The 57,078-nt window shown below is 41.1% G+C and carries 51 protein-coding genes, 1 rRNA gene, 2 pseudogenes and 1 riboswitch; of the genes and pseudogenes, 11 read left to right on the top strand and 43 right to left on the bottom strand.

The window, feature by feature from the left end; genetic code table 11:
• Window positions 1-58 precede the first annotated feature (58 nt).
• The 11 genes from DCC39_RS11655 to DCC39_RS11605 form a co-directional block, all read right to left on the bottom strand.
• A complete protein-coding gene (locus DCC39_RS11655; protein WP_116555075.1) occupies window positions 59-3,820 on the bottom strand; it encodes a coiled-coil domain-containing protein in 3,762 nt (1,253 codons plus the stop codon).
• Window positions 3,821-4,555 (bottom strand): DUF6063 family protein, encoded by a 735-nt coding sequence (locus tag DCC39_RS11650; protein WP_116555074.1) that lies wholly within the window; start codon window positions 4,553-4,555, stop codon window positions 3,821-3,823.
• Entirely contained in the window at window positions 4,545-6,056 is a 1,512-nt protein-coding gene (locus tag DCC39_RS11645) for a replicative DNA helicase (RefSeq protein WP_116555073.1), read from the bottom strand. The genes DCC39_RS11650 and DCC39_RS11645 overlap by 11 nt, the downstream gene beginning before the upstream one ends.
• Window positions 6,047-7,069, bottom strand: a complete 1,023-nt coding sequence (locus DCC39_RS11640; protein ID WP_116555072.1) for a Wadjet anti-phage system protein JetD domain-containing protein — start codon at window positions 7,067-7,069, stop codon at window positions 6,047-6,049. Before DCC39_RS11640 ends, DCC39_RS11645 begins: the two co-directional genes overlap by 10 nt.
• A 74-nt stretch (window positions 7,070-7,143) precedes the next feature.
• Window positions 7,144-7,434, bottom strand: a complete 291-nt coding sequence (locus DCC39_RS11635) for a nucleotidyltransferase family protein (protein WP_205948501.1) — start codon at window positions 7,432-7,434, stop codon at window positions 7,144-7,146.
• A 731-nt stretch (window positions 7,435-8,165) separates the two neighbouring features.
• Window positions 8,166-9,545: a 23S rRNA (uracil(1939)-C(5))-methyltransferase RlmD gene (rlmD, locus tag DCC39_RS11630; protein WP_116555071.1), complete on the bottom strand. Its 1,380-nt coding sequence runs from the start codon at window positions 9,543-9,545 to the stop codon at window positions 8,166-8,168.
• 335 nt (window positions 9,546-9,880) lie between these two features.
• Window positions 9,881-10,789, bottom strand: coding sequence for a diacylglycerol kinase (locus tag DCC39_RS11625; RefSeq protein ID WP_116555070.1), 909 nt, complete (start codon window positions 10,787-10,789; stop codon window positions 9,881-9,883).
• Window positions 10,790-10,877: 88 nt separating this feature from the next.
• Entirely contained in the window at window positions 10,878-11,819 is a 942-nt protein-coding gene (locus DCC39_RS11620; protein WP_116555069.1) for a LiaF transmembrane domain-containing protein, read from the bottom strand.
• The gene (locus tag DCC39_RS11615) at window positions 11,816-12,892 is read right to left on the bottom strand and encodes a hypothetical protein (protein WP_116555068.1); all 1,077 of its coding nucleotides are present in this window, start codon (window positions 12,890-12,892) and stop codon (window positions 11,816-11,818) included. Before DCC39_RS11615 ends, DCC39_RS11620 begins: the two co-directional genes overlap by 4 nt.
• Window positions 12,889-13,350 (bottom strand): hypothetical protein, encoded by a 462-nt coding sequence (locus DCC39_RS11610; RefSeq protein ID WP_116555067.1) that lies wholly within the window; start codon window positions 13,348-13,350, stop codon window positions 12,889-12,891. Before DCC39_RS11610 ends, DCC39_RS11615 begins: the two co-directional genes overlap by 4 nt.
• A complete protein-coding gene (locus DCC39_RS11605; protein WP_116555079.1) occupies window positions 13,347-13,910 on the bottom strand; it encodes an RNA polymerase sigma factor in 564 nt (187 codons plus the stop codon). The genes DCC39_RS11610 and DCC39_RS11605 overlap by 4 nt, the downstream gene beginning before the upstream one ends.
• A 231-nt stretch (window positions 13,911-14,141) precedes the next feature.
• Here DCC39_RS11605 and DCC39_RS11600 point away from each other — a divergent pair, with 231 nt between their 5' ends.
• Entirely contained in the window at window positions 14,142-14,345 is a 204-nt protein-coding gene (locus tag DCC39_RS11600; RefSeq protein ID WP_116555066.1) for a hypothetical protein, read from the top strand.
• 72 nt (window positions 14,346-14,417) lie between these two features.
• Here DCC39_RS11600 and DCC39_RS19460 read toward each other — a convergent pair.
• The 7 genes and pseudogenes from DCC39_RS19460 to DCC39_RS11565 form a co-directional block, all read right to left on the bottom strand.
• Window positions 14,418-14,546, bottom strand: a pseudogene (locus DCC39_RS19460) (transposase); the annotation flags it as partial.
• 118 nt (window positions 14,547-14,664) lie between these two features.
• The gene (locus tag DCC39_RS11590; protein WP_240613623.1) at window positions 14,665-15,123 is read right to left on the bottom strand and encodes an SgcJ/EcaC family oxidoreductase; all 459 of its coding nucleotides are present in this window, start codon (window positions 15,121-15,123) and stop codon (window positions 14,665-14,667) included.
• Between the two features lie 5 nt (window positions 15,124-15,128).
• The gene (locus DCC39_RS11585) at window positions 15,129-15,713 is read right to left on the bottom strand and encodes a PadR family transcriptional regulator (protein WP_116555064.1); all 585 of its coding nucleotides are present in this window, start codon (window positions 15,711-15,713) and stop codon (window positions 15,129-15,131) included.
• 283 nt (window positions 15,714-15,996) lie between these two features.
• Window positions 15,997-17,724, bottom strand: a complete 1,728-nt coding sequence (locus DCC39_RS11580) for an AAA family ATPase (protein WP_407071852.1) — start codon at window positions 17,722-17,724, stop codon at window positions 15,997-15,999.
• Between the two features lie 127 nt (window positions 17,725-17,851).
• Window positions 17,852-18,340 (bottom strand): PepSY domain-containing protein, encoded by a 489-nt coding sequence (locus DCC39_RS11575; RefSeq protein WP_116555062.1) that lies wholly within the window; start codon window positions 18,338-18,340, stop codon window positions 17,852-17,854.
• Window positions 18,337-19,707, bottom strand: a complete 1,371-nt coding sequence (locus DCC39_RS11570) for a sensor histidine kinase (protein ID WP_116555061.1) — start codon at window positions 19,705-19,707, stop codon at window positions 18,337-18,339. The genes DCC39_RS11575 and DCC39_RS11570 overlap by 4 nt, the downstream gene beginning before the upstream one ends.
• Before the next feature lie 8 nt (window positions 19,708-19,715).
• On the bottom strand, window positions 19,716-20,405 hold the full coding sequence (locus DCC39_RS11565; RefSeq protein WP_116555060.1) for a response regulator transcription factor: 690 nt from the start codon (window positions 20,403-20,405) through the stop codon (window positions 19,716-19,718).
• A gap of 156 nt (window positions 20,406-20,561) precedes the next feature.
• Between DCC39_RS11565 and DCC39_RS11560 the strand changes: the two genes are divergently transcribed.
• Window positions 20,562-21,077 (top strand): PepSY domain-containing protein, encoded by a 516-nt coding sequence (locus tag DCC39_RS11560; RefSeq protein WP_116555059.1) that lies wholly within the window; start codon window positions 20,562-20,564, stop codon window positions 21,075-21,077.
• Window positions 21,078-21,117: 40 nt separating this feature from the next.
• Here DCC39_RS11560 and DCC39_RS11555 read toward each other — a convergent pair whose 3' ends face one another.
• Both DCC39_RS11555 and DCC39_RS11550 read right to left on the bottom strand, forming a co-directional pair.
• A complete protein-coding gene (locus DCC39_RS11555; protein ID WP_165820848.1) occupies window positions 21,118-21,930 on the bottom strand; it encodes a sulfite exporter TauE/SafE family protein in 813 nt (270 codons plus the stop codon).
• A 132-nt stretch (window positions 21,931-22,062) separates the two neighbouring features.
• Window positions 22,063-22,620 carry a thioredoxin family protein gene (locus DCC39_RS11550; protein WP_116555057.1) on the bottom strand — a complete coding sequence of 186 codons (558 nt, stop codon included), beginning with the start codon at window positions 22,618-22,620 and terminating at the stop codon, window positions 22,063-22,065.
• 250 nt (window positions 22,621-22,870) lie between these two features.
• Between DCC39_RS11550 and DCC39_RS11545 the strand changes: the two genes are divergently transcribed.
• From DCC39_RS11545 to DCC39_RS11520, 6 genes are read left to right on the top strand one after another with little or no spacing between them, the layout of a single operon-like run.
• Window positions 22,871-23,659 carry a tyrosine-protein phosphatase gene (locus DCC39_RS11545; RefSeq protein WP_116555056.1) on the top strand — a complete coding sequence of 263 codons (789 nt, stop codon included), beginning with the start codon at window positions 22,871-22,873 and terminating at the stop codon, window positions 23,657-23,659.
• Between the two features lie 21 nt (window positions 23,660-23,680).
• Window positions 23,681-24,499 (top strand): metallophosphoesterase family protein, encoded by an 819-nt coding sequence (locus tag DCC39_RS11540; RefSeq protein ID WP_116555055.1) that lies wholly within the window; start codon window positions 23,681-23,683, stop codon window positions 24,497-24,499.
• 29 nt (window positions 24,500-24,528) lie between these two features.
• Window positions 24,529-25,884, top strand: a complete 1,356-nt coding sequence (locus DCC39_RS11535) for an ABC transporter substrate-binding protein (protein WP_240613622.1) — start codon at window positions 24,529-24,531, stop codon at window positions 25,882-25,884.
• Window positions 25,885-25,918: 34 nt separating this feature from the next.
• Window positions 25,919-26,887, top strand: coding sequence for a carbohydrate ABC transporter permease (locus tag DCC39_RS11530; RefSeq protein WP_116555053.1), 969 nt, complete (start codon window positions 25,919-25,921; stop codon window positions 26,885-26,887).
• Between the two features lie 15 nt (window positions 26,888-26,902).
• Window positions 26,903-27,724: a carbohydrate ABC transporter permease gene (locus DCC39_RS11525; RefSeq protein WP_240613621.1), complete on the top strand. Its 822-nt coding sequence runs from the start codon at window positions 26,903-26,905 to the stop codon at window positions 27,722-27,724.
• Between the two features lie 33 nt (window positions 27,725-27,757).
• Window positions 27,758-28,813, top strand: a complete 1,056-nt coding sequence (locus DCC39_RS11520; RefSeq protein ID WP_116555052.1) for an ABC transporter ATP-binding protein — start codon at window positions 27,758-27,760, stop codon at window positions 28,811-28,813.
• Between the two features lie 90 nt (window positions 28,814-28,903).
• Here DCC39_RS11520 and gatB read toward each other — a convergent pair whose 3' ends face one another.
• The 10 genes from gatB to DCC39_RS11470 form a co-directional block, all read right to left on the bottom strand.
• On the bottom strand, window positions 28,904-30,337 hold the full coding sequence (gene gatB, locus DCC39_RS11515; RefSeq protein ID WP_116555051.1) for an Asp-tRNA(Asn)/Glu-tRNA(Gln) amidotransferase subunit GatB: 1,434 nt from the start codon (window positions 30,335-30,337) through the stop codon (window positions 28,904-28,906).
• 13 nt (window positions 30,338-30,350) lie between these two features.
• A complete protein-coding gene (gene gatA, locus DCC39_RS11510; protein WP_116555050.1) occupies window positions 30,351-31,805 on the bottom strand; it encodes an Asp-tRNA(Asn)/Glu-tRNA(Gln) amidotransferase subunit GatA in 1,455 nt (484 codons plus the stop codon).
• 11 nt (window positions 31,806-31,816) lie between these two features.
• Complete coding sequence (gene gatC / locus DCC39_RS11505; RefSeq protein WP_116555049.1) at window positions 31,817-32,107, bottom strand: Asp-tRNA(Asn)/Glu-tRNA(Gln) amidotransferase subunit GatC; 291 nt, start codon at window positions 32,105-32,107, stop codon at window positions 31,817-31,819.
• A 249-nt stretch (window positions 32,108-32,356) separates the two neighbouring features.
• Window positions 32,357-33,523 carry a CamS family sex pheromone protein gene (locus tag DCC39_RS11500; protein WP_116555048.1) on the bottom strand — a complete coding sequence of 389 codons (1,167 nt, stop codon included), beginning with the start codon at window positions 33,521-33,523 and terminating at the stop codon, window positions 32,357-32,359.
• Window positions 33,524-33,695: 172 nt separating this feature from the next.
• Window positions 33,696-35,699, bottom strand: a complete 2,004-nt coding sequence (gene ligA / locus DCC39_RS11495) for an NAD-dependent DNA ligase LigA (protein WP_116555047.1) — start codon at window positions 35,697-35,699, stop codon at window positions 33,696-33,698.
• A gap of 98 nt (window positions 35,700-35,797) precedes the next feature.
• Entirely contained in the window at window positions 35,798-37,993 is a 2,196-nt protein-coding gene (gene pcrA / locus DCC39_RS11490) for a DNA helicase PcrA (RefSeq protein ID WP_116555046.1), read from the bottom strand.
• A gap of 51 nt (window positions 37,994-38,044) precedes the next feature.
• Window positions 38,045-38,728: a heptaprenylglyceryl phosphate synthase gene (locus DCC39_RS11485; protein ID WP_116555045.1), complete on the bottom strand. Its 684-nt coding sequence runs from the start codon at window positions 38,726-38,728 to the stop codon at window positions 38,045-38,047.
• A 119-nt stretch (window positions 38,729-38,847) separates the two neighbouring features.
• Complete coding sequence (locus tag DCC39_RS11480; RefSeq protein WP_116555044.1) at window positions 38,848-39,162, bottom strand: YerC/YecD family TrpR-related protein; 315 nt, start codon at window positions 39,160-39,162, stop codon at window positions 38,848-38,850.
• Between the two features lie 20 nt (window positions 39,163-39,182).
• The gene (locus DCC39_RS11475; protein ID WP_240613620.1) at window positions 39,183-40,211 is read right to left on the bottom strand and encodes a DUF3048 domain-containing protein; all 1,029 of its coding nucleotides are present in this window, start codon (window positions 40,209-40,211) and stop codon (window positions 39,183-39,185) included.
• A gap of 52 nt (window positions 40,212-40,263) precedes the next feature.
• On the bottom strand, window positions 40,264-42,003 hold the full coding sequence (locus DCC39_RS11470) for an adenine deaminase C-terminal domain-containing protein (RefSeq protein WP_240613619.1): 1,740 nt from the start codon (window positions 42,001-42,003) through the stop codon (window positions 40,264-40,266).
• A gap of 349 nt (window positions 42,004-42,352) precedes the next feature.
• Here DCC39_RS11470 and DCC39_RS11465 point away from each other — a divergent pair, with 349 nt between their 5' ends.
• On the top strand, window positions 42,353-42,592 hold the full coding sequence (locus tag DCC39_RS11465; RefSeq protein ID WP_116555042.1) for a cysteine-rich CWC family protein: 240 nt from the start codon (window positions 42,353-42,355) through the stop codon (window positions 42,590-42,592).
• Here the strand turns inward: DCC39_RS11465 and DCC39_RS11460 are convergent.
• Window positions 42,584-43,786: pseudogene (locus DCC39_RS11460) on the bottom strand (DHH family phosphoesterase). The gene DCC39_RS11465 and the pseudogene DCC39_RS11460 sit on opposite strands and share 9 nt — an antisense overlap.
• Window positions 43,787-43,945: 159 nt before the next feature.
• Between DCC39_RS11460 and DCC39_RS11455 the strand changes: the two are divergent.
• Both DCC39_RS11455 and DCC39_RS19625 read left to right on the top strand, forming a co-directional pair.
• Entirely contained in the window at window positions 43,946-44,125 is a 180-nt protein-coding gene (locus tag DCC39_RS11455) for a small acid-soluble spore protein H (protein WP_116555041.1), read from the top strand.
• A 28-nt stretch (window positions 44,126-44,153) separates the two neighbouring features.
• On the top strand, window positions 44,154-44,285 hold the full coding sequence (locus tag DCC39_RS19625) for a hypothetical protein (protein ID WP_276309916.1): 132 nt from the start codon (window positions 44,154-44,156) through the stop codon (window positions 44,283-44,285).
• A gap of 70 nt (window positions 44,286-44,355) precedes the next feature.
• Here the strand turns inward: DCC39_RS19625 and purD are convergent, their stop codons facing one another.
• From purD to rrf, 12 genes are all read right to left on the bottom strand, one after another.
• Window positions 44,356-45,627: a phosphoribosylamine--glycine ligase gene (gene purD / locus DCC39_RS11450; protein WP_116555040.1), complete on the bottom strand. Its 1,272-nt coding sequence runs from the start codon at window positions 45,625-45,627 to the stop codon at window positions 44,356-44,358.
• 21 nt (window positions 45,628-45,648) lie between these two features.
• Window positions 45,649-47,187, bottom strand: a complete 1,539-nt coding sequence (gene purH, locus DCC39_RS11445) for a bifunctional phosphoribosylaminoimidazolecarboxamide formyltransferase/IMP cyclohydrolase (RefSeq protein ID WP_116555039.1) — start codon at window positions 47,185-47,187, stop codon at window positions 45,649-45,651.
• The gene (purN, locus tag DCC39_RS11440; RefSeq protein ID WP_116555038.1) at window positions 47,184-47,774 is read right to left on the bottom strand and encodes a phosphoribosylglycinamide formyltransferase; all 591 of its coding nucleotides are present in this window, start codon (window positions 47,772-47,774) and stop codon (window positions 47,184-47,186) included. Before purN ends, purH begins: the two co-directional genes overlap by 4 nt.
• Entirely contained in the window at window positions 47,767-48,810 is a 1,044-nt protein-coding gene (purM, locus tag DCC39_RS11435; protein ID WP_116555037.1) for a phosphoribosylformylglycinamidine cyclo-ligase, read from the bottom strand. The genes purN and purM overlap by 8 nt, the downstream gene beginning before the upstream one ends.
• A gap of 74 nt (window positions 48,811-48,884) precedes the next feature.
• Window positions 48,885-50,276, bottom strand: a complete 1,392-nt coding sequence (gene purF, locus DCC39_RS11430; protein ID WP_116555036.1) for an amidophosphoribosyltransferase — start codon at window positions 50,274-50,276, stop codon at window positions 48,885-48,887.
• A 114-nt stretch (window positions 50,277-50,390) separates the two neighbouring features.
• The gene (gene purL / locus DCC39_RS11425; protein ID WP_116555035.1) at window positions 50,391-52,601 is read right to left on the bottom strand and encodes a phosphoribosylformylglycinamidine synthase subunit PurL; all 2,211 of its coding nucleotides are present in this window, start codon (window positions 52,599-52,601) and stop codon (window positions 50,391-50,393) included.
• A 20-nt stretch (window positions 52,602-52,621) separates the two neighbouring features.
• Complete coding sequence (gene purB / locus DCC39_RS11420; protein WP_116555034.1) at window positions 52,622-53,920, bottom strand: adenylosuccinate lyase; 1,299 nt, start codon at window positions 53,918-53,920, stop codon at window positions 52,622-52,624.
• Window positions 53,921-53,934: 14 nt separating this feature from the next.
• Entirely contained in the window at window positions 53,935-55,050 is a 1,116-nt protein-coding gene (gene purK, locus DCC39_RS11415) for a 5-(carboxyamino)imidazole ribonucleotide synthase (protein WP_116555033.1), read from the bottom strand.
• 8 nt (window positions 55,051-55,058) lie between these two features.
• Window positions 55,059-55,544 carry a 5-(carboxyamino)imidazole ribonucleotide mutase gene (gene purE / locus DCC39_RS11410; RefSeq protein WP_116555032.1) on the bottom strand — a complete coding sequence of 162 codons (486 nt, stop codon included), beginning with the start codon at window positions 55,542-55,544 and terminating at the stop codon, window positions 55,059-55,061.
• 139 nt (window positions 55,545-55,683) lie between these two features.
• Window positions 55,684-55,785: riboswitch (purine riboswitch) on the bottom strand.
• Window positions 55,786-55,867: 82 nt separating this feature from the next.
• Complete coding sequence (locus tag DCC39_RS11405; protein WP_116555031.1) at window positions 55,868-56,053, bottom strand: NETI motif-containing protein; 186 nt, start codon at window positions 56,051-56,053, stop codon at window positions 55,868-55,870.
• A complete protein-coding gene (locus DCC39_RS11400) occupies window positions 56,031-56,588 on the bottom strand; it encodes a DUF2179 domain-containing protein (protein WP_116555030.1) in 558 nt (185 codons plus the stop codon). The genes DCC39_RS11405 and DCC39_RS11400 overlap by 23 nt, the downstream gene beginning before the upstream one ends.
• A gap of 206 nt (window positions 56,589-56,794) precedes the next feature.
• A 5S ribosomal RNA gene (gene rrf / locus DCC39_RS11395) occupies window positions 56,795-56,906 on the bottom strand.
• Between the last annotated feature and the right edge of the window lie 172 nt (window positions 56,907-57,078).

Below are 57,078 nucleotides of genomic sequence, written 5' to 3'. Positions count from 1 at the left end.
GAGTTTATTATAACAGTGGGGGACTTTTCAATTACCATGGTGGCCCAGTTTTAGATTACTATAAACAGATATAAATGTCTTTTGATTTATCTTCTACCTTTACCCGCGTCTGCCTTGGAATTAACCTTAGTTCATCAGCAATGGTTCGTAAGTAAAGATGGAGATGGGAGATAAATTGTTGTAGTTGCTTGTCATGTTCCCTCATGTCTTCTTCGGCAATTCTCACAGTTCGTTGAATTCGATCGCTCATTTTTTCTTGCCATTCGATTACATCGCCAAAGTTAAGTTTATGTTCGATTCCTGTAATACATGTATTTCGTAGTTTAATATCGATAATTTTTTCGTGACAAAACCTAATGAATTGTGCTTTTTCACGATCGCGCTTTTTCTGCAAAGAAAGTACTTTTTCTCTTATAGATGACAGGTCATCGACCGAATGAGAAACAATCTCCATCCGTTTATACGCATAATCTTGTTTGATTTGTTCTTCTAGTAGACGTTTCGGAACACTTTCATGCAAGAATGCAAAGAGCATATCTTGCTTCTCTAATTCATTTATGGCTTTTTCTATTTCCCTTTCCAATAACTCGTATCTTTTTTGTTCCCCCGTTAAAAAATTGAATCTTTCCTGCAACCTTTTTCGCTCTACATTAAGCTGTTCCTTTACCTCTGTATGGGAAACATTAAAGATTTCAATTTCCTGATATAATTTTTGAAAATCACCCTTACGAATCTCATATTCATGACTTGCTTTATACCACTGCTCTTTAAGTCCATCCACTGTCGTTCTTAACGTTTCGATTCTTCCTTCTAAATCTTTAATCGATTTGCTAAGCTGGGTAATTTCTTCTGTCCCGTGAGCTGGAAATTCAATTGCTTCTACTAATCCATATTGTTGCTCTAACAGGGTTTTTTCACCGGTTAACTCTTCAAGTTTCTTATTCACTGTTTCTATTTTTTCTTCTAGTAACTCCCTGCCTTCTTGCTTATCATCTAACTTTCTTCTCAATGATTTCCGTTCATTTACTAATAGCTCATAACTTTTGGAAGAAAATTTCGGTTCTTCCTTTGCTACTTCTTTATAATAAGTATCCCCTCTTAGAACATATAATGGCTCCTTGGCTAGACTTAATTGCCTATCTAGTTCATCAAGTTCGTCTGAAAGATTAGCCAGAAGTCTTCCTATTTTTTCTATTTCTTTCGTTACTTTATCCATTTTCTCACAAATTCTTATGAGTTCTTTCATGTAGAACTCCCAGTCTTTCTTTTTCGTAAAATAATTTCTGCCTTTAGAGAGCTTGGACTCTAGTCCATTATAAATATCCTTGGCCTCGGATAATCGCTTCGTATAATCTTCTATCTCTCTTTCGTTGCTCTCTACCTTCGCATTGAGCTCATGCAACACTCGTTTTTGTTTTGCTTCTTCCTCCGAAGCTACTCTTAATTGTTCTTTTAGATGAGTGTACTGCTCGAATGGATATCTCAGAATAAATTCACGAACCTTCGAAAAAACTTCCCTCCAGCTTTGAAGCTCTGATTCTTTCTTAGTCCGCTCATTCTTCGATTCATTCGCTTGCTTTTCGACCTCAATCTTCCAGTGATTAAACTTTTCGATCGAGAGGTTTTCTTTCCAAATACGAGGAAAAATCTGTTGGTCATTAGGTTTCTCCTGTCCCCTAATCAACGTTCGGGCTTCTTCCTCCGTACAAATGTATACCGGATGAGACATCTCAAGTTCAACTGCATACAACTTATCACGTAACTTCATCACTTCTGCTTCCGTCACAATAAATGTGATGGACCAATACGGATATTTGAGAAAATATTCTTCCACCGAACCTTCCAACGAACGAGCCGCTTGCTGAACAAAATCAGTTCCTAGTTCAAGATAGGTAAATTGGTTTCGCCAACGATTTCTCCATAACTCAAGCTTGGGGTCTGCGGTAAATGACGGATTATTTTGATAGTCATCAGCGAATCTAGTTGCCTGTCTTTCTTTGAATAATAAATCTTCTTTTTCTTTTGAAAGCTTTTCCACTCTTTCTTCAAGCTGCGCGAAAATGGTTTCTTCTTTTTCATAAATCGAATTGTAATACATCCATTGGGGCATTCGTGCCACTAGTTCAGATAAGATTTCGTTTTGTTGGTGTTCGATTACTTTTATTTGTTGCTTGTATTTTGTTACTTCATCCCGAAAGTTATCGTACTCCTTTTGTACATTTGGGATCGCTTCCTTAAGTTCCTGTTTTGAGTGCTCTAATGCTTTTATATGACTATCAAAAGCGACCATTTCTTCATGATAGCACCCGAAATCACGCTCCCATTTCGGAAACTCACCCTCTACACTTTCTTTAAGTGGGTTCGCCAATATTTCTTTCGTAATTTCTTGCATATCTTTTTCTATATGCTCAGTTTTAGTATTTAGCTCTCTATCTTTTAGTCTTTTCGTCTTAGCATCATTTTCAAGACTTGCATGAACCTTTTCCTCTTGTTCTATTTCATCCTGCTTCCTACTTTTTTGATGTTCAACTAACTTTATAATTCGTTCTATTTTCTCTTCTTCCTGGGTGAAATACCCTTTCAAAAAAGCAGTATTGTCTGCTAATAGCTCCTCAAGTTCGACAGTTTCTTCATCTTTTTTTAGGGAGCTGAGTTGCTCTAAATAATGAAGGCGTAATTCCTCATTTTTCTTTATATCCTTATGAACTTTCGCAACCCTTAGTTGTGTTAAGCGGTTATTCTTTTCTTTTTGCCCATGTACGAATTGATCGAATTCCTCTTTTTCCACTTTATACTTGTCAAATGCCGCATCTTTCTTTTGCTGCAACAGAGAGAGCTCATAGGATTTGCTCCTCCGTTCCCACTCATCCTGCTCAACTTGCCAATTTTCTATGCTAGATTGAATATTTCTTAAAGTTTCCCTTGTTTCTTCCTGCTCAGCCTTCGTATGATTGTACAGTGATTTCACATTTACCTTCTGTTCCTCTAGTTGTTTTTCGACTTGATCTAATTGCTTGAAGGAAGATGCATAACTTTCAATTTCCTTTTCTACTTGTTGATTCTCTTCAATTACACGACGTAATCTTTTATGGGCTTTAAAATGCTCCCGCTGCTTCTCAAAGGTTTGGACAAAATCGATTGAACCTTTTCCGGCGATTGCCTCCTCGACCGTTGGAATAAGCAATTGGTCCACAAGTTGGGAAGTCGTTTTGCAGCCATCAAAAAAACTTTCTACTCCACCTTCAGAGCTATTGATGACAGTGATTTTCTTCCACTCTGAAGCAATTATTTTGAATCGCTCTTCTAAATGCTGATGATAGCTTTTTACCGTATCAAATGTACTCGCTTTTAAAGGATGTGACGACTTCATCGTTGAATAATAATCATTCATCTCATCACGATTCGCAGGTCGAAGTTTTCCATTTGGAGTTGTTCTAACAAAGGGCAATTCCTCAATTCGATGCTTGTCCCCTTCTTCATACTCATAGGTGTAACAATATGATTTAACCCCTTCTTTTTCCATATATAAGGTGACTGCGGTAAGGGCGTAACGTCTCGGCCGTTCAGTGATTATCCATTCTATCGCAATATGAGAACTTGAAGACTCTAGGGAAAGGGTTTCCTTTAATTTGCGCTCTGCTAATTCTGCATTAGGCAAAATCGCCTGGAGCGCCGCTTGAATAAATACAGTTTTTCCTCCACCATTTTCCAATAAAATCGCCCCATTATGGCTATCAAATAGGAAAATATCATCGTTGTATCGCTTTGCTCCACCTTCATACACGACATTGGTGAACCTAATTTTTGAAATAGAGGGCATTTATACCTCCTCCTTTTGTCGATCAATCGAGTAAATAAATTCTAAAATCCCCCGGTTATACTCCAACTCCATAAAATACCTTTGGACAATCACTTTCGCTTTTTCTGTTAATTGCAATTCATCGTTCCCAATGTCTTGCACTAATTCTTGCATCACTAAAAACCGTTTCACCGTATGAAGAAAACTAAGTCTACTAATCGTTCTTCCAGATTGGGATTTGGCTGTTTCTTTTAAATCATCCATATCCTTCCATTTCCCAATAATGGCACTCCAGTTATACTCATATTCCTTTTCAAGCTCTTTTAATTCTTCTTCCCCGATTGCTTGCAATGTCTCTAGCCTTTCATTCACTTGTTCAAGCCAGTCATTCATCGAAATGAAATCGCGCGTTGGCTCTGTCGTTTGATAACTATCGTAAAATTCTCCAATAAGGATAATAATGGTCACATACATAAAATAAATATCTGCATTGACTGTTTTTCCCGTAAAATAAGTTTTTTTCAATGTATCATTCGAAATATGAAAGGGGGAATGTACCGCCAATGGTACGAAGTAGAGGCGTTCCCCAACAGAGAATATGGTACAATCGACTTCTTTGGCAAATTGATCTACTAGCCCTCTAACCTTGTCTTCTGCCAAATACAATCTGAGTTCATCACCCTCACTAAATCCCTTTTGACTAATTTTTGCATAAATTCGAAAAGCTTTTATTACTTCTTCTTGTCTATAGTCCATCTTCTTCACCTACCATTAAACGAAGCTCCATGTTTTGGATAGAAAACCGCTCCGTCACTATCGTAATTTCAGGTAATTCTTCTATTTCTATTGAGGAGTATTTGTGTTTAATTAACTCTAAAACTTCTTCAAATAGAGACCCATTACTTTCCTCTGTTTTTTCATGAATAATGGGTGATCGTTGATGCATAACATACCAGAATTGATAAAATAGTCTTCTATTCAACCAGTTAGGATCCTCTACACGAGTTCTTTCGATCACTTCGTTTAAGGTTATCACATCTTTTCCTTCCATTATCTTCAGAAGAAGGGTCATAATATCCCCAAATAATTTCTGAACCTGAGCATTTTCTAGTTCCTGTAATGCCTCGTCAGAAAGTTCATCAAAGTCATTCGTTCGCTCTATCCCATCATGAGTTTCAATACGTTGCTCTGAAAAAATCACTAGCGGAGACCAGGTTTCGCTCTGTTCAATTTTTAGAAATGGCTCTATTAATCTTTTTGATGCGACTAGAGGCAAAGGCTTACTTACTAGTGGAGCTGTAATTTCTTGTTTAAAGTTAAAAGAGTCAATACCTACAAAATAGAGAGCCTCCCCAGCAGCATGTAACGCCGTCGTTTTTAAATCAATACTTTCCTTCAATAACATCGTATGGATATGATGCACTTCCCCAAGCTCCCGATCAATCTGCAAGATTAGTTCGTAAGCTTTTCGCTCCTTTTCCGAATTCATATCGTAGGCCAAGCGATTCTTAGTCTCTTTTACAAATGTATGTAATTCAGAGAATTCTTCATTTTCCCTTATTAATCGGGCATTGATATCCTCAACCATTTGTTTATAACGTTCATATGTTTCATCCGAGATGATATTTCGTTGAATTTCATGTTTCACAATCGTCATTCGATTTCTTAATGATTCCACATCAATATGCATTTCATCAATTTGCCTTAAGGCTCCGATAAATTCCCCTTTTTCAAGCTGTTTCCTTAAGACTAACTGGTTAATGGATAGTTGAAACTCGGTGAAATACTCCTTCGTCGCAAAAACGAGTTCTAGCCCTTGTTCATCTAATTTATAATATTGGGTATTCGAATTGATATCTGCTCGATCGGCTTTCAAAATGGAATAATGGACGGATTCATACTCCCTCGTTTCCCAATTATAAAATGTTTTTTCATTCCTCTTTCCACTCGGTGGACGAAAGGTCTCCACGATGGTTCGAGCAACCTTTTCAAAGCCTTCAAGGGAGAGGGAGTATTCACCACGGTTTAACGCAAAAAGATATTGAGCTAAATCTTGTGTACTAGTCTTTTTGTTTCTAATTAACATGTTTTCAAAGAAAAATAACAGGGTTAATAAACCATAACCGAAGTAGTCAATCGGTTGATTTTTTTCATCCTTTTCCCGCTTGTTTTCTAATCGGAATAACGGATCGAATAATGCTAATCGCTGCATTCGTTCACGGTAGTTTTCCGTTATCCCTTTTAATTCTAAGTCCATAATGTGTTCCTCCAAATATGATGTAGCTCTTCCTTCGTTAACGATTCTTGAGGATAGTAACCATTTTCCTGAAACATGGATACTATGGCCTCCTGATCTTTTTTACTAAAATAATGTAAAAAGTGCTGTAACGCCACTTCATTCCTCATTTGATTTTCTTTCCCTTCAAAGTAAGGTTTTCTAAGCATGGCCTCATAAAAAGATGTGGCCAAATTCATGTTGTATTTTTCGTAGACGTGGTTGAAAATACTAACCCCTTCATAATCTAAGTCGCCAAAATAATAAATTTTATGTTGAATTTCCTTGTCAGTGAGGCCGACCTGCTTGGATAATTGGTTTAGACTTGAAGAGATTTTCCATCCTGAACCGTATATAAGTGTAGTGAAACTGGTATTTAATAATAAATCTATTAATCCGGAATAGGTTGCTTTATTTTCTACAATGAGGTGTCTATGTACGCTTTGATTTGACAGAAGCTCGTTCGGGTTTATTGCAAACATGAGGGGGTCTGGGGTTTTAATGATCTTCAACTTATCCCATAGATTCAGCTTATCTAACAGAGCTTTTCCACCCTGCTCATCAATCCATTTCTCATCCTTCATTATTTCATAAGAACGACCCGAGCTATTGGTGGGGATGGTAGGTAGTCCGTTTTTCTTTAAATACGCATCGATCAATACTATGTATGCTTTATCCTCCAGCCATTTCTTTTTGGAAAGCGAAAAATAAGGGCTTAAATCTATGGCAGGATGGACTTTAAACTGCATCTTTTGAATTTCTTCTATTAAAGGCTGGTTTACTTTCCCTTTTTGAATTCGAAAACTATTAGGTAATCCTTTCCAATTGGTTCCATGGCTCCTTATCGCTGAAATAAAACCTTCATTTATTAAAACTTGAACTGACGCAGCAAAATCATCATATCTATCACAAGTATTTGCAACCTTTTCTAATTCACTAAGTGTTATAGTTGACTTTCTAGCTGATTCAAGGATTAAAACTAATCTATCTTTCATACACCATCTCAACTTTCAAAGGTTAATGTTCTGGATGCATTCTAAAATATGAGTGAGATACACATGATCATTTTTCATAATGGGATTGCCTCATTTAAAATTTTCTCTTTTATGCTATGATGAATAGCGTTTTCTGTCAGTACATCAACGTTTTTACCCATTATTTCTTCCATTTCCTGTTTAAATCTAATTAAGTCGAATAAACTTTTCCCTTCTTCAAAACTTACTAATAAATCAATGTCACTTTCTTCACCATCTTCTGATCTTGCAACAGAGCCAAATAGTTTTAAATTTTTAATTCCATTTTCTTTAGCAATTCTTAAAATTTCTTCTCGATTGTCTTTCAGCTTCATACTTATGGACACAGGATCACCTCCAAATTGCTTCGTACACTTATTTTACAATGATTTATTCTATATTTCATCTTATACTCTAAAGTTTCAATAATAACAATCTACATTTGTTAAGAATAAAGTCGTACTGTTAGAGAAGACTGGACAGTTCACGCTTGGCGAATGTTGTGCCAACCGTAATCCATAGTCGATGCATCGACATCCTGTTTTTACACCAAGAGGGCTCTTTTTTTGTTAAACCTCAAGTTTCTTCATTACAGGAATGCTACCTTTTACACTTTTTGGCGTCTAGAGTATAATACAAATTTTCTCACGTTCTTCAGCAACATAAAATTTTATATATCTTTTAATTCTTCTTTAAAAAATCTTTAGAATCTCCATCTAAACTTATCTTGTGTTTAAAAATAAAGATAATTTCAGGAGGATTTTTTATGGACGAAATGTCAATTATGTTTACTATTGAATCTTGGTATGTTTTAATACCACTATTTATCGGTGTGCTTAGGGTTTAACTTATGAAATTGATTCATCTAATAAATCCAATACTATTATTAGATTTTCCTTAGTTACAATTTCTTTCTTATTCATAAAATCTCCCTTTATAAATCCTTTTTATAATAACCCGCCCTTCAATGAAATATTGCGTAGTACATTGGTTTCCCGATATGAGAACTTCCGGCCAATCAGCCGAGAGAAAAGCTCAATGTCTGGAAACCCTTTGTTTATAGGCATATACAGCCCTTCTATTTCTCAACCCTTGACATCAATGCCACGCACTCCACGTGTGTCGTATGCGGAAACATATCCACCGGCTGTACTTCCTTCGTCTCAAATCCGCCATCTTCCAAAATCCTCAAATCGCGTGCTAATGTCGCTGGGTTGCATGAGACATACACGATGCGCTCCGGATTCATAGCAATGATCGTCTTAAGCAAAACCTCATCACATCCCTTTCTCGGCGGGTCAACGACAATAACAGCTGCTTGAATGCCTTGTTTGTGCCACCATGGGATAACCTTTTCCGCTTGGCCGACGGCGAATTCGGCGTTTTCGATATGGTTGAGCCTTGCGTTTCTCTTGGCGTCAGCAATGGCTTCCCCGACAATTTCGACCCCGTACACTTTGTGGGCTTGTTTAGCCAGGAATAATGAGATTGTACCAATGCCGCAGTAAGCGTCAATAACAGTTTCTTTTCCAGTGAGTGCGGCGTATTCGAGTGCTTTATCGTATAAAACTTTCGTCTGGACTGGGTTAACTTGGTAAAAGGATCTTGCAGAGATGGCAAATTTAATGTCTCCGATATAGTCGTAAATGTATGGCTCTCCCCAGATGGTGCTTGTCTCATCACCAAAGATGACATTTGTCCGCTTTGGATTGACATTATGGACGATGGATTTCACGTTTGGGATTTCTTTTGTGATTCTTTCAATGAGCTGCTTTTTGTGAGGGAGGTCTTTTGTTTTTGTGATAAGAACGACCATAATTTCTTTTGTTTGTTTTCCGTATTTCGCAATGATGTGCCTAAGTACACCGCGGTGTTCCTGTTCGTCATAGGCGCTGATACCGAGGTCGTTCGCGATTCGTTTAACGATGTTGACAACTTGATCATTGGATTCTTCTTGAATCAAGCATGCTTCCATATTGATAATTCGATGGCTGCTTTTTTGGTAAAAACCGGCGATGAGTCCAGCCTCTTCTTCGCCAACAGGCACTTGCGCTTTGTTTCGGTAACGCCAAGGGGGCTCCATGCCGATAACGGGGTGGACGTGTACATGCTCCAAGCCTCCAATTCGGGCAAGGGCGTCTTGGACTTGTTTTTGCTTATAGTTTAGCTGGCCTTCGTACGTGAGGTGCTGTAGCTGGCAGCCGCCGCACTGATTGTAAATCGGACAGCTAGGCTCTGTTCGAAATTCACTTTCTGACGTCAGTTGTAACAGTTTGCCGTAGCCATAGGCTTTTTTTGTTTTAAGAACTTTTACTTTCGCTTTTTCCCCTGGCAGGCCGTAAGGGACGAATAATGTGTAGCCGTTTACTTTTGCGACACCTGATCCATCGTGGGTCATGTCCTGAAATTCAACTTCGATGATATCATTTTTTTGAACGGGGATTGTCTGTTTTGCCATGATTTTTCATCCTTTTTAGAGGTTAATCAAAAAGTCCGGTAAAAATAGCTGTCGAATTTCTTCGTCAGCTTCGTTCTTGCGGTACTCACGTATCCTACAAACGGGAAGGTTTCTTCTGCTAAAAACGTGCACGTCCTGTGCACAACGCAGAAGTCAGCACCTCCTGTGCAAGTCCGTTCCTCAGAACTTTGCTTCCTCGAAGGAGCCAGGATGGCGACATTTCAACGTTGGCCACAGGACGTGGCCTGCCTTTAGTTGAAATTGGCTCTTTTTGTCCTCCTTTTTGAACACGTATTTATAGTAAAAGAAAGCAGACAATATTGGTGCTGTCTGCTTTACTGCTCTAATTTTTGTATCGTATCCTTTGGTGCAAGCAATTTAATATGTTGATATAAGTTCACAAATTCCCCCGGCAATAAGCCTCCGTATTCGCCGTCTAAATTAAGCTGCATTTTGTCTTGTGTATGAACTTTCACTAGGTTTGCCTTTGTATAGATAACGTGCTGATCGTCCAAATGTTCCCCCCGAATGGCTAATGTTGCTAGACGGATAAATTCAGCAAGGTTCATTTTTTTGACAATTAATAGATCAAAGAGTCCGTCATCAATCGCGGCTTTAGGAAGTAACTTTTCAAATCCGCCGACTGAGTTTGTATTTGAAACAAGGAAAAGCATTATCTCGCCTTCGAAAAACTTGCCGTCATATTCGATTTGCACTGCTGTCGGCCTTACTTGGGGAAGCATTTCAATCCCTTTTAAATAGTAAGCAAGTTGTCCGATTAATGTTTTTAGTTTGACCGGAACGTCATACGTTAATTCGGTAAGCTTTCCGCCACCAGCAATATTAATAAAATATTTATCATTTACTTTGCCAATATCAACAGGAATCTCAACCCCATTGCATAGAACATCACATGCTTTTTCAATGGTACGCGGGATGCCTACGGCGCGGGCAAAATCGTTCGTTGTTCCTGCAGGCAAAATGCCGAGGGTTGGCCTCTTCGGTTTCTCCGCGAAACCATTGATTACCTCATTGATTGTGCCGTCTCCCCCTGCGGCAATCACAAGGTCAAATTCGCGTTCAGCAGCCACATTCGCGGCATTTCTGGCGGAGCCATCGCCTGTTGTTGCGTGTGTCGAAGTTTCGAAACCTGCTTCTTCAAGGCGCCTTAAAATATAAGGAAGATGCCGTTTTACTTGTTCTCTGCCCGCTGATGGGTTATAAATGAGCCTTGCTCTTTTCATTCTTGATCACCTGTTCTTTTCTCTGTCGAAAAATCGACTCCTTCCTAAATAATAGAACAACTGTACAAGATAATGCAATTTTTTTCATTTAATTTTTTGCCATGGTGACAGTTAAGTTGGAAGTATTTGATACATTTACCAAGTACGTTCCTTTGCCAATCTTTAGTGTCCCTGATTGTTGCTCCGGCTCCATCTCTTCTGCATGCTCCTTGTTCAAATCTCCCTTTGTTTCGACAAGCTTCCATTTGTCGCTTTGCCCTTCGATATGCTCGACATTTTCCGCGGTTAGTGTAATGTTTTCGTTCGTTGCAAGCTGAAGGTTTAAATCAGATGCTTCACCAATCGACCAGTTATTGTGCAATTTTCTCGGCTTCACAGTGAGCGATTGGTAATTCGCGTTTACTTCTAGATTAATATTGTCTGGCACGACCATGGTGGCATTCATTTCTTGATATGAACCAAAAGGGTTATGCAAGTCAGGAAGTCCTTTCAAAGTGATATAAAGGGTGTCCCCTTGTTTTTTGGCGGAGATATAATCTTTATTCGAGGTTAGCGCAGCTTTCCCGTTTAATACTTCTGCTCGGTACGTACCAAAGATTGAGAGTTCTTTCTCTTTCCCTGTTTCGATTGTCAACGGATGTGGGCCTGTGTCGACAACGACACGTGTAATATTATGATCCAGCGATGAGGAATAAGCTGGGAGATCGGTTGTTTTCATTTCATACTTCATCCAGTCATGCACTTTATCTAAGACACCTGCAGCACTCATTACCGTAAAACCAATACCGATAAAACCAATGATGCCCACGAAAAAAATGCTTAGAAAATCGTATTTAATCAGGGAATTTTCCTTGTTTGATACAAAAAGGTAAAAAAGAATTTCCAAACCTAGCACAATAAGTAGAAATGGCCACCAACTCGTCATAACATAAGCAAACTTCCAATCAAATAATTGGGATAAAATGAGGAAAACGCCTAGGAAAACAAGCGTTGCCCCCATGGAAATTGTTCCGACGCGCCATGTTCTCATTCTGAAGCCTCCTTGTCCCGTGTTTTTTCTCTGCTTCCAGACAACAGCTTAATCCCCCCGCCGATAAGCAAGATGCATACAACAGTGATTTGAAAATATCGGCTAAACCAATAAGCGAAATCAACGTTAAAATATTCCTGAATGATTGGTGAAAAGACAGGCAATAAAATATTCGTAATCAAATAGTAGCATCCAAGAAGCACAAGTCCGATGCCGACCCATTTTTGGTTGTTAATAAAGTAGGAAATGACCGGTGTATCTTCCAGTGGCTCTATTCCAAGCTTTGACGCTTTTTGCAGTCCGTCAAAAAAGCTGTAAAACCAAATAATTGGAACAAGGAACAAGAAAATCCCCAAATGCAACACGTCTAAAATGTAAATCGAAAACAAGAATGCCGCCATGAGTTGGACGCCTCTTCGCTGCAATCCAAGATAAAGATGTCCCGCTCCCGGAAAAATCGAAAGAAGCGTTGCGATGGCTTTGCTTTTCTTCCCGTCTTCCCTCCGTGTTTCAAAATCTTCAAGAAGCGAACGATCAACAAGTTCTTCGCCTTTTTGTTTTTTATTTAAAAGCTGCATCCCATCAAAAAAGCTGTACACCCATATGACAGGCAAGAGCGCGAGAAAAATAAGAAACTCACCGCGACCTGCCAAACCTGTAACGAATACTACCATTGCGCCTAACCCGAAAAAAGAAACTAATAGTGTTAACCCTCTGTTCATTAAGCCGAGCTGGAAATGCCCGAGGCCGGGAATCATCGAGAGAATGATCGTAAAGAATCGTTCAGATTCAAAATTTGGGTTTGCGCTTGTTGTGTGACTCGCTCCTTCATTAGTTCGAATCAACTTGGATGCGGTCACAACTGTATCAACAAAATTAATGATATACATGAGCAAACCGCCCAAAGCAAATACGATAAAAGGTTCAATAGCAGTCCATTGGTACATTATAAACGACAGAAAAGGAATACCAAATACAGCCAATGTATAAAACAAACCGCGAATTTTTCCTAAATAAAGCAGGCCTCCTCCAGGAAAAAATGCGAGTAAAAATGCAATGATTGGAGTTTTCATCGTCTTTTCGCCTCCTTTGTTTTTTCAATGTCAGGGATCCAAGTTAATGTTTTTTTCATTAATTCCTCCGTAAGTGGCTGATGGTGTTCCTTTTCCACCTTTTCTTCAAAATTACTTGCAATCTGTGTCAGCTGTGCAAACAATCCAGAAGACATCAACATGAGCGTGATGGCTGCAGCGATGAAATAATGAAAGACTGAACTTTGGAAAAGAGATTTTCGATTATTTACCCGCGGTTTAGCATTATGATCTTTTAGTGGAATTTTTTCAATCACGCTGTTAGTAAAATTTTCATCGATGATGTTTGGAAATGATTGTTCATGAGCTTCTACCGCTTTTATATACAACTCAAGACATTGGCTGCAGTCGTAAAGGTGGTTTTCGTAAGTTGCCCGAGCCTTTTCATCGATTTTTTCTTCAACATAGTTCATCCAGTCTTCATACTGAAAATGACTCATGAGAAATCGCTCTCCTTCCAATGCTTTTTCATCCACAATCTTGCACGGTGAAGCTTTGTTGCGATGGTTTCTTTTTTCACGTTTTGTTCTTCAGCCATTTGTTGGTACGACTTTTCCTCTATGTAGTAGCCATAAATGACGTCACGATAATTTTGCGGTAACTCATCTATCCGTCTAAATACGAGTTGTTTCATTTCTTTTTTGATGATTTGGTTTTCGATGTTTTCCGTTGATTCCTTTAAATCAATAAGGAAGTCCTCTGAAGCTTCTTCTCGCTTGCGGTATGCCTTACGTTTCATATCGATGGCATGGTTTACCGCAATTCTCGATATCCATGTCTTGAAGCCCTGGTTCTCATAATCTGGAAGGGAGAGGTAGATTTTGAGAAAGACTTCTTGGGAAGCATCTTCGGCGTCTTTTTGATTTCGAAGAATCCCATAGACCGAATGAAAAACGAGGTTTCGGTATTTCTCGATGATGAGGCGGAAGGCATGTTCATCACCTTGTTTGACTTTTTCAATTAACGCTTGATCCAAATCTTCTCTCCCCTCCTTTCCCATCTCTCTAAATAATAAACGAATGATGGCTGCAATGTTATACACTTTATTTGGTAATGACGCGAGAAACAAAAAATAGATCCTCAATTTATGAGAATCTATCCATCGTTAGTTTGTATAGGAACAAACGATCCTATATGATATAATAGAAATACAAGAGACCGGCTTTGCATGAGGGGTAGGCACATCGTTTGCACCTTCTGGGAATATTTCCTATGAAGGGAGGTGTTGCCCATGGATGTGGAAATCGCACTTACGCTGATGATCTCCTTCGGCATGTTAATTGCTTTTATCATGTCTGAAAAAAATGACCCCTCATACGCTTTAGCAGGCCTTGAGGGATCACTGTCTCACTTGTGCCTAGCCCCTCTTGATGGGGTTTGGTCTTATTGTAACCGTTCCATGTTGGCGCATGGGGCGGTTTTTAATAGTGTATAATTTTCTACATATATTATACCATGAATAGGAATTTTGTACACTTTCCATATTTAAAAGCATTTAGAAAAGCAAATATCCTCGTGCCCATAAATGTCTACCGCTTCCTTGTTTCATATGTGGGAAACGATCGAATACCATGAGAGCACTCTTTCCTTTGAGGTACCCCATCCATTCGGATACGCTCAGTTTTGAAGGAGGACTTTTGTCATCATTCCTCACGGCACTTCCTGTTCTGTTCTCCGGGGCATAGCCTTGGGCTTAATGTTTGAGTTATAACCATCACCTAGGAATTTTATTTTAATTTAACTGTGTTCAGATTTTAGGAGTGGTTTTTCGCTTTGCTTCTGTTCATCAACCATCTAATGATAAAATTAAATTTTTTAATACGGCAATTGTGGAAGGCCGTGATCAGCCATTCATCGCCTTGCTTAATAAGAATATTGGTATTGATGGATTCACGGTTTTTCGGATAATCTTTTTGCCGCGGCATTTTCGTATTGCCAATACAGTGGACGATCGCTGTGCGGTCGTTTAGAAAGCGAATGCCGGTGATTCGCCCCTCCATTTGCGAGCCTTTTAAGACGCCATTGAATAATTCATGATGGGAATCTTCTACTTCTTGTTTGCCTTTTAAGTGTTGTCCGAAGAACGTCACATAGTCCACATCTTCAGTAAAGCAATGCGCGTAGGCATTCGCGTCCCCACGGCTCCATGCCGCAAACATATGATCAAATACCGTTTCAATTTCCTTTTTCTCTTTTGCCCAATCCATCGTCATTGTCTTTACTCTCCTTTTTCCTTATTGGTTATAGATGCTTTCAGCTGATCTTTGAGTTCATTCGACCAGCGCAATTCCAAAGCCCATTGTTCGAGCTGCAGGTCCATCAAGCTGCGTATGGTTTGATAAAAGCTGGATTCTTGAACGGGCTTAACCATTTCGGGGTTGTCATCAAATTCCTTCTGTTGTTCTTTGATATGGTTAATAGCTTTTTGGCAATACCTTATATAGTGATTAATTAATGCAAGTTGATCTTCCTCTTCCAAAAATTCAAAGTAAATCGCTTTAATATGAAAAACTTTTGGGTAGTTCCCAAGGCCCTTTTCAGTTTCCATCATCAATTCATAAAAGCGCGCCCTCCCCTTCGAGGTAATGTCGAAAGTGCGGGAGGAACGTTTAGACGGAAATGGCACACTTTTTGAATCCGCTTCTTTAATGAGCCCATCTTTCTCTAACTTATTTAGCAGTGTTGAAAGCGTGCCCCTGCTAAACTTTTCCCAAGGGCCGATGGTATCGTTGGCGATTTTCGAAATAAGGTAGGCGTGTAAAGGAAACTTCATTAATAAGGCCAAGACAAGCAGTTCATACATATGAAACACTCCAATTGACGTTATGAGTTTTTATAGTTTTTTTAAAACCATTTTGTTAAAACTATAATATGCTTCAAACACTTTGTCAATGACTAAATGGCCACTAATTCAAAATTCCCTATTATCGTGATCCGTGCTGACGATTGGCTGCATGATTATCACTACTTCCTTAGCAGATAACTATTAAAGAAGAAAAACTTCTATTATTCACAACCTTCAAAAGAGGCGACAAAAAAAAGAAGAGACGAATGCCTCTTCTATCTTCTTTGTTCATTATATTTTCTTAACCCATTACAAGTTCTTTTTCGAGAACTTTTCCATCCACAATCGCTTGAACTTCAGTACCTTCCAGCGTTTCTTTTTTCATTAACGCTTCAACTAACTGTTCAAATTGTGCTTCGTTTTCACGGATGAGTTTTTCTGTTTTGATCATCGCTTCATCAAAAAGCTGCTGCATTTTTGCTTCTTTTTGATCGTTTTTAAACGTTAGTGTGAATCCATCTTGAAGCATTCCTGTATCAACCATTTGCTCGATAATTTCTTTCGCTTGTTGAACATCTCCGCTTACGCCGATGCTGTGTTCACCAAGGTACATTCGTTCAGCGACCCCGCCGGCCAGGATCATGCTCACTTGATCGAGCAATTCGCTTGTTGTCGACAAATGAAGTTCTTTTTGAATCGGTGCGACATAGCCAAGTGCTTGTCCCCTTGGAATAATCGTTGCTTTTCTAACCGATCCCGGTTTCGTAATTGCGGCAATAAGCGCATGGCCCGATTCGTGAATCGCAACGCGCCGTTTCGTATTGAAATCATTAAGCGAGCGCGAGGTGCTTCCAAGAATTGTACGGTCAATCGCAAAGTCAAGATCGCTCTTGTTAATTTGCTTACGCCCATCTCGGACAGCTCTTCTGCTAGCCGTTTCAAATAATGAGCTAATCTCGGCGCCTGAGAAGCCTGAAGTGCTCTCAGCGAGCATATCGAGTGATGCAACGACGTCGCCTGAAAGTGGCTTTCCTTTCGTATGAATGTCGATGATTTCCCTTCTTCCTTTCGTATCAGGTAGAGGGACATTGAATGTAAAATCGATCCTGCCAGGCCTTAGAAAGGCATCATCAAGCATATCTTTTCTATTCGTTGCCGCGATGAACAGGATACCGTCATTGTCTTTCCCGCCGTCCAATTGCACAAGCAGCTCTGTTAGCGTCCGTTCCGCTTCTTCACTTCCATGTGCTTTCCGCTTGCCTGCGAGCGCATCAACTTCATCTATGAAAATTACAGCCGGTTTTTGCTTTCTGGCGTTTTGAAAGAGAGAACGTACCCGTGCTGCCCCGACACCGACAAATAACTCTGTGAAAGCAGCTCCGCTCGAAGAAAAGAATGCCGCGCCTATTTCACGCGCAATCGCTTGGGCAAGCAACGTTTTTCCTGTTCCGGGCGGCCCATATAATAGGATTCCTTTCGGGGGTTTAATTCCAACTTGCAAGGATCGTTTTGGGTTTTTGACGATGGATAATGTCTGTAAAATCTCTTCTTTCATTTCGATCGGAATGCCGCCAATATCATCCATCGTGATATTTGGAAGGGGCGTCGTTTTGGCTGCGCTGTTTTTCATAGATTTCGTGCCGACTCCACCTTTTAGCATAATGGCTAAAAACGCAGCGAGTGCGATAAATAATATTCCGCCTAGAATTAATCCACCGTAGCGGGATTGGTCTGAATATTTATAGGTGATATTATATTTTTCAACCAGTTCTTCAACCATTTGGCTCTGTGGGCGAACTTGGGTAACATAGAGGGCGTCTTTTGTCTTTAAATAGAGGGTGCCATCTGACTTTTCTTTAAGAGAAACGGTTTGGCCATTTTGCGCTTGAATCGTTTGCTCCAATTTGGAAAATGTCACAGGGATTCCTTTGTTAGAATCAACGATAACCCATCCAATGGCAGCTGAAATGCCTAACACGGCTAAGATGAGAATCATAATCTTAGTTGCTAGTCTAGTGTTTGACTTCAAGCCTCCCCAACTCCTTCTTTAATATACTATCCATTATAGTGAAGAAGGGGTAAATTGAACAGGTAAATTACCGGTGTTTTTTACATTTTTTTACAATCTGTTACGACTTCGTGAACGGTCGGCTATTCTAATCTTCGAATGTAAAACTTAGAATTTCACCTGTATACGCTTGAACGAAAACGATGGCGTCTTGTTCTTCTGTCTCAATTTCAACTTTGTATGCGTGGGAGCCGTCATAGCTTTCCAGTTCAATGTCTTCGACTTCACCTTTCACCTTTGACAAAGCAATTTCGGCAGCTTTTTCCTTTCCAATTTTTTCCCTTTGTTCCTCTTTTATTTGCTTGTGATTTTTTTGTATGAGATGCAATGATTGGATGTCGCCTGTATGCCGGTCCATCTCAAGTCCATACGTTCCGAATTGGTTTTGTACTTCAATGAGAAATTGCTGATCGTTTTGTTTCATCTTTGTCACGTCTCCGCCATAGAGCGACCTCACCATTTCAGCTGCTTCTTTTTCATTTATCGGTGTCTTATCGTTCGCTGTAAGACGCTGCACACCAAATCCAACACCAAATATAAACACTGCAGCTGCCAGTATGATCATCCATTTTCTCATTTTTCCACCTCATCATTTTGGACGCGATTTGGCAGGATCACGGTCACCTTCGTTCCTTTCTTTTCTTCACTTTCGATCTGAATGTTTCCATGATGCGCATCAATGATTTTTTTTGCGATGGCGAGGCCAAGGCCTGTTCCTCCGCTTGTTCGCGTTCGTGACTTATCCACTCGAAAGAAACGATCAAAGACCGCATGAAGATTTTCCTTCGGTATGCCAATTCCTTTATCTTCCACAGAAAAGTAAGCATTTCCGTTTGTTCGTCCCACATGGATATCAATGGCTTCAGAGCTATACTTTCGTGCATTATCAAGCAAAATATAGAGAATCTGTTTGATTTTTTGCTCATCTGCCTGAACATATACTAAGCGCTCGCCACAATGAACATGAACTTTACGCTGATACACGTTTTCAAAGGTTTTCCCAGTTTCTACACATAGGTCGAATAAGTTAAATGTTGTGAATGCCATGTTCAAATCTTCCTCATTTTTTGCAAGCAGCAGCATTTGCTCTGTCATTTCTCTCATTCTTCCTGCTTCAGAATAGATGGCGTCAATCGATTCTTCAACTAAATCAGGCCTTTTCATCCCCCAGCGCTTGAGCATATTCGCGTAACTTTCAATAATGGTTAATGGCGTTTTTAATTCATGGGAAGCGTCTGAAACGAATTGTTGCTGCTTTTCAAAATTACGTTCAAGTATTTCAATCATACTGTTAAAGGTGTTTGCCATTTTGTACAATTCATCTTTCGGACGGTGCTTGCTTCTGATCCTTTTGAAAACACCTTTTCGTTGAATTTCTTCCATCGTATCAATCATCGTGTTGATGGGTTTTAAAATTATTTTGCTTAAAGCGATTCCCCCTAAATAAGAAGGAATCAGGATGAGGAGGGATGCCACAATAAGGACGATTTTTAACACATTCATGTTGTTCTCTGTTGCAGCAAGGCTTTCCATCACTTCAAGCGTTGCCACTTCCCCATTATTCCAAATGATAGGAAAATAAGAGGCGACATATGGTTCACCATTTACTTCGAGTACCTTTGTAGATTGTGATTTGTAAAAGGCTGCTTCATGATTTGACAGCACAGTTTGTTTTACGACTGAAACGATCGGTTCGTTTTGCGCGTTGATCACTCGTATCAGTCCGTTCTCAGGCAAATAGGCTCTTAAAAGAGCAGTCCGATCCGATTCATTTATACCCATTTGAATATTTTTTGCGATTTCTGTTGTATGGTGACTGCTGCGTTCCATTTCATTCTGGATCGTTAGGTTTTTAAATAAAAAATAAACCGCAATATTCGTAATGAGCAACAGGATAAGAAGCAAAACGGTTGAAAATAGCTGGATTACATTTCGAATATGCATCGGTTTGACTACTCCTTCATCATATAGCCGACTCCGCGAACAGTATGAATGAGGGAAGTCTCGGCCCCCTTCTCAACTTTCTGTCGCAAATATCGGATATACACATCAACGACATTTGTGTCGCCAACATAATCAAAGCCCCACACAGAGGATAACATTTGCTCTCTTGTCAGCACTTGATTTGGATGCTTCATTAAAAAGACAAGCAAATCAAATTCGCGGGGCGTCAGTTCAATTTGCTTCCCATTTCGATTTACTTCACGGCTTTTTTCATTGACTGTCAAGTCGCCAATTGTAAGGAGTTCTTGTTGTTTCATTTGGTTGATTTGTCGATGTGTCCGGAGAATCGCCCGAATGCGCGCCAACAATTCTTCGATTTTAAATGGCTTTGTAATATAGTCATTCGCCCCTTGGTCAAGTCCGCTCACTTTATCAGGTAGCGAATCCCTAGCCGTCAGTAGAATGACAGGTGTCAAATCCCCCGAACTGCGCATCCTTCTTAACACTTCAATGCCGTTTAATTCAGGAAGCATAATATCTAGAAGCACTAAACCCCAGCGATGTGCCTGAAGCATATCAAGCCCTTCTCTGCCGTTTTTCGCTGTTGCGGTTTCATACCCTTCATAATTCAGTTCAAGGCTAATGACCCGCGCAATTTTTTCTTCATCTTCAACGATAAGAATCTTTTCTTTCGCCATTTTGCCCTCCTGCCGTTTCGTCTTGCTGTTTTTAAACACATTTTATCACTGTTATTAAAAAACCATAAATTTCTCATCAAATTCTAATCTTTCTCATCATGAATTCTCATTTTCGTTAGTTATAGTGTAAATATCAACACAAGGAGGGAAGATGAAATGAAAAAGAAAACAATGATACTCGCATTTTCTACTGTTCTTGGAGTCAGTTTGTTAGGGACTGCAGGCTACAAAGCTTCCGCCGCTTATGAACAGGCAAAAATATCAAAAGAAGAAGCTGTGAAAATTGTAGAAAAGGAGTATAAAGGCGACAATGTTGATGTTAACTTTGAATATGATGATGGAAAGCCTGAGTATGAAGTGAAGTTCAACGAGGGAGAAGAACGTTTCGAAGTTGAGATTGACGCGGAAACAGGCAAAGTTTTAAAGAAGGAAAGAAAAGATTACGATGATGATTCAGCAAATGAAAAACCCCCGCATACAAAAATTACGATGGACAAAGCCGCTGAAATTGCTTTAAACGAAGTGGCTGGTGACATAAAAGAAGCTGAGCTTGATCACGATAACGGGAAATGGGTATATGAGCTTGAGATTCAAACAAAAGATGGTGAAGTTAACATAGATATTGATGCGATGACAGGCAAGATATTAGAAATTGATCATGATGATGATTAAAAAACGAGCTGTTGAGCGAGACTCAACAGCTTTTTTGCGTTTAAATGATCTGGAGAAATGTTTGGCCAATCGACGTTACTCCAACTACAATCAATAAACCGTAGACAAGCCGTTTAAAAGTTGTTTCATTAATAAACTTCCGGATGTAGTTTCCGAGAAAATATCCGATGAATAAAGGGATTACCAAGATTGCTACACTACCCCAGTTTATTGAGGCTAAGGAAGGCAACATCCAAAAAGCCGCAACGACGGCAAAAGCATAATTAATTAAGAAAAAATGCACGGTTGTCGCACGAAAAGCTTCCTTTGGCAGGATTTGAATTAGCACTGCCACAACCGGCGGACCAGGTATTCCTGCAGCCCCGGTAAGAATGCCGGATAAAAAGCCAGCAATATAAAACCCTCTAGGCAATTTACGTTCCTCCGCTGTTTCTTCAACCGAACCTTCGGGTTCCCGTGCCGCTGAGGTTTCTTTAGAGGCCTTGTTGATTTGCCTATTTTTGGCCAATTGAATCATGACGTATCCTAAAACAGCTGCGCCTACGATCCCTTTTAAATAAGCCTCATTTAATCTCCCGCTAATCATAATCCCGATCAAAATTCCTGGCAGCCCGGCGATAAGCAGCCGCCAGATTAAATCCCAGCGGGCAAGATGTCGATTGTTTCTCGTTTGAATAGCTAAAGCAGCTAACGACAAAAGCATGGTAATAAAAACCGCTTCATATCCGGGAAAAATATATAAAAGCAGCGGAATGGAGACAAGCGCGAAGCCAAAACCGGTAATCACCTGCAAAACCGAAGCAAAAATGACGATAATCCCACCCAATAGTAGACTATAAAAAGGCACAGACACAAAATTCCCCCTTGCATAGAAGCAAAAACACCCAATGTTGGTTTATAAAGATCTTACCAGAGTTTGTAGAAATTTTCAGTAAATAAAGAAAGGCTTATGGCCAAATGAACTTGCCTTAAGCCCTTCCTATCTTTAGACTGTTTTTAGTTTATCAATGATGCTTTCGTATACTTGATTCCACACATTTTCATCAGATGCGAACGTTGCTGTCATGTTTTTGTACATCGCTTTCTGCTTCTCTTCAAACTGCTCATCTTCTTTCGGCGGAAGCTTTGCCCGCTCGTCATCGACGAACGCTTGAACTTTGGGTGCCCGAGGCCCCCAAACCGCTTTTTCATTACCTTCCTTGTCAATGAAAATAAAAATCGGGATCGCTCGTGATGTCCCGTTCGTTAAATACTGATCCATTAATTCAAGATTGCTGTCGCGGAGCAGCATCCGGACATCCATACTAGATTTTTCAGCTATTTTTAATAAGATTGGAACGTTTAACATCGCATCCCCACACCAGTCCTCTGTGAGGACGATAACGCGAATTTTTTTCTCTTTTAGACGCTTGAATAGATCGGAATCCTCTTCACGAACGTTAAAACGGTTATAGATCGAAAGTAAATTGTCTTTATGTGTTTCCATTGAATCAATATAACTTTCAGCATCCATTCCTTTTTCGAACCAATTAGATAATTTCATCTTCCTACCTCTCTCCCTTCGACTTAATCGGTTGTCAGAATAACTGAATATATAAATGTATTATACACCTTTACATCTTTTTTACATAAGGTTAACAGTTTGAATATATTCAATTAACAATCTACTGATACGCTAGTCTTGAGTAAAAAATTCAAAAAAACAAAGGAGAGTGGTGGTGCATACATTCGATCATCTGTAGGAAATTGAAGCATTTAAAAAATATCAATTCGATCGAAAGGATGATTCACTGATGACCATTCAAACAAAAGAATCCGCTGTACTCCCTCTGCACGGGGCAGTAAATTTCCGTGACATGGGTGGATTAGAAACAGCGGATGGAAGACGCGTGAAAAAAGGGTTGTTCTTTCGAGCGGCTGAACTAACCGATTTAACGGAGAAAGATAAATTGTATTTAAAAAGCCTTAAAATCGCCCGAATTTTTGATTATCGAACCCAATTTGAGGCAAATCATAAGCCGGATCCAATGATTGGGGATGCGATTAATGAACGCGTATCTGTAAATGATGAAAAAAAAGAGCGAATGGTTACGTCAATGAAGCAATTATTTGAATCTGGCCAGTTTAAATCTTTTGATGAAGATACATTGTTGAATGTCTATACCAATTTGCCAGTTGGAAATCCAGCTTACCAGCATTTAATGGATTTATTAAAAAAACCAGAGGCGAATCTTCCTCTTATCCACCATTGTACAGCGGGAAGAGATCGTACAGGAATTGGTGCTATGTTAATTTTGTTAACACTTGATGTCCCTTTAGAAACCGTGATGGAAGATTATTTGCTCTCAAACGAAACTTTAGAAGAATATCATCAACAAATCTTTGAGCGTGCAGCGGAAATCCTTGCAGAAAAAGAATTAGATGCATTTCGAAAAATGTTCTTGCTTCAAGAAAGATATTTACTAGCATCATATGAAAATATCATCAAACATTATGGGAATTTTGAAACGTATCTTGAAAAAGAACATAAAATTACCCCATTGTTCAGGGCCTCCATTCAAGAGTATTGTCTCGAAAAATAATCTAACTTGAGGTGAAATGAAATGACTGAATTAAAATTCTTGCATGTAACAGATACTCATATTCTTCAAAATAAACAAGACGGTTTATATCAAGTGTTAGACCGCCCAAATGAAAATCCGGTGGATCAGTTCAAAAAGGTATTAAACTATGCAAATGCAATGAGCGATTCATTAGACTTTATCTTAATTAGTGGAGATTTAGTCCATGAAGGCGGTGTGGAAGATTACCGTTTCTTCAAGAAATTGATTGAAGAAACCACAACACTTCCGGTTTATGTTGCATTAGGAAATCATGATGTAACAGAAGCTTATTGGGAAGGTTATGAAAATATCCTCAATTGTCAAGACAACTTGTTCTACGAGAAAACCATTCGAGGATATCGCATGGTCGTATTGGATTCTAGTCATGATAAGAGTGGCATCGGTATGGTAGATGCAAGGCAGCTTTCCTGGCTCGAAGAAATACTTCAATCTCCAGCTGAAAAAGGTACATTTATCGTTGTTCATCATCCACCAGAAGTTGGAGAATTTAGCGGAATTCATCATTTAAAAAATTCAGATGAACTGATGGCGAAAATAAAAAATACAGATGTCATGGCTGTTTTAAGTGGTCATACACATCAAAATAAAATCTCATTATTTAAAAATATATGTATATCAGTTGCTGAAGGAACGGCTTTTGGAGTTGAGTTAACGGATGAACATATGCATATAACAAACAAGGTCGGCTTTAATCTTTGTACTCTCAATGAAAATGGAATCGATATTCGACAAATGCGAATGCCTGAAGAATTGACAACACTAAGTAGTATTGAAATGAAAAAAGTACTCCATTCTTAAAAATTTTTGGATAGGAAGGGAATATGACTATGGAACAATTTAAAAAAAGAAAGGGGCTATTTATAGCCTTTTTCATTGCAATGCTTTTGGTCATCTTCAGTGCATGTAACACGATGCCTCAATCAGAAGAAGCAGCTTCAGGTAGTTCAAATGGAGGAACAACTGCACAATTAGGAACATTAGATCCTAAGAACCCAACAAAAATTACGTTTTATTCTTATAGCTTAACGTATCCGTCCATGAAGCCAGGGATGGAAAAGCTTATTTCAGATTTTAATCATACAGTTGGCAAAGAAAAAGGCGTTATCGTTGAAGGAGTGCCTGATTCAGATTATCAACAACATAAAGCAGATATTGCAGCTCGTAAACAAGTGGACGTTGTTCAACATACATTCCCTACCTTAGATGCAGGCAAAATAACACTCGGTTTTAAAGCGTATGAAGATGTGTTTCCGAAAGATGAGCTGGAAGAACATTTGGTAGGAATTTCTGAAAATGCTTTAGATCTAGGAAGAATTGACGGAAAAATGTATGGTTTAGCATTTACTTTCAGTACCCCCATCGTTTTTATAAACGGCGATTTATTTGAACAAGCGGGGCTAGATCCAAACGATCCACCGAAAACCTGGACAGAAATCAAGAAGTATGCACTGAAAATTAAAGAAGAGACAGGAAAGGACGGATTTGCCCTTCCTCCAGATAACGGATGGATTACAGATGGTGTGCTTTTTAGTAATGGCGCTAACATTCTTTCTGAAGATCGATCTGAAGCAGTATTTGCAAACGGAGAAACATTTGAAGCCATTCAAATATGGAAAGATATCTATCAAAGTGGTGCGCACGCAATCGGTTCGACTACTGAAGCAAGTGAGCAATTTATGGCGGGAAATCTAGGAATGCTCGTCACGTCATCTGCCCTTCATAGCGGAATGCTAGACGCTTCAAAAGCAGGCGGATGGGAATTATATGGTGTTGGACTGCCTCAATTTAGTGACAAGCCTTCTGTACCTGTAAACTCCGGAAGTGCTTTAGCTGTTCGACCTGACAGTCCAGAAAAAAATGCAGCCGTTTGGGAATTTATTAAATATGTAACCGGGAATGAAGGCTATACAACTATCACTTCTGAAATTGGTTACTTACCATTACGTACAGATTTAGCGGATGACCCGAACTATTTAAAAGGTTTCGTTGACGAAAACCCATTGTATCGCGTGAATCTTGAACAATTAGAACGCATTCGACCTGCAACGATTTGGCCTGGAAATTATGCGACTGAAGCTTTTACCATTTTTACTGATGCGATTGTAAAAGCCGTTTCCACTGATGCCGATATTGAAAAAACGATAACAGAGGCTGAAGATTCCATCAATGACTTACTAAATTAAAAAGACAGAATAGCATGGATAGGAAGGATTATATATGAGTAAACCAATTGAGAATAATATGAGCACAACGTTACCTGAAGGGATTCTAGGCAGTAAGAGTAAAACCGTCAATAAACGAAAAAAAGGTACATTAAAAGCCTATTTGTATCTCTTGCCTGCCCTTCTATTGTTAGGGATATGGATGTATAGGCCGTTGCTTTCAACCTTCAATCTCGCTTTCTATCAATGGGGTATGGTACCGGGGACAACCCCTGTACCTGTTGGTTGGGATAACTTTGTACGTTTATTCAGTAGTAAGGATTTTGGAATCTCTGTTTCTAATACAATCTTTTATACTGTTGGTTTACTTCCGTTTTCCATTATTATTCCACTATTTTTAGCTGTTGCTACTCACAATATGAAAGGGAAAATGAAAAATGTATATCGTGCATTCTTTTTCATCCCACTGATCTTGGCACCTGTCTCTGTCGGAGCAATCTGGCGCTGGTTGTTTCACCCTTCAAACGGATTAGTCAACATTATGTTAGTAAAGCTCGGGGTGATAGAAAAAAACATTGCATTCTTCTCGGATCCTTTGTTCGCAAAATGGCTTGTTTTGCTGATTACAGGATGGAAAATGATCGGATTTAGTACCATTATGTTTTCTGCGGCTTTAACAGGCATTAGTAAAGACTATTATGAGGCCGTTTCCTTGGATGGAGCGAATACGCTTCAACAATTTAAAGATATTACGTTGCCTCTATTATCACCTATGATTCTTTTTATGGTTACAATGAGCATCTTATTTTCTAGTCAGTGGTCATTTGCTTATATCGATATTTTAACAGCAGGGGGACCTTTCGGAACTTCAACTAACATTTACTACGAAATGTACAAATATGGCTTTTCAAATTTAGATGTAGGGATGGGTTCGGCTGCCGCTGTATTGTTCTTTATCGTTTTCGCCTTCATTGCGTTAGCTCTTAACATGCTTTCGAAAAAATACGCATTTTATGATAACTAGAAGGAGTGTGCAGCCTTGTTGACTCGAAAGCTTAAACCTAGTACTTTTTTACAACATGTTTTACTCATTCTCATGTCTGTCATTGCTATTTTTCCATTATACTGGATGGTGATTTCTTCGTTTAAGAATGAAGCTGAAATCTTTACAGCTTCCCTTTTTCCAGCTAGTCCTACGTTTAAAAATTATCTCTATGCTTTTACAGAAATGCCGATCTTTCGCATGATGCTCAATTCATTTATTACTGCGTCACTCTTAACCATCCTTCAATTAGGAACAAGTATATTAGCAGGTTACGCATTTGTAAGATGGCAGTTTAGAGGTAGCTTTTTAATCTATACCATTCTAAGTTTATCATGGCTTATCCCGGTTCAAGCCATTATGATTCCAAACTATGTGTTAATTAACCAAATCGGTTTGAACGAAACATTGCTTGGAATTGTGATCCCATTAGCGGTATCTACCTTTGCGATTATGTCGATGTACCAAAGTTTTAAAGCATTTCCAGTTGCTTTAATAGAAGCCGCGAGACTAGATGGAGAAAGTGATTTTGGCATTCTTGCAAAGATTATTTTGCCAAACATGAAATCGACAATCGCATCGCTCGGAATTCTGTTATTTATTAGCGGTTGGAACGAATATTTATGGCCAATGCTGATTACAACACAAATGGAAAATGCACCGATTCAAATTGGACTTCGAGCATTTGTCAATTCAGATGAGAATTTATGGGGATCACTCATGGCTGCAACAACAATTTCGAGTTTGCCTATTCTGATCATCTATTTTATTTTGCGAAAGCATGTAATTGATTCTTTTGTACGATTCGGGATTAAATAGCAAAAAATTTATTAGAAAGAAGGGGTAAAAAGAATGGGAAACATTACATTTGACCATATTTGTAAGTCATTCGGTCCAAACGAGGTACTAAAAAATATTAATGTTAAGATTGAAGATGGTTCGTTTACTATTTTACTAGGTCCTTCTGGATGTGGTAAATCAACTCTATTACGTATTCTTGCAGGGCTAGAAGAAGAAACGAGCGGACGCATTTATATAGCTGATCGTGATATTACCGAAAATGAACCGAAGGATCGAGACATTTCAATGGTTTTTCAAAACTATGCATTGTACCCCCATATGACAGTGTATAAAAATATCGAATATGGATTAAAAATTAAAAAAATGCCGCAAAACGAACGAAAAAAAGTGATAACAGATGTCTTAAATATGGTGGAATTAACAGACCACGCAAAAAAACTCCCCGGTCAGCTTTCAGGTGGTCAAAGACAGCGTGTCGCTCTTGCACGTGCGATTGTAAAACGCCCACAAGCTTTTTTAATGGATGAGCCGCTATCAAACTTAGATGCGAAATTAAGAAATCAAATGCGGCAAGAACTGATTGAATTACATCAAAAACTTCAAACAACGTTTTTATATGTTACACACGATCAAGTGGAAGCAATGTCTATGGGTTCATTTATCATCATCATGAATCAAGGAAAAATCATGCAAAAAGGGACACCGAAAGAAATCTATACAGATCCCGCAAACTTGTTTGTCGCGCAATTTATCGGTTCTCCGCCTGTTAATGTTTTAGAATTTGACGAATATTACTTAGGAATTCGTCCAGAAAAAGTGGAAATCACCACTTCGACTAGTGTAAGCCGTGGCATCAATATTCGTGGTGAAGTATTAACGACCGAACAATTAGGTGGAGAATCGATTTATAAAGTCCAAACAGAGTATGGAAAAATCAATGTAAAAACAGAAAGCAATTGGGAAGATATCGACAAACAAGTGAATATACAATTCTCTTTTGAAGACCTGCTTTTATTTGATAAGTATGGTGAACGAATGAAGATAGATGAAGAAATGTTGAATAAAGTAAATCAAGTATTTAATAAGCGATTACTTCAATCAGTGTAATTCCAATAGCGTACCGGCTAACATAGTCATAATGTAATTAATTTACAAGAAAAAGGCAGATTTCGTATTGTAGAAATCTGCCTTGGCGATCTATCGCTTTTCAACTTCTTCTTTTAAAAGCTTATTGATGATTTGCGGATTTGCTTTTCCTTTCGTTGCTTTCATTGCTTGGCCAACGAGGAATCCAAATGCGCGGTCTTTTCCGTTTTTGATATCCTGGATGGATTGTTCGTTGTTATCCAAAATTTCATTGACAAGGGTGCGGAGCTCGCCTTCGTCGGAAATTTGGACCAATCCTTTTTCTTTCACAATCGTTTCAGGGTCTCCGCCTTTTTCGATCAGGTCTTTGAAGACTTTTTTGGCGATTTTTGAAGAAATGGTTCCGTCTTCAATCAATTTGATTAATTTTGCGAGTGCTTCCGGCGTCATGGCAATGTCGGTGATCTCTTTTTGTTCTGCATTTAAATACGCGGACACTTCGCCCATCATCCAGTTTGATGCAAGCTTCGGATTTGCTTTTTTCGCGATCACTTGTTCAAAGTAGTCGGAAAGGTCTTTTGACTGTGTGAGCACCATCGCGTCGTATTCTGGAAGCCCGATTTCTTTCACATAACGTTCGCGCCTTGCATCAGGCAGTTCGGGAATTTCTGCGCGGATGCGTTCTTTCCATTCTTCATCAATTTCAATCCGTGTGAGATCCGGTTCAGGGAAGTAACGGTAATCATCGGCTCCTTCTTTCACACGCATCAAGATGGTTTTTTTCGTCGCTTCATCGTAGCGCCTCGTTTCCTGTTCAATGATTCCGCCATCTTCCAGCACTTCCGCCTGGCGAATTTCTTCGTAAGCGATGCCGTTGCGTACGTGGGCGAAGGAGTTTAAGTTTTTCAGTTCTGTTTTCGTTCCGAACTCTTTTTGCCCGACAGGCCGGATGGAGACGTTCGCATCACAGCGGAGCGAGCCTTCTTCCATTTTACAATCGGAAACGCCTGTGTATTGGATAATTGCCTTTAGCTTTTCGAGATAAGCATAAGCTTCTTCAGGCGAGCGAAGGTCAGGCTCTGATACAATCTCGATAAGCGGTGTGCCTTGGCGGTTGAAATCAACGAGCGAGTAATCTTCGCCTTCTGCGTGTGTGAGCTTTCCAGCATCTTCTTCTAGGTGGAGGCGGGTGATGCCGATTTTCTTTTTCTCGCCGTTTACTTCAATTTCAATCCAGCCGTGCTCTCCAATTGGCCTGTCCGCTTGAGAAATTTGGTAAGCTTTCGGGTTGTCAGGATAAAAATAGTTTTTCCGGTCAAATGTTGTATTTTCATTGATTTGCATGTTTAATGCCATTGCTGCTTTCATGGCAAATTCAACCGCGGTGTAATTGACGACCGGCAATGTACCCGGATGTCCAAGGCAAATTGGGCAGACATTCGTATTTGGAGGCGCTCCAAATTCAATAGAACAACCGCAAAAAACTTTGGAATTCGTTTTTAGTTCGACGTGCACTTCAAGTCCAATAACTGTTTCGTATTTCATTTTCCTGCCCCCTTCACAGCACCGGTCTCGCTTTATGGTGCTCTGTCGCTTGTTCATAAGCGTGAGCCACACGATAGACGGTTTGTTCATCAAATGGCTTTCCAATAATTTGAAGGCCGATTGGCAATCCTTCAGAAAAGCCGCATGGTACTGAAATCGCTGGAACACCAGCCAAATTGACCGGGATTGTTAAAATGTCTCTCGTATACATTTTGAGCGGGTCATCAACGACTTCACCAAGCTTGTATGCTGTCGTTGGCGAGGTTGGCCCGATAATAACATCATATTTTTCAAATACATTTTCAAAGTCCTCTTTAATAAGCGTACGCGCCTGTTGGGCTTTTTTATAATAGGCGTCATAATAGCCCGAGCTTAGCGCAAATGTGCCAAGCATAATCCGGCGCTTCACTTCATCGCCGAAGGCTTCGCTTCTTGAGTCAAGATATAAATCGTTTAAGTTCTTCGCATTCGGTGAACGATAACCGTAGCGTACACCGTCAAAACGGGCAAGGTTTGCAGAAGCTTCAGATGAGGAAAGTAAATAGTAGCTTGCTACTGCGTATTTTGAGTGCGGAAGTGATACTTCTTCCCAAACGGCACCCATTTTTTCCAAAGTTTCTAGTGCTTCCTTGATGCTTGCTTTTACTGCTTCATCCACGCCTTCGCCCAAGTATTCTTTAGGTACGCCGATCTTTAAACCTTTTACATCTCCCGTTAACGACGCCACATAATTTGGAAGATCAACATCGACAGACGTTGCATCGCATTTGTCATGGCCGGCAATTGTCTGAAGAAGATACGCATTGTCTTCGACAGATTTTGTGATTGTACCGATTTGGTCAAGCGATGAAGCAAACGCAACCAGGCCGAATCTTGAAACGAGCCCGTATGTAGGCTTTAATCCGACGACACCACAAAAAGCGGCTGGCTGGCGGATCGAACCACCTGTATCCGAGCCAAGTGAGAAGTAAACTTGTCCGGCAGCAACCGCCGCAGCAGATCCGCCGCTTGAACCGCCTGGTACATAATCCGTATTCCAAGGGTTCTTTGTTTGTTTAAATCCCGAGTTCTCTGTCGTTGAACCCATCGCAAACTCGTCCATGTTTTGTTTTCCGATCAGTACCGCGTCTGCTTCATTCAGCTTTTCAACAACGGTTGCATCGTGAAGAGGCCGAAAGTTTTCAAGCATTTTGCTTGCACAGGTTGTTGTAAACCCTTTTGTAATAATATTGTCTTTTAATCCAATAGGAAGGCCGAATAGCGCTCCCTTTTTGTCTGAATCATTTTTCGCGTCGAGTTTTTTCGCAGTCTCCATCGCATTTTCTTCATTTAGATTGACAAATGCTTGGATCTTGCTGTCTGTTTCGCCGATCTGTTTATACGATTCAGCCACTAAATCTGTTACTTGTATTTCTTTTTTATGTAATAAATCTTGTATTTCTGTCAATCGGTGATTAAACAGCGTCATCCCTTTTCCTCCTACTCTAAAATCGCTGGTACTTTGAAGAGACCATCCATATGATCAGGCGCGTTTTCCAAAGCTTCTTCCCGGCTAATCCAGCCTCTCGCCCTGTCCTCGCGCGTTACATTTTTCAAATCAAAAACATGGGATGTCGGTTCCACATCTTCTGTGGAAAGTTCATTTAGTTGTTCCGCATATGCAATAATGTCATCCAATTGTTTTGTAAACAATTCGACTTCTTCATCGGTTAATTTAAGACGTGCCAAATTTGCAACATGCCGTGTCTGTTCCTCTGTAATTCTTGACATAACCTCTCACCTCCAACGCTTTACAATACAGTGATCATACCAAAAAAAGCCTGATTTCCGCAAGGCTGCGGCCGATGAATGACTTTCTAGGCTACTAATACCGAGAAAGCCTGCTTCGGAGCATGGCTAATTAGACGCAGGGACAGGGTTGCGACTGCGCAACTTGTCCGAAAGAAGCCAGCTTGGTAGCATACTCTTGTTGATGCAAGGGCCAGGGGCAAGGCTGCCCTGCCCTGAATAAGCGGGCTTCTAACGATAAATGTGAACAAACGGCTCTTTTTCGTGTGGATCTTTTACAATAATCGCTTCTTGTCGGCCCATTGACGATATATAAACTTCAATTGGTATGTCTTCAAACAAATTCGAGGTCACTAGGCCCGTAACATATTGTGTAAAGGCGATGATTTCCGATTTCCCGTAAAACTGCATTGGGATTTCAATCGTCATTCTTTGAAGCTCGCCTTCTTTATAAAATGCCCTTCCAACGACTCCTGTGAAGTTAGGAAAAAAGCCTTCTACCTTCGACTTAAAATTATCAAACTTTTCCGCATCGCCGCGGTGATCCTTCATTGCTTCAGATGATGGCAGCAAATAATAGCGTTCCTTCACGTCTTCCCAATTGCCTATGTTTGTTTTCCCGCCTCCGACACTCGTATAGGCTACAAATCTGCCAGGTATAAGTGATTCCTGTGCTTCTTCTTGGTAAATAGCCACCATAATCGGGACGTTTTTAGCGTCCTTTTTTTCACGAATATCGTTAACAATTTGCTGTGCCATTTTTTTCCCTTCAGCAATCACTTTACCTTGATCTTTGCGTAAATCGACGGTTCCTGAATGGATTTTGCCTTCTTTATCGGTAACAGTAAAATAATAGATGGAGTTAAGTGAGATACCAATTGAAATGCCGGCAAGCTCCACATTGTCGTCCTTTTTTTGTACGAAATAATCTTGTTCAAGGACGAATGATAAATATTTCGGGTTTTTTTTATTTGCTTCCAGTTTTTCTTTTACACTGGCGGATTTACCTACACCAAGTTTCGGGTTCAGGCCTTTTTTATTATCTGAGCGGCGATCAATCCATGACTGAATATCCTCTTTAGATAAGATGTGGCCTTCCTGAAGCACATATTTATCCGGGTCGAATACTTCCTGCGAAATTCTCATGAGGCCCGTTTCAAACTCGTCGATATCGAGGCGATTATCCACCCCATTTAAAATAAAGCCGCGTGAAGAACCAGGTGAGTAAGGGATCACGCTGCGATAATAACGCTCTGTCGTGTTAATATCTTCACTAATGACAACTTTTTCATCTTCTCCGTCTTTTGCAATTTTTTCAGGCCCGGTATCAGGCGCACCAGGCAAGCAGCCCGAAAGCAAAACGAGCAAACAAATTAAAGCCAGTAAAATCCGTTTCATCCATTTCTCCCCTAACTATTGAAAAGCGTAAGCGCCGTTAGCTCCGACAGAAAATGCTCTTCTGAAGAAGAGGCGTTGTTTGTTGCCTCACTTGAAGAAGAAATTTTCGTTGAGGAGCTAGGCGCTGAAGCTGGACATTATTAAAAAGCGCAGCACCGCCTTGGTGAGGTAATTATTTTAAATGTCCTTGGAACTCTTCCTCATTCATAATCCGGATTCCAAGTTGTTCAGCTTTCGCCAATTTTGAACCAGCTTCTTCCCCTGCTACTACAATATCTGTGTTTTTGCTGACGGAACTTGTCACATTCCCGCCTCTTGCTTCGATCTCCGATTTGGCTTCTTCCCGAGTAAAGTGTGAAAGTTTTCCTGTTAACACAACGGTTTTTTCTGCAAAAATAGAATCGCTCTGAAGCTCTGAAGAACGGATAGCGCCTTTATATTCCATATTCACGCCAGCTTTTTTCAACTCATTTATTAGCGCGTGCACTTCAGGCTTTTCAAAGTAACGTTCGATGGAGTCAGCCATCTTTTCGCCAATTTCATCAACCATCTCCAGCTCTTCTTTTGTTTTTTGTGAGAGTGTATCCATTGTAAGAAAAGCTTCGGCAAGCGTCTTCGCTGCTTTTGAGCCAACATAACGAATCCCGAGTCCAAATAATAAACGTTCCAATGAATTTTCCTTTGAACGTTCAATTGCCTTAAGAAGATTGTCTGTTGATTTCTCACCCATCCGCTCAAGCTTCAATAAGTCGGATTTTTGAAGCTTGTAAAGATCGGCGACATCATGAACGAGATGAGCATTGAATAATTGTTCAATGACTTTTTCACCGAGACCCTCGATATTCATCGCATTTCTTGACGCAAAATGGATAAGTCCTTCGCGAATTTGTGCCGGGCATTTCGGACTTAAGCATCGCAGTGCAACTTCGCCCTCTAATCTTTCTAATTCACTTCCACATGCAGGGCAATATTCCGGCATCCTGAATTCCTGCTCTTCTCCTGTACGGCGGTCGAGAATCACTTGAATGATTTCCGGAATGATATCTCCCGCTTTTTTTATAATCACTGTGTCGCCGAGGCGGATGTCTTTTTCGCGAATGAAGTCCTCGTTATGAAGGGAAGCGCGCCTTACAGTCGTTCCTGCAACTGTCACAGGTTCTAAAATCGCTATCGGCGTAACAACACCTGTACGCCCGACACTTAGTTCAATGTCGATTAATGTTGTGGCAACTTCTTCAGCAGGGAATTTATAAGCGATGGCCCAGCGGGGGCTTTTTGCCGTTGTGCTTAGTTTTTGCTGCTGGCTTAGCGAGTCTACTTTAATCACGATTCCGTCAATTTCATAGTGTAAAGCGGGACGTTTCTCGAACCAGCCATCTATGTAGCGAATTGCTTCATCAATGGTTTTGCATCGTTTCCATTCAGGATTTATTTTAAATCCAAGCGATTTGAGAAAATCAAGGCCGTCGCTGTGCGAATCGATCTCTTCCCCTTCGAGCTTTCCTATCCCATAAAGGAAAATATCTAGGTTGCGGCTTGCGGCTATTTTTGGGTCAAGCTGCCTCAAAGAGCCTGCAGCGGCGTTTCTTGGATTTGCAAAACGTTCTTCACCATTTTTCTCTCTGATTTCGTTTAATGTTTGAAAGGATTGCTTTGGCATAAACACTTCGCCGCGGGCTTCAAGATTGACTGGTTTTTTTAATGTCAGTGGGATGGAGCGGATTGTCTTTAAGTTGCTTGTAATGTCCTCCCCAATTACGCCATCCCCACGTGTGGAGCCCCGGACAAATTCACCGTTTTCGTAGCTTAAAGAAACGGCAAGCCCATCAATTTTCAATTCACAAACGTAAGAAAAATCAGTACCGATTCGATCCCGTACTCTTCTGTCAAAATCTCTCAATTCTTGTTCGTTGAACGCGTTTGCGAGGCTAAGCATCGGAACAGAATGCTCCACTTTGCGAAACGCATCAAGCGCCTTGCCTCCAACTCTTTGTGTGGGGGAATTCGGTGTTAATAATTCAGGATAACGTTGTTCAAGTTCGATTAATTCTCTCATTAACCGGTCATATTCCGCATCAGGGACCGACGGTTGATCAAGCACATAATATTCGTAATTATATTGGTTTAACATTTCTCGTAATGTTTGAATTTGCTTTTCCGCTTCTTGTCTATTCATCGCGCTACCACCCTACCGTTAGAGGTTTGCAAAAATGAGAAGCCCCATTCATATGCAAGTTCGGTATTTAGTCTTCTCTTCATTTTTTGGCCTCTTTTTTAATTAGCTTTTTCGATTGGGGCAAATTTCGCCAGCAAGCGTTTAATACCTGTTGGGCTTGGAAACGCAATGTCGAGTTCAAGAGACTCATCCACCCCCTTTACGCTCACAACTGTACCGATTCCCCACTTTTTGTGCTTTGCTTTGTCTCCGACTTTCCAATCAAGCTGTTCGCCGCCGGATTTCCTTAAAACTTGAACATGTGTTGGAGGCTGATTGCGAACAACGTTCGTTTCCTCTAATGGCGCATCAAAAAATTCTTCCGGTATTTCTTGAATGAACCGCGACACCGGATTCATATTTGTTCTACCGAATAATGTCCGCATTCTGCAATTTGTAAGAAAAAGCTGTTCCTCGGCACGCGTCATGCCGACATAGGCAAGACGGCGCTCCTCTTCCATCTCTTCTTCCTCAAACAGCGCCCGTGAATGAGGGAAAACCCCTTCTTCCAATCCAACAAGAAAAACAACCGGAAATTCTAGCCCTTTCGCAGAATGAAGGGTCATGAGTGTTACTGCATCGTCTGGTTTCTCATCGTCGCCATCTAAACGATCAATATCCGCGACAAGCGCCAAATCGGTGAGAAAAGCAATCAAGCTTTTATCTTCACTCGCTTTTTCGAATTCTAGCGCGACAGATAAAAACTCATTAATATTCTCAAGTCGGCTTTCCGCCTCGATCGTTTTTTCATTTTGAAGCATATCTCGGTAGCCTGTTTTATCGAGGACTTCTTCAACAAGCTCGCTCACCGTTAAATACTCTTGCATTTTTGTGAAATTCGAAAGGAGGTTGCCTAGCTCTGCCAGCGCATTTTCGGCACGTTTTGTCAAACCGATCTGTTCAATTTCTTGTAGTGCCACCACCATTGTCACATCATTGTCAGCAGCATATTGCATCACTTTTTCAACAGAGGAAGCACCAACACCGCGTTTCGGAACATTAATAATGCGTTCAAGGCTAATGTCATCGTCCGGATTTGCAATAAGCCGCAAGTAAGCGAGTAAATCCTTGATTTCCTTCCGATCGTAGAATTTCGTGCCTCCCACGATCGTGTATGGAATGTTTGCTTTCACAAAAATTTCCTCAATGACACGCGACTGTGCATTCGTACGATAAAGAACAGCAACGTCACGATAGTTTCTTCCCTTTTCTTTCAACATTTTTCCGATTTCGCTGGCGACAAAATATGCCTCGTCACGCTCGCTATCTCCGCGATAATACGTAATTTTATTGCCTTCTTCATTGTCTGTCCACAGTTTTTTTACTTTACGGTTTAAATTGTTTGCGATCACTTCATTTGCAGCATTTAAAATCGTTTTCGTTGACCGATAGTTTTGTTCAAGCAAAATGACTTTTGCATCAGGGTAGTCCTCTTCAAACGATAAAATATTTTGGATATCGGCGCCGCGCCAACGATAGATTGATTGATCCGAATCACCAACGACGCATAGATTTTTGTGGCGATCGCTAAGCATTTGAACAAGAAGATATTGTGCCCTATTCGTGTCTTGGTATTCGTCAACGTGAAGATAATGAAATTTGCGTTGGTAAAACTCTAGGACGTCAGGCGCTTGCGTAAACAAATGAATCGCTGTCATAATCAGATCATCGAAATCCAACGCGCTGTTTTTAAGCAGTTTTTTCTCATATTCTGTGTATACGTCACTAACGACAGATTTGTAAGGATCGAAAGCCTCACTATGCAATTCAGAAAAGTCCTTTGCTGTTCTTAATTCATTTTTTGCACTGCTTATCGTTCCAAGAATGCTACGCGGGTTAAATTTTTTCGTATCAATATTTAATTCTTTCATAACCTGCTTAATAGCAGTTAGTTGATCAGCCGCATCAAGAATCGTGAAGCTTCGGTTTATCCCGATTCGATCAATGTCACGCCTTAACATTCTAACGCAAAGGGAATGGAACGTTGAAATCCAAATATCTTCAGCAACCGCTCCTATTAAATGAGAAACACGTTCTTTCATTTCCCGCGCCGCTTTATTTGTAAATGTGATTGCAAGGATGCTCCACGGTGCAACATTTTTTTCTTGGATTAAATACGCGATTCGATGTGTCAGCACACGTGTCTTCCCGCTCCCTGCGCCTGCCATGATTAATAGCGGGCCTTCAACCGTCCTCACGGCTTCCAATTGTTCCGGATTTAATCCTTCAAGTAAATTTTCAACACTCCGTTGCATTGCTGTACCACCTTTTCAAAACGTGTGTTCTTACCTTTATTATAACACTTCTTATTTTACAGCAGTCACCGTCTTTAATGCTTGTTTTAAATTTTCATAAATCACGTTTCCAACAACAATTGTATTTGCATAGTTGGCCATCTCTGCTGCTTTTGCTGGTGAATCGATGCCGCCCCCGTAGAACAATCTTGTGTTTTCGAACTCGGCTGCAACCTTTTCGACGAGTGAAGGGTTTCCATATGCCCCGCTGTACTCCAAATAAAAGATCGGAAGGCGAAACATCTTCTCTGCCATTTTGGCGTATGCAATCACATCTTCCTCTGACAAATTCGCTTTGGCATTTGTCAATCTGGCAACCTTTGATTGTTCATTTAAAATACAATAGCCTTCCATCATTATTTCGTCCCAATTAAGCAATTCGCCATATTCTTTAATCGCTTGATGATGGAGCCCTTTAAACCAAGCAGGATTATCACTGTTTAATACAGTAGGAATGAAATAGTAGTCAAATCCAGGGGATACGGCCTCTATCACAGAAACTTCCAAAACACACGGCACTGTGAAACGGCGTATTCTTCCCAGCAATTCAATCGTATTATCAAATGTGACGCCATCCGATCCGCCGACAATAATTGCATCGGTCCCTGATTGGCAGATCGCTTCAAGCTGCTCATCATTCATCGATTTATTCGGATCCAGCTTGAATACGTGGCGCCATTCATTAAATTCAACCATCCATCGTTCCTCCAAGCAAAACATTCTTCTCGGATTATAACATAAAGTAAGACATCCATTCACAATAAAAAGAAGTCCAATTCCAATGCGAACTGAACTTCTTTTTATAACCGTGCTTTCTATCCTTTTACTCCGTTTTTCTTTGCTGCAGCAATTCTTTCCAAAACCATTTCATAGGCATCATTTCCATAATTTAAACAACGTTTCACTCTGGAGATTGTCGCCGTGCTTGCACCCGTCTCTGATTCAATTTTTTGATAGGTGTTTCCGTCCCGGAGCATTCGTGCAACTTCTAGACGTTGAGCGAGCGATTGAATTTCGTTGACCGTAGCCAAATCATCGAAGAAACTGTAGCATTCTTCAAGCGTTTCAAGCGATAGAATCGCTTGAAACAATTGATCCAATGCATGGCCCCGCAATTTATCGATCTGCACTTTATATCCTCCTCTTACGATTATTCAGCTTCTGCTATCGTTACTGCTTCAACAATGCCAGGATCTTGCGGTATGATATGAATCCACGTACGCCCAGGAACAAAGCCCGCTTGTCCATCTTCCAGCTTCGGTACAATTCTGCCATCTTTGTTTTCCCACTTGATATGCTGAATAAGCCCTTTTTGCAGTAGGATTGCATGGCCGCCTGATGATAGATCAATCTCCCGGCGCCCGTCGTCGTCAAGGACACGGTGGTTCGCTTCGACAATGAAGATATTATCTAATGCAATCGGCTCATTTGTTTCATAATCAACCGTTTGTTCGCTATCATTATAGCGCGTGTAGGATTCGTCCGATTGGCTGTATTCATAAGTCGCGCTGTACCGGTTTCCGTAATGAACAGTAACTTTTTCTGCTTGCTCGCCCTTGATTTCTTTTATTTCATTTTCTGATAAAAAGGGAAGTGGATCTGTCTTTTGTTCCATATCATAGTCGTTCATTTCCGCCCCCTTTTCTATATCTTCATATGAAGTATAGGAGTTGTGGGGAGCTTTACGATTTGATGAGCGATGGAACAGCGTGCCGTCGTAGGATAAGCCATTGATGTTATCGATGCTTCCGGACTTGAGCATTTCTTTCGCTTTTGGGCTCCAGCCATGGGCGACAAATAAGGCATCATAACCTTCCGCGAGTTCGATGAAATAATCACGCGCGCTTCTGACAGGACCGATTGCTTCAGGCTTCCCGCTTTGATAAATGGCAAGAAAACGGGTAATATCTCCTTCGGCAAGCAGTTCATAAATGAGATCCGCTTCGTTCAGTCCTGATTGCGGACGTGCTTTAGGGTGGTTGTTTACGACAACAGCTACTGGGCGAGTCGCAATTGCATCCGATTCATTTGTTTCAAGTCCGGTAAGTGGAAATACGTACTTTTCTTCTTCAACTGTATCTTTTTTGCCTTTTTCACTTTGTTCATCCGCTTTACAGCCGCTTAGTCCGACGGCTAGCAAGCAAATGAGAAAAAAGGCAATTTTACTGGATTGCTTCATAAATGAACGCCTCATCATCTAATAAGATTTCTTTTAAACCTACTTTAATAGTTTAACGCATAATTGCAGGAAAGAGAACTGTTTTATTTTTAACATCAAAAATTCCCTGCTGTGTGACACGGATAAATGGCAAGTGCGTGGAAGAGAAGAAAAGCAAGCTATAGATTGGATCGTCATGTCGGTATCCGCGTTTTTTCAGCTTTTCTTCCAAATCTTTTTGGATTTCGATGAGTTCTTCCATTGGTTCTCTTGACATCGTTCCTCTGATAGGAAGTGAGATGTTGCAAATCACTTCTCCGTTTTCAACGAGTGAGATGCCGCCGCCCATTTTTTTCACTTGTCGAAATGCCTCGATCATATCTTTTCGGTTTTTGCCGATTAAAACAATGTCTCCCGAGTGCGTAAATGAACTTGCAAATCCAAGCACCTTATTTGCGAAACCTTTTAATAACGTTGTGACTCTCCATTTCCCATTGCGATCAATCATTGCTAGGAAGGACTCATCATGGGATGTTGAGAGTTCACTTACCGCAACGTCAATATTGATGTTGTATGGTTTTGTAACAACTGAATTAATGAGCTCAATTCCGACAGGCAGCGAAAACATCAAGTCTTCTTCGGTAATGTCAAAGTCAAGGAGGAGCGGTTTTGTTCCATATGTTTCCCAAGGGATGCTAACGTCAGGATACGTGTCTGTTCCATTTTTCAAAACCCATTCGCCTTTCGCCATAACCGAAATCGGACGCGGATGATCCTTGTTCTCAAGCACGTTAATATGCGCAATCCTCCCAGGGGCAATCATGCCAAGCAAGTCATCCAATCCATAGTGACGGGCGATATTATAGCTTGTCATCGCGTAAGCATCTTCAACAGGTACACCTTGCTCCAATGCAATTTCGATCATTCGATCTTGCATTCCCTGTTCATAAAATGCCGGTGAAGAGCCATCTGTATTTAAAATGATTCGTTCAAAATTTTTCACGCCAAGATCGCGCATTTCTTTTAATAATTTAGGCAAATCAGGCCGAATGGAGGAGTAACGAAGGGATGTCGTCATTCCAACTGACAGCCTATTGACAACCTCCTCCCCTGTCATCGCTTCATGATCAGCGTCTACACCAAGCACCGCCATTTTTGTCAATGTTTTAAGCGAGGCACCGGGGAAGTGTCCTTCGATTTTTTTGCCTAACTTCTTTGTCTCTTGCATCCAATACAAAATTTCGTTATTTCCCGAAAGCACCTTTGGCCAGCCTGTTAACTCCCCGCCTTGCAAAACGGATGGATGGGAAAGCCACTCTTTTACTTTTCCATTCGTGAAGATTAAATCCTCGTCATCCAATTGCGTTTGAGAGTCATAACGCGCCCACCAATAAATCGATGATGGTATTTTGTTAAATTCGTCAACAATTGAAAGCGCTTTCTCTAACGGCAATTGTAAAAACATCAACAGGTTATCATTCACTATTGTCGTCGTTCCGTGTTTTGCCGCAAATTCCGCAAGTGTAAGAGGATTATATATAAAGAATGGGTGAGCATGCGGCTCGATGTAGCCTGGCACCAAGTAGCGATTTTTACAATTAATTGTTTCGTTTGCAGGTTTCTGCGGCATATCCTTGCCAACGTAGATGATCCGATCCCCTGCAATCCATATATTTGCTTTCACCCATTTTTTTAGTGCCATATTTAAGTAGGTTGCGTCTTTTAAAACAATTGAAGGCGCCTTTTGGCCATCAATAATTTTAATATGCTCCCTTATTTGTTTTTTGTTCCAATTCAATGTCCTAACTGACAATGTGTTTCCTCCTAAAAACAAGATTATAACCCTTACTTCCAAATTCATTTTACCACATTTTAACGTTTTAAAGAAAGAAAGAATGTTACTATTTTTTGAAACTATTATTTAGACAATATCATGCACAAAACGACAATTTATGCGACTTCTTTTTACAAATGAATCCCCGTTTAAGTATGCTATAATGATAGAAATTTAACTAGATCAGAGGGTTAACACGACTTTAAAAATCAGGTGAGGGGAATGCATAAATGATAAATAACTTTGGAATTCCAGGAAGTATTATTACTATCTTAGTTCTCATCGGATTAATTTACTTATTTAGAAGGATGGTGAAAAGAGGCAAAAAATGTCAATAAAAAAAAGCTCATTTTCGTTCGATTTCGTTCAGAACTGTCCAATTTGCGGGAAAAACAACAATTGTTGTTATGGCAAAGATAAGTCTTTAGGTGAGTGCTGGTGTACGAACGAATTTTTCCCGGAAACGATTTTTAACCTCGTCCCTCCAAAACAATTAAGAAAAACGTGCATATGCAAAAATTGCTTGAACGAGTTTAAGAAGAAAAAAGCGGAAGCGGAATCATGTTAAATTTTCCGCTTCCTTTTGTTTTACATTCTTCACAATGTCCATTAAATAATGAACAAACGTTTCATCTCTAACGAGCCAAACAGCATAATTTCTTTTCAAAAAATTTTCCCCTTCATCAAAGCTTGGAAACGTCTTTTCCATTTTTGTGCCATTTTTCGTAATCATCCACTCATCATTTGCAGGGTGAAGCAAAAAGAATTCTTCCATTCGGTTTTTATATAGGGAGCCAAATGAAGAATGTTTCAAATTATAGCGATTTCGTTTTGCATCTTCCCGTAGCGGCTCCAAGTGAAACGTTTCGGCTACAAATTTTCTGTAAGCCTCTTCGGTTAATGCACAGCCAGAGGCTTTTGCATGCCCGCCGCCACCGAAATGGCCAGCCACTTCAGAAACATCGACATGATCGTGGATGGTCCGCAATGAGATTCGCTTCCCACCCATATTTAAAATGGCGATATAGTCAAGATGGGGATATTCGCTGCTTAGCCTGTTTCCCAATTCCGAATGATACGATTCCGCATAAACGATCCCGGCAAACTGATCTCCTATTGGCGCCTGAACAAGTTCCCGTCTTTTGCGGCGGATGTAGCGTTCAATCTTCTCCTCTTCCATATCCAATAATTTTGCTTCAAATTCATTAAAACAGAAATGATCGGTTGCCTTCAAACGTTCAATCATTTTCTCTTCAAATTCTTCAATTGACACTAAAAAGAAAAGAGCATTCAGCCGTTTTGCCTGTTCGTTGTTATTTTTCTCCCAGCTCCATGTATCGTACTCCCTGACAAGCTCAACAAATTCTGTGATCACTGGCGAAGATTCAATAAGCCGTTGGGATACAAGATAGTCATAAAACAAAGAGGTTGCTGAAGTTTATTCCCCTTTATCGTCTTCAACAATGACATGGCCCCATTCATAATCATTAAAATGCAGTGCCGTTTTATGGTGATCAATGAGCTGTACCTTCCCTCCGGCTTGGTAAAACGCATTGAGCCTTTTTTCATTTTCTTTATTTACAGATAAATCCGTAATCAATAAAAACGTATCCTTACCATCATTTTCCAAAAACCATTCTACTTCATGGTCGAGACCTGAAGAGGAATTATAGCGGACCTTCACGTCGCTGCCAAAAGCAAGCTTCGCTAAAATGCCGCATCCGACTCCATCCAAATCATTATGCGTCAACAGTTTGTACATATTTTTCACCTCTAAAAATAGTATAGGTCCAACAATCGAAATTTATCACGCCGCAACCGTCCGTAAGACCCCCACTGAGCGAAGTTTCACTTTATTGATCAGGATAAATAAAGGCCAAACGGCAAATATTATTATTACGACAGAAAGGAGGTCGCTTAAATGAACAAACAGCGAGCACAAGAAATTGTTAATTCTCCAGAGATGGTTCGTGTAACATACAACGGGGTTCCAATTTTTATCCAAAACGTGAATGAAAATAATGAAACAGCGAGAATTTATCCACTTGATGAACCACAGAATGAGCAAGAAGTTCCTTTAAATCAGCTTGCGGAACATTAAGTTAGCGCTCTCATAGGAGGGAAAATAAATGCATTCTAAAACCAATAATGACTGGACAGTTGCACCGTTAACAAAAGAACAACAGGAAGAATTAAAACAATTGGAGGAGCAATTAGGCTTTGTCCTCATCGCATATACCGAGACTGAGCATGAAAAATAAAACACATTCAATTGGATAAAAAAATGAGGCTTCCTGTACGTTCGGGAGCCTCGTCATTTTCCAGTGATTTCTATGAAGATGATGCTTTTTTAATGGCACGATGAGCGATGTCTTTACGGTAAAAGCAGCCATCACATGTTAATTTTTCAAGATTTTCGTAAACGTGGTCAATGCTTTTCTTTAATGTGTCTGCCAATCCCACGACAAGCAAGACGCGGCCGCCGTTTGTTACAAAGGTGTTCCCAACCTTCTTCGTACCTGCGTGAAACACGAGGATGTCGGAATCAAGTTTTTCAAACCCAGTAATTTCGCTTCCTTTTTGATAGGCGCTTGGATAGCCTTTTGAAGCAACGACGACGCCAGCGACGTTTTCATTTGACCATTTTAACTCGATTGGCTCATGATTTAATAATGCTTGAATGACATCGACAAGATCATTTTCAAGCCTCGGCAAGACAACTTGTGTTTCCGGATCGCCAAACCTGGCATTGAATTCAATGACCTTGACACCGTCTTTTGTCAAAATAAGCCCTGCATATAAAATGCCGGTAAACGCGCGATCCTCCTGCACCATCGCTTTTGCGGCAGGCTTTAAAATGGTTTTCACGGCCTTGTCTACCTCTGCTTTGTCAATCTGGGGGACTGGTGAATACGCGCCCATTCCGCCTGTATTTGGCCCCATGTCACCGTCATGGGCCCGTTTATGGTCTTGCGAGATAACCATTGGATAAACCTCTTCGCCGTTTACAAACGCCATGAGAGAAAATTCTTCGCCGTCCAGCCATTCTTCAATGACAACTTGTGCGCTAGATTCACCGAAACGGCGGCCTTCCAACATGTCATATAAGCTTTCAAACGCTTCTTCTTCTGTTAGCGCGACAACGACACCTTTTCCTGCAGCAAGCCCGTCGGCCTTAATAACAATTGGCGCACCTTTTTCTTCTACATATGCTTTTGCTTTTTCGTAATTTGTAAACGTGCGGTATTCTGCTGTTGGAATATTGTATTTTTCCATTAATTCTTTGGCAAATGCTTTGCTGCCTTCGATGATGGCCGCATTTTTCCTCGGTCCAAACACAGTTAAACCTTCCGATTCAAAACGGTCAACGATCCCGTCAATGAGCGGCTGTTCCGGCCCGATAAAAGTCAGCCCAATCTGTTCTTTTTTCGCAAAACCGACAAGCGCTTCATGGTCATCTTCTTCAATCGCAACAAGTTCTGCGACATCTGCCATTCCATCATTTCCAGGCGCGACAAATACTTTTTCAACTTTATCGCTTTGTGAAAATTTCCAAGCGAGCGCATGCTCTCTGCCGCCTTTTCCGACAATTAGCACCTTCATTCAGGTACCTCCTCAACAACATTAATGTTTAAAATGCCTGATTCCTGTAAATACCATTGCAATGCCGTATTCATTCGCTTTGTCAATGGAATCTTGATCGCGAATGGAACCGCCAGGTTGGATAATGGCTGTTACGCCTGCTTTTCCAGCTGCTTCAACCGTATCATCCATAGGGAAAAATGCGTCAGATCCCATAACCGAACCGTTTGCCGCTTCTCCGGCTTGATCAATCGCAATTTTGGCGGATCCGACACGGTTCATTTGCCCGGCTCCAATGCCGACTGTCCGATCTTTCGTTGTAAGAACAATCGCATTCGACTTCACATGTTTCACAACTTTCCAAGCAAGCTTCAACGCTTCCCACTCATCATCTGTCGGTTTTCTATCCGTTGCCACGGTTACTTCTGCGTCTTCCAGTGTATATGAATCCAAATCTTGAACGAGCAGGCCGCCTGTAACGGAAGTAAGTTGTGTATCGTTATTAGATAAGCCATTGATTTCTACTGTTAGCAGACGCAAATTTTTCTTCTCAGATAGAATGTCAAATGCTTCCTGGCTAAAAGAAGGGGCAATAATGATTTCAAGGAAAATTTCTTTCATTTTTCTTGCCGTTTCTGCATCGATTTCCCGATTTGCGGCAATAATTCCGCCGAAGATGGAAACCGGATCTGCTTCATATGCCCGGCTATAAGCGGAAAAAATGGTATCACCACACCCAACACCGCACGGATTCATATGCTTGACAGCAACGACAGCCGGTTCGGAAAATTCCTTTACCATGTTGAGGGCTGCGTTCGCATCTTGAATATTGTTATAAGATAGTTCCTTCCCATGAAGCTGTTTCGCCGCAGCAAGCGTGTTGTTTTCTTTTAATGGCTTTTCGTAAAAAGCGGCTTTTTGGTGAGGGTTTTCCCCATAGCGAAGGTCTTGTTTTTTTGTATAGGTAACCGTGTAGGATTCAGGGAAGCTCTCCCCCGCTTCCTTCGTTAAATAATCGGCGATGACTGCATCATAAGCTGCGGTATGGCGGAATACTTTCGCCGCTAGCTTTCTTCTTAATTGTTCCGTTGTTTCTCCGGTTTCTTTAATTTCTTCAATAACCGCTTCATAATCGGCAGGATCGACGACGACTGTGACATCTGCATGGTTTTTGGCCGCAGCTCTCAGCATTGTCGGCCCGCCGATATCTATATTTTCAATTGCATCGGCATAGGTCGTATCTTTCTTTGCAATAGTCGCTTGGAATGGATACAGGTTAACGACGACAAGATCGATTGGTGTGATGTTATGTTCGGCCAGTTCTTTGTCATGTTCTTCATTGCCTCTTACAGCAAGCAATCCGCCGTGCACGTTCGGATGCAATGTTTTCACTCGGCCGCCAAGGATTTCTGGGAATTGTGTCACTTCTGAAATGCCTGTGACAGGCAAACCTGCGTCCTCAATTTGCTTTTTCGTTCCGCCTGTCGAGACAATCTCAATGCCTGCATCGGTTAATTGCTTCACAAAGGGGATAATGCCCGTTTTATCAGAAACACTGATAAGTGCTCGTTTCATTTTCATTTTGAAATAGGAGCCTCCTCTTTCTTTTGAAATAGCTTTGCCAATGTTTGCGGGTAAAGCTGATGTTCTATCGCGTGGACTTTTCGCATGACACTGTCTTTCGTATCGCCCTCGTCAATATCAACGGCTTTTTGAGCAATGATTGGGCCAGTATCCATACCGCTGTCCACGTAATGGATGGTCACGCCGGTTACTTTCACGCCGGCATCCACTGCCTGCCCGACTGCATCAAGCCCAGGAAATGACGGAAGCAGTGATGGATGAATGTTGACGATTTTTCCTTCATACGCCTGAAGCAATACCGGGCCGATAAGCCGCATATACCCGGCTAAAGCGATAAACTCCACGCCGGATTCTTTTAATTTCTCTAAAATAGCCTGTTCATAGGCTGCTTTATTTTCAAAGTTTTTCGGTTCCGCGACAAAAGCCGGGACACCGGCCTTCTTTGCTCTTTCAATCACTTTTGCGCCGGGTTTGTCGCAAACAAGCAATGCGCAAACAGCAGGCAACTCTCCCTGGGCCATTGCGTTAACAATCGCTTGAAAGTTTGAACCGCTCCCTGATGCAAAAACAGCAAGCTTAATCATGGAAGCCACCGCCCTTGAAAGCAATCCCGCTTTCATTTGTTACCCTTCCAATCGTGTAAGCTGTTTCACCAATCTCCTTTAATTCGTTCATCACTAAAGGCACCTTTTCTTCTGAAACGGCGAGTACCATACCAATTCCCATGTTAAATGTGTTGAACATCTCTTTCTTTGAAAGGCTGCCTTCTTTTTCAAGCAGTGTAAAGATCGGCGGTACTTCCCATCTGTTACAATCGATAACCGCTCCCAGCCCATCGGGCAGCATGCGAGGGATATTTTCAATAAAGCCGCCGCCTGTAATATGCGAAATCCCTTCGATTGAAGTTTTTTCTAAAAGCTTTAAAACCGTTTTCACATAAATTCTTGTCGGGCGCAGCAGTTCTTCACCCAACGGGAGAGATAGATCGCCGTATGTTTTTTCAAGATTGCATTGTTTTTCTTTAAGCAGGATTTTTCGGACAAGGGAATAGCCGTTGCTATGAATGCCATTCGATTCAAGCCCGATCAGGACATCTCCCGCTTCTATATGGCTGCCTGTAATTAATTTTGGCTTTTCAGCAGCGCCGACAGCAAAACCGGCGAGATCGTATTCATTTTCTGAATACAAATCAGGCATTTCCGCAGTTTCCCCGCCGATGAGTGCACAGCCGGCCTGCTCACAGCCGTCCGCAATACCTTTTACAATTTGTTCGACTCGTTCAGGCACGAGTTTGCCTGTTGCAATATAATCGAGAAAGTAAAGCGGTTCAGCGCCTTGGACAACGATGTCATTGACACTCATTGCGACACAATCAATCCCGATGGTGTCGTGCTTGTCCATCATAAACGCAAGCAATAATTTTGTTCCTACACCGTCTGTTCCTGAAACGAGGACAGGCTCTTTATATCCAAGTCCTGACAAATCGAACATGCCGCCGAAAGCACCAAGGCTCCCCATGACACCTTTCCGGTTTGTTCGTGCGACATGCTGCTTCATGCGGTTAACGGCTTCATAGCCGGCTTCAATATCGACGCCCGCTCTTTTATACGCATCAGACACGCACTTTGGCCTCCTTTTGAAGAAGATTCGATCCTTCTTCTCGCAGTGAAATCATTTGGCTTTTCTAAAACCGATTATATATTGTCGTTGTAATTTTTCTTTTCTTGGGAGTCGACCATTTCGGAATAAACTTCGATCGGGTATTTGCCTGTAAAGCATGCAAGGCAGAGGCCGCGATCTTCTCCTCCGTCTTCATTTCCAATCGCTTTTTTCAATCCTTCGATGCTTAGGAACGCAACCGAATCGGCCCCAACTTCTTCTTTAATTTCTTCCAATGTCATGTTTGCAGCAATCAGTTCTTTTTTCGTCTTCATATCGATGCCATAATAACACGGGGAAATGACCGGCGGTGAACTGATTCTTAAATGGATCTCTTTTGCCCCTGCTTCCCTGAGCAATTTGACGATCCGACGGATCGTCGTTCCGCGGACAATGGAGTCATCAACCATAACAACCCGCTTTCCTTCCACGACCCCTCGTACAGGCGACAGCTTCATCTTCACCCCTTGTTCACGTAATGCCTGTGAAGGCTGAATGAATGTTCTGCCGACATAACGGTTTTTTATCAGGCCGAGCTCATATGGAATGCCAGACTCCTCTGCAAAGCCGATGGCCGCTGAAATGCTTGAATCCGGAACGCCCGTTACGACATCGGCATCTGCCGGTGCTTCGATTGCCAATTGTTTTCCGAGATTTTTTCTTGCCGTGTGAATATTCACTTCTTCGATATTTGAATCTGGACGGGAAAAATAAATATGTTCCATCGCACAAATCGAACGTCCTGGAGAAGTCGCAAACATTTCGGATTTTAAGCCTTCGTCATTGATAACGATAAGCTCACCGGGTTTTACTTCACGAAGATATTCAGCGCCAACAATATCAAAGGCACATGTCTCACTCGCCACGACATACGCATCGCCGAGCTTGCCGAGAGAAAGCGGCCTGATGCCGTCCGGATCAAGCGCAACGACCATTTCATTTTCTGTCAAAACGAGAAAGGCATAGGCGCCTTTAATCATGGAAAGGGCATTTTTGAAACGATCTTCAAGCGAAATGTAGGAACTTCTTTTTATCAAATGGACGAGGACTTCAGAATCCGATGTCGTTTGAAAAATACTTCCTTGGCTTTCAAGCTGATGTTTAAGCCCTTGGGCATTCGTTAAACTTCCGTTATGGGCAGCAGCCATATCCCCTGTTGAAGATCGGAAAAGCAAAGGTTCAATATTTTCGTAGCTTCTTCCCCCTGAGATTGTATAGCGGACATGCCCAATTGCTGCTTTTCCTTTCAGTTCTTCGAACAAGCCTTTCCCGAATACATCATTTAAGAGCCCTGCATCTTTATGCACTTTTAACCCTTTTCCGTCAGTAACAACAATGCCAGCACCTTCCTGGCCCCGATGCTGTAAGCTGTGGAGGCCATAATAGGCGATTTGAGCAGCGTCCTCATGGCCCCATATGCCAAACACACGGCATTCCTCCTTTAATTAATGCCAGAAAGTCTAAATTTGCTTTTTCACAAATTTAGACCAATCCGGCTTCTACCTCTGACTTCCTAAGAAAGGACGCGTTAGCGCTTTTTCTTAATTAGATGACATGTAGCGCGGGATCGATTCTTTCCAAGCTGTTTTCATCTCTTGAATGTCGATTTTCAAAATCTCTTGTTCCTGATCGTGGACAGTGAGGATCTTGTCTTCCGTTACTTTACCGATTAATTTTGCTTTCATGGCTGCTTCAAATTTTTCTTGATTTTCCTTTTTAACTGAAAGGAGGTAGCGTGACTGTGATTCACTGAATAATGCTGTAACAGCATCGCCTGAGACCGTGATTTCTGCCCCTTTTTCTCCAGCTAGCATTGATTCTGTCACTGCTGCAGCAAGCCCGCCTTCAGATAAATCAATGGCTGAAGCAACAAGGCCAGACTGGATGGCTTGTAAAAGTTCGGATTGGCGCTTCTTTTCTACGGTTAAATCAATGGAAGGCGCTTTTCCGGAAATCTTGCCGTCGACAATCTTTTGCAATTCGCTTCCGCCAAATTCGGGCAATGTTTCACCTACTAGGTAAATAAGATCTCCCGTTTCTTTAAAACCTGTTGTTGTCACATGATTCACGTCTTTAATGAGGCCGACCATCCCAATAATCGGCGTCGGGTAAATCGCTGTTCCGCTCTTTTCATTGTAAAGTGACACATTTCCGCTTACGACAGGCAGTTCAAATGAACGGCACGCTTCGCTGATGCCTTCCACCGACTGATCGATTTGCCAGAAAATCTCAGGCTTATCCGGACTTCCGTAGTTTAACCCGTCCGTAACCCCGATTGGCTCTGCCCCTGAACAGATAAGATTTCTCGCTGCTTCTGCGACAGCAATTTGCCCGCCGATTTTCGGATCGAGATAAATGTAGCGTGAGTTGCAATCTGTCGTCATAGCGACGGCTTTGTTCGTTCCTGTTATCCTGACAACGCCCGCACTGGCTCCCGGGCTTAACACAAGATTTTCATCCTGCTTATCGAACTGGTTATAGGCCCACTCTTTGCTTGCAACAGTTGGCTGGGAAATCAACTGCAGGAACGTTTCTTTTACATTTTTCACCTCAGGAACTTTCGTTGCCTGTGCTTGGAATTCCGTGTAATACTCAGGCTCTTTTGTTTGCTTGTGATAGACCGGAGAATCTTCAGCGAGCGCGTCTGCGGGTACGTCTGCTACGACTTCGCCGTTAAAAAAGAGGCGAAACTGCTTATCATCTGTGACTTTACCGATGACGACAGATTGAACATCCCATTTGGCAAGAAGTTCTTTCACTTCATCTTCGCGGCCTTTTTTTACAACGATAAGCATTCGTTCCTGAGACTCTGAAAGCATCATTTCATATGGCGTCATACCTTCTTCCCTTTGAGGTACTTTATCTAAATACAATTCAACGCCTGTTCCGGCTTTGCTCGCCATTTCACTTGCCGAAGAAGTCAGCCCGGCCGCACCCATATCCTGCATTCCAACGAGTGCATCGCTTTTGGCTAATTCCAGGCACGCTTCCATCAATCGTTTTTCAAGCTCAGGATCGCCCTTTACAAAAACGCCCTCTGAATCGTCATCCGCTAATTCTGCTGAGGAGAAGGTTGCACCGTGAATCCCATCTCTTCCAGTATCGCCGCCAACGTACATGACACTGTTGCCAACACCTGAAGCCAAGCCTTTCGTAAGTTCGTCATGTTCAATCAACCCAACGATCATCGCATTCACAAGCGGATTGCCTTCGTATGCTTTATCGAACTGGACTTCGCCGCCAACCATTGGAACACCCATCGAATTGCCGTAATCAGCCATGCCTTTTACCGCATTTTCAAATAAATATTGGACATGGCTGGAATCCAACTCTCCAAAACGGAGGGAGTTCAATGCAGCGATTGGTCTTGCTCCCATTGAGAACACGTCACGCAAAATACCGCCGACACCTGTTGCCGCACCGTGATAAGGTTCGACAGCTGAAGGCGAGTTATGGCTTTCAATTTTGAAAACAACAGCTTGGTTATCGCCGATGCCAACAACGCCCGCGCCTTCTCCAGGCCCTTGAATGACACGCTTTCCTTCGACAGGAAATTTTTTCAATACTGGTTTTGAGCTTTTGTAGCTGCAATGTTCAGACCACATGACAGAAAACAATCCGGTCTCTGTGTAGTTAGGCAAGTGTCCAATCATTTCAGCCGCTTTTTCATATTCCGCATCACTTAAACCCATTTCACGGTAAAGCTTTTCTTCTTTAATTTGTTCGGCAGTTGGTTCTCCTTGCATATTCATCGCTTTCCCTCCTAAGATTTTTATTTATCCAATCCTAATCGCTCAAAAATAAGGTCAACGTTCTGTAGATGATAGCGATAATCAAAACAGTCTGCGATTTCTTCAGCAGATAAAAGTTCGGTGATGCGCGGTTCTTTTTCAACAAGTTCACGGAACTGGACTTGTGTCTCCCACGCTTCCATCGCCTTCGGCTGGACGAGATCGTATGCTTCTTCCCTCGACATGCCTTTATCAATCAAGCTCAGCAAAACACGCTGCGAGTAAATTAATCCAAATGTCCGATCCATATTTCGTTTCATATTTTCAGGAAATACAGTTAAATTTTTTACAATGTTTGCAAAGCGGTTTAGCATGTAATTCAACGCGATTGTAGCGTCCGGCAAAATAATCCGTTCAGCGGATGAATGGGAAATATCCCGTTCATGCCAGAGCGGTATATTTTCAAATGCTGTCAACATATGGCCACGGATTACGCGAGCGATCCCTGACATGTTTTCCGAACCAATCGGGTTGCGTTTGTGCGGCATGGCAGAGGACCCTTTTTGCCCTTTGGCAAAAAATTCTTCCACTTCCCGTGTCTCTGACTTTTGCAAGCCGCGGATTTCAGTTGCAAACTTTTCGATGGATGAAGCGATAAGAGCAAGAGTACTCATGTAATGAGCATGCCTGTCGCGCTGTAAAGTTTGTGTAGAAATTGGCGATGGGTTTAAACCTAACTTTTCGCAGACGTATTGTTCAACAAACGGGTCAATGTTTGCATATGTGCCGACCGCACCTGAAAGCTTGCCGACACGGACTGTTTCAGCCGCCTGTTTAAATCGTTCCAAATTCCGCTTCATTTCTTCATGCCATAAAGCCAACTTTAAACCGAATGTTGTCGGCTCAGCATGGACGCCATGCGTCCGCCCCATCATCACGGTATACTTATGTTCTTGTGCTTTCGCTTTTAATACAGCGATAAAGTTCTCAATATCTTTCAGTAAAATATCATTCGCTTGTTTCATGAGATATGATAAAGCCGTGTCGACAACATCTGTTGATGTCAACCCGTAATGCACCCATTTTTTCTCATCGCCAAGCGTTTCCGATACGGCCCTTGTAAAGGCTACAACATCATGGCGGGTCACTTGCTCGATTTCTTGGATTCGTTTGACATCAAATGAAGCATTTTCACGAATGAGACGCGCATCTTCTTTAGGAATTTCACCGAGCTCTGCCCATGCTTCACATGCTAATATTTCGACTTCAAGCCAAGCGTTATAACGATTTTCATCCGTCCAAATCTTACCCATTTCAGGCCTTGTATACCGGTCAATCATACGAACTCTCCTCTTCAATCAGTCCAAATTTGAAGCTCTTTTATTTTTTCAAGTGCCTGCTCTACCGTTTCTGCCAACACATTGATATGTCCCATTTTACGGTTGTGTTTTGCCTCGCCTTTTCCGTATAAATGAAGTTTGCAATCATTAAATTTATCAATGGAAGCAAGTGTTTTTTCAACATGCTGGCCTAGAATGTTTACCATGACGACAGGCTTTAATAACTCTGTCCTTCCAAGCGGCCATCCGCAAACCGCACGGATATGCTGCTGAAATTGCGATGTCTCACACGCATCAATCGTATAATGTCCAGAATTGTGCGGTCTTGGCGCAAGCTCATTCACAAATAATTCGCCTTCTGTTGATAGGAACATTTCAACCGCAAGTGTGCCAACTAGGTGAAAGGCATCCGCTAAATGCAACGCAATTTTCTTCGCCTTTTCTTCAATATCCTTTGAAATTTTTGCAGGAACAATGCTTTGATGCAAAATATTGTTTACATGAATATTTTCTGCAACAGGGAAGGCAGCTGTTTCTCCTGTTACACTTCTCGTTACGATGACGGATAGCTCTTTCTCAAAAGCGAGCCATTTTTCCAGGACACATTCATTATTTTTTAATAACTGCAACGCTTCAGGAAAATCTGATTCCCCGCGCAACACAACTTGTCCCTTTCCGTCATAGCCGCCCCTCGCCGTTTTTAAAACAGACGGAAAACCTAATTCATCAGCTGCTGAATGTAAATCGGTTTTAGATGCAACAGCTTTGTAAGGGACTGTTTCGATTCCTGCTTCATTTATTGCCTTCTTTTCTATTTTTCTGTCCTGCGTTATCGTAAGCAACTGGCTTCCTTGCGGCAAATAAGCATTCTCTTCAAGCCATTTTGCCGTTTGGCCGTTAATATTTTCAAATTCATAGGTAATCACATGACTCGCATCAGCTAGCTGCTTCGCCCCATTCAAATCATCATAAGCTGTGATGACCTCGACATCGGCAACCTGCGCACATGAAGAGTTCTCGTTCGGTTCAAGAACGGCAATGTTATAGCCCATTTCTTTTGCTGCAATGGCCATCATACGCCCAAGTTGGCCTCCGCCCAATATCCCAATTGTCTGACCTGGAAGTATCATTTTACCCTTCACAATTGTTCACTGCTTTCCATTACTTTTTCTTCTAACTGTTTTCTTCGCTGTTCAAGCCTTTTCGCAACGTTTGGATCGAATGCGCCAAGAATTTCAGCCGCAAGCAATCCCGCGTTTGTAGCGCCTGCTTCCCCGATAGACACTGTTGCGACAGGTACACCGCCAGGCATTTGAACAATCGATAACAACGAATCAATGCCGTTTAATGTCCTTGATTTCATAGGAACACCGATTACAGGCAGCGTCGTTTTTGCCGCGACCATGCCAGGCAAATGAGCTGCCCCACCGGCTCCGGCTATAATTACCTTTAGTCCCCGTCCCCTCGCTGTTTCGGCATATTGAAACATATAATCCGGTGTACGATGAGCTGAAACAACTTTTTTTTCATAAGAGATACCAAGTTCCTCCAACACATCACAAGCTTTTTTCATTGTTTCCCAATCAGATGTGCTTCCCATTATTACACCAACTAGTGGTTCCATAATTATGCTAATGCTCCCTTCATAAAGCGAAGCTTTGAAATTAAAAAAGCCACAGAGAAACAATCTTCTCTATTGTTTAGAGAAAGTGTTCAACTGGGGCTTTGCCAAACCGTTCTATTTAAACAACAAAACAAGTCTAAACAGAAAGCTTTCCCCTCATAGTCCAACAATTTACGGTTGTCAGGTAGAAACATTTGGGCCCTATTCCCAAACATATATGAGGCCATCGCTCTTATTCCTAGTCTATCTTAACAATGTTGTTTTTAATCTGTCAATAAAAATCGAACGATTATTAGTATGCTTTTTTACATTGTTCGGTTTTTTTACTTTTTTATCCCCTCAAAAATAATACTCTGTCTAAAATATTGTGGTTCTCCCTTTTTTCCCTTTTCTTTAAAAATTGGCTTCTCAATACGTCGTACAGGCGAATAGCCTTCCTTTTTCATGCGTTCAAGACATTCCTCAATCGATTCATGTTCAAGCAACTCAAATTTTTTCTTCTGCGGCACGCTTTTGCAACCCCTTTACTGCTTTTACCCAGAAACCACCATGGATTGTCCGCGGTTCATAGGAAATGATGAATGCTTTTGGCTCAACCTTTTGAATTAGTTCATAAAGTCTTCGCTCAGACTTCCTTGGTGTAAGAATTTGCATGACCATCCTTTCTCCCGAACGGCCGCGCGCAATCCAACTTGTTACACCGTAACCATTTTCTCTTAGTAAATTAGGCATCCCTTCATCAATTGTGGACATCGTCACATGTACAGTAGTATAACCAAGCGCAAGTTTTTCTTCAATTTTCATTCCAGCCATAACTCCTAGACCAAATCCTACCGCATAGGCGATGATATTTTGTATTTGATTTAAATTTTCTAGCACAAGGCCTAAACCAACAATATAAATGAGGACTTCAATCATACTAACAAAAGCTGCCGTGTATCGAAAGCCCTTCAATGTTAAAATCATTCTCATCGTAAAAAAAGAAACATACACGACATTAATGACTAAAATAATCGCTGCCATCACAAAGCTGTTCTCAAACATGTTATCTCCTCCCTCAGTCTCCTCAAACCTAGTGTTAATCTAAAAAAATGTTAGAACAAAAATAACACACTAAATTACTGATGAAAAGGAACAAGGGTTGTGTGCGTTTCTTTTGCAGCGATCAAAAAAAAAGAACAGCTTATTTGCCGTTCTCCAAATTAAAAACAAAAAAACAGCATTGATTTGAATGCTGTTTTTTCATTGTTGCCCAGCGACGTCCTACTCTCACAGGGAAACCCCATTACCATCGGCGCTGAAGAGCTTAACTTCCGTGTTCGGCATGGGAACGGGTGTGGCCTCTTCGCCATCGTCACTAGACAGTTATTCATTTCTTTTTACACCTTTAATTATAGCAGAGTGGAAAAAAAAAGCAATAGTTTTTCATCTTCTATATTCCTTCAAAACCAGAAACGACATCCAATGTGATTTGTGGTTAAGTGTTCGACCGATTAGTATCTCTCAGCTCCACGTGTCGCCACGCTTCCACACG

Origin of the sequence: Pueribacillus theae, from assembly GCF_003097615.1 — a bacterium.
Lineage (GTDB): Bacteria > Bacillota > Bacilli > Bacillales > UBA6769 > Pueribacillus > Pueribacillus theae.
This window is presented reverse-complemented; position numbering and strand designations above follow the sequence as displayed.

Bases quoted from the DNA above. Each gene is read 5' to 3' on its own strand.
- DCC39_RS11655 (WP_116555075.1), bottom strand. From the start codon at position 3,820: ATGCCCTCTATTTCAAAAATTAGGTTCACCAATGTCGTGTATGAAGGT.
- DCC39_RS11650 (WP_116555074.1), bottom strand. From the start codon at position 4,555: ATGGACTATAGACAAGAAGAAGTAATAAAAGCTTTTCGAATTTATGCA.
- DCC39_RS11645 (WP_116555073.1), bottom strand. From the start codon at position 6,056: ATGGACTTAGAATTAAAAGGGATAACGGAAAACTACCGTGAACGAATG.
- DCC39_RS11640 (WP_116555072.1), bottom strand. From the start codon at position 7,069: ATGAAAGATAGATTAGTTTTAATCCTTGAATCAGCTAGAAAGTCAACT.
- rlmD (WP_116555071.1), bottom strand. From the start codon at position 9,545: ATGGCAAAACAGACAATCCCCGTTCAAAAAAATGATATCATCGAAGTT.
- DCC39_RS11625 (WP_116555070.1), bottom strand. From the start codon at position 10,789: ATGAAAAGAGCAAGGCTCATTTATAACCCATCAGCGGGCAGAGAACAA.
- DCC39_RS11620 (WP_116555069.1), bottom strand. From the start codon at position 11,819: ATGAGAACATGGCGCGTCGGAACAATTTCCATGGGGGCAACGCTTGTT.
- DCC39_RS11615 (WP_116555068.1), bottom strand. From the start codon at position 12,892: ATGAAAACTCCAATCATTGCATTTTTACTCGCATTTTTTCCTGGAGGA.
- DCC39_RS11610 (WP_116555067.1), bottom strand. From the start codon at position 13,350: ATGAGTCATTTTCAGTATGAAGACTGGATGAACTATGTTGAAGAAAAA.
- DCC39_RS11605 (WP_116555079.1), bottom strand. From the start codon at position 13,910: ATGGGAAAGGAGGGGAGAGAAGATTTGGATCAAGCGTTAATTGAAAAA.
- DCC39_RS11600 (WP_116555066.1), top strand. From the start codon at position 14,142: ATGGATGTGGAAATCGCACTTACGCTGATGATCTCCTTCGGCATGTTA.
- DCC39_RS11590 (WP_240613623.1), bottom strand. From the start codon at position 15,123: ATGACGATGGATTGGGCAAAAGAGAAAAAGGAAATTGAAACGGTATTT.
- DCC39_RS11585 (WP_116555064.1), bottom strand. From the start codon at position 15,713: ATGTATGAACTGCTTGTCTTGGCCTTATTAATGAAGTTTCCTTTACAC.
- DCC39_RS11575 (WP_116555062.1), bottom strand. From the start codon at position 18,340: ATGAGAAAATGGATGATCATACTGGCAGCTGCAGTGTTTATATTTGGT.
- DCC39_RS11570 (WP_116555061.1), bottom strand. From the start codon at position 19,707: ATGCATATTCGAAATGTAATCCAGCTATTTTCAACCGTTTTGCTTCTT.
- DCC39_RS11565 (WP_116555060.1), bottom strand. From the start codon at position 20,405: ATGGCGAAAGAAAAGATTCTTATCGTTGAAGATGAAGAAAAAATTGCG.
- DCC39_RS11560 (WP_116555059.1), top strand. From the start codon at position 20,562: ATGAAAAAGAAAACAATGATACTCGCATTTTCTACTGTTCTTGGAGTC.
- DCC39_RS11550 (WP_116555057.1), bottom strand. From the start codon at position 22,620: ATGAAATTATCTAATTGGTTCGAAAAAGGAATGGATGCTGAAAGTTAT.
- DCC39_RS11545 (WP_116555056.1), top strand. From the start codon at position 22,871: ATGACCATTCAAACAAAAGAATCCGCTGTACTCCCTCTGCACGGGGCA.
- DCC39_RS11540 (WP_116555055.1), top strand. From the start codon at position 23,681: ATGACTGAATTAAAATTCTTGCATGTAACAGATACTCATATTCTTCAA.
- DCC39_RS11535 (WP_240613622.1), top strand. From the start codon at position 24,529: ATGGAACAATTTAAAAAAAGAAAGGGGCTATTTATAGCCTTTTTCATT.
- DCC39_RS11530 (WP_116555053.1), top strand. From the start codon at position 25,919: ATGAGTAAACCAATTGAGAATAATATGAGCACAACGTTACCTGAAGGG.
- DCC39_RS11520 (WP_116555052.1), top strand. From the start codon at position 27,758: ATGGGAAACATTACATTTGACCATATTTGTAAGTCATTCGGTCCAAAC.
- gatB (WP_116555051.1), bottom strand. From the start codon at position 30,337: ATGAAATACGAAACAGTTATTGGACTTGAAGTGCACGTCGAACTAAAA.
- gatA (WP_116555050.1), bottom strand. From the start codon at position 31,805: ATGACGCTGTTTAATCACCGATTGACAGAAATACAAGATTTATTACAT.
- gatC (WP_116555049.1), bottom strand. From the start codon at position 32,107: ATGTCAAGAATTACAGAGGAACAGACACGGCATGTTGCAAATTTGGCA.
- DCC39_RS11500 (WP_116555048.1), bottom strand. From the start codon at position 33,523: ATGAAACGGATTTTACTGGCTTTAATTTGTTTGCTCGTTTTGCTTTCG.
- ligA (WP_116555047.1), bottom strand. From the start codon at position 35,699: ATGAATAGACAAGAAGCGGAAAAGCAAATTCAAACATTACGAGAAATG.
- pcrA (WP_116555046.1), bottom strand. From the start codon at position 37,993: ATGCAACGGAGTGTTGAAAATTTACTTGAAGGATTAAATCCGGAACAA.
- DCC39_RS11485 (WP_116555045.1), bottom strand. From the start codon at position 38,728: ATGGTTGAATTTAATGAATGGCGCCACGTATTCAAGCTGGATCCGAAT.
- DCC39_RS11475 (WP_240613620.1), bottom strand. From the start codon at position 40,211: ATGAAGCAATCCAGTAAAATTGCCTTTTTTCTCATTTGCTTGCTAGCC.
- DCC39_RS11465 (WP_116555042.1), top strand. From the start codon at position 42,353: ATGTCAATAAAAAAAAGCTCATTTTCGTTCGATTTCGTTCAGAACTGT.
- DCC39_RS11455 (WP_116555041.1), top strand. From the start codon at position 43,946: ATGAACAAACAGCGAGCACAAGAAATTGTTAATTCTCCAGAGATGGTT.
- DCC39_RS19625 (WP_276309916.1), top strand. From the start codon at position 44,154: ATGCATTCTAAAACCAATAATGACTGGACAGTTGCACCGTTAACAAAA.
- purD (WP_116555040.1), bottom strand. From the start codon at position 45,627: ATGAAGGTGCTAATTGTCGGAAAAGGCGGCAGAGAGCATGCGCTCGCT.
- purH (WP_116555039.1), bottom strand. From the start codon at position 47,187: ATGAAAATGAAACGAGCACTTATCAGTGTTTCTGATAAAACGGGCATT.
- purN (WP_116555038.1), bottom strand. From the start codon at position 47,774: ATGATTAAGCTTGCTGTTTTTGCATCAGGGAGCGGTTCAAACTTTCAA.
- purL (WP_116555035.1), bottom strand. From the start codon at position 52,601: ATGAATATGCAAGGAGAACCAACTGCCGAACAAATTAAAGAAGAAAAG.
- purB (WP_116555034.1), bottom strand. From the start codon at position 53,920: ATGATTGACCGGTATACAAGGCCTGAAATGGGTAAGATTTGGACGGAT.
- purK (WP_116555033.1), bottom strand. From the start codon at position 55,050: ATGATACTTCCAGGTCAGACAATTGGGATATTGGGCGGAGGCCAACTT.
- purE (WP_116555032.1), bottom strand. From the start codon at position 55,544: ATGGAACCACTAGTTGGTGTAATAATGGGAAGCACATCTGATTGGGAA.
- DCC39_RS11400 (WP_116555030.1), bottom strand. From the start codon at position 56,588: ATGTTTGAGAACAGCTTTGTGATGGCAGCGATTATTTTAGTCATTAAT.